Origin of the sequence: Mesorhizobium temperatum, assembly GCF_002284575.1 — a bacterium.
GTDB classification, from domain to species: Bacteria; Pseudomonadota; Alphaproteobacteria; order Rhizobiales; family Rhizobiaceae; genus Mesorhizobium; species Mesorhizobium temperatum.
Genome location: NZ_NPKJ01000076.1, coordinates 110,449 through 166,601 on the forward strand (window position 1 = coordinate 110,449; position 56,153 = coordinate 166,601).

General features: G+C 62.6%; 57 protein-coding genes and 1 tRNA gene (2 of these 58 only partly in view). 24 read left to right on the plus strand and 34 right to left on the minus strand.

Annotated elements, in window-relative coordinates; genetic code table 11:
• Positions 1–697, plus strand: partial view of a transporter gene (locus tag CIT26_RS34110; RefSeq protein ID WP_095496659.1) — the 3' portion only. 305 nt of this gene lie to the left of the window's left edge; 697 of the gene's 1,002 nt are visible here — the last part of the coding sequence; the start codon falls outside the window, past its left edge; the stop codon is at positions 695–697.
• A 9-nt stretch (positions 698–706) separates the two neighbouring features.
• On the opposite strand, the gene CIT26_RS34115 is transcribed toward CIT26_RS34110, so the two are convergent.
• From CIT26_RS34115 to cysS, 9 genes are all read right to left on the minus strand, one after another.
• Positions 707–1,393 (minus strand): glutathione S-transferase family protein, encoded by a 687-nt coding sequence (locus CIT26_RS34115; RefSeq protein WP_095496660.1) that lies wholly within the window; start codon positions 1,391–1,393, stop codon positions 707–709.
• Between the two features lie 16 nt (positions 1,394–1,409).
• The gene (rarD, locus tag CIT26_RS34120; RefSeq protein WP_095496661.1) at positions 1,410–2,339 is read right to left on the minus strand and encodes an EamA family transporter RarD; all 930 of its coding nucleotides are present in this window, start codon (positions 2,337–2,339) and stop codon (positions 1,410–1,412) included.
• A 138-nt stretch (positions 2,340–2,477) separates the two neighbouring features.
• Positions 2,478–3,014 (minus strand): hypothetical protein, encoded by a 537-nt coding sequence (locus tag CIT26_RS34125; RefSeq protein ID WP_095496662.1) that lies wholly within the window; start codon positions 3,012–3,014, stop codon positions 2,478–2,480.
• A gap of 4 nt (positions 3,015–3,018) precedes the next feature.
• Positions 3,019–4,635 (minus strand): citramalate synthase, encoded by a 1,617-nt coding sequence (gene cimA / locus CIT26_RS34130; RefSeq protein ID WP_095496663.1) that lies wholly within the window; start codon positions 4,633–4,635, stop codon positions 3,019–3,021.
• Positions 4,636–4,637: 2 nt separating this feature from the next.
• Positions 4,638–5,594, minus strand: coding sequence for a prolyl aminopeptidase (gene pip / locus CIT26_RS34135; protein WP_095496664.1), 957 nt, complete (start codon positions 5,592–5,594; stop codon positions 4,638–4,640).
• Complete coding sequence (locus CIT26_RS34140) at positions 5,591–6,067, minus strand: GFA family protein (RefSeq protein ID WP_095496665.1); 477 nt, start codon at positions 6,065–6,067, stop codon at positions 5,591–5,593. Before CIT26_RS34140 ends, pip begins: the two co-directional genes overlap by 4 nt.
• Positions 6,064–6,555, minus strand: coding sequence for a GFA family protein (locus CIT26_RS34145; protein WP_095496666.1), 492 nt, complete (start codon positions 6,553–6,555; stop codon positions 6,064–6,066). The genes CIT26_RS34140 and CIT26_RS34145 overlap by 4 nt, the downstream gene beginning before the upstream one ends.
• Positions 6,556–6,559: 4 nt before the next feature.
• Positions 6,560–6,946, minus strand: a complete 387-nt coding sequence (locus CIT26_RS34150; protein WP_095496667.1) for a VOC family protein — start codon at positions 6,944–6,946, stop codon at positions 6,560–6,562.
• Positions 6,943–8,412 carry a cysteine--tRNA ligase gene (cysS, locus tag CIT26_RS34155; RefSeq protein WP_095496668.1) on the minus strand — a complete coding sequence of 490 codons (1,470 nt, stop codon included), beginning with the start codon at positions 8,410–8,412 and terminating at the stop codon, positions 6,943–6,945. The genes CIT26_RS34150 and cysS overlap by 4 nt, the downstream gene beginning before the upstream one ends.
• Positions 8,413–8,801: 389 nt before the next feature.
• Between cysS and CIT26_RS34160 the strand changes: the two genes are divergently transcribed.
• Positions 8,802–8,957 (plus strand): hypothetical protein, encoded by a 156-nt coding sequence (locus CIT26_RS34160; protein ID WP_095496669.1) that lies wholly within the window; start codon positions 8,802–8,804, stop codon positions 8,955–8,957.
• 83 nt (positions 8,958–9,040) lie between these two features.
• Here the strand turns inward: CIT26_RS34160 and CIT26_RS34165 are convergent, their stop codons facing one another.
• Complete coding sequence (locus CIT26_RS34165; protein ID WP_095496670.1) at positions 9,041–9,802, minus strand: SOS response-associated peptidase; 762 nt, start codon at positions 9,800–9,802, stop codon at positions 9,041–9,043.
• 124 nt (positions 9,803–9,926) lie between these two features.
• On the opposite strand from CIT26_RS34165, the gene CIT26_RS34170 reads away from it, so the two are divergent.
• The 4 genes from CIT26_RS34170 (at position 9,927) to CIT26_RS34185 (ending at position 12,279) form a co-directional block, all read left to right on the plus strand.
• Positions 9,927–10,346, plus strand: a complete 420-nt coding sequence (locus CIT26_RS34170; RefSeq protein WP_095496671.1) for an NUDIX hydrolase — start codon at positions 9,927–9,929, stop codon at positions 10,344–10,346.
• Positions 10,347–10,394: 48 nt separating this feature from the next.
• On the plus strand, positions 10,395–10,772 hold the full coding sequence (locus CIT26_RS34175) for a TIGR02301 family protein (protein ID WP_095496672.1): 378 nt from the start codon (positions 10,395–10,397) through the stop codon (positions 10,770–10,772).
• 313 nt (positions 10,773–11,085) lie between these two features.
• Positions 11,086–11,343 (plus strand): hypothetical protein, encoded by a 258-nt coding sequence (locus CIT26_RS34180; protein WP_095496673.1) that lies wholly within the window; start codon positions 11,086–11,088, stop codon positions 11,341–11,343.
• Positions 11,344–11,475: 132 nt separating this feature from the next.
• Positions 11,476–12,279: a hypothetical protein gene (locus CIT26_RS34185; RefSeq protein WP_167391641.1), complete on the plus strand. Its 804-nt coding sequence runs from the start codon at positions 11,476–11,478 to the stop codon at positions 12,277–12,279.
• A gap of 119 nt (positions 12,280–12,398) precedes the next feature.
• Here CIT26_RS34185 and CIT26_RS34190 read toward each other — a convergent pair whose 3' ends face one another.
• Positions 12,399–13,730: a dihydroorotase gene (locus tag CIT26_RS34190; RefSeq protein ID WP_095496675.1), complete on the minus strand. Its 1,332-nt coding sequence runs from the start codon at positions 13,728–13,730 to the stop codon at positions 12,399–12,401.
• An 83-nt stretch (positions 13,731–13,813) separates the two neighbouring features.
• On the opposite strand from CIT26_RS34190, the gene ygfZ reads away from it, so the two are divergent.
• The 3 genes from ygfZ (at position 13,814) to CIT26_RS34205 (ending at position 17,540) form a co-directional block, all read left to right on the plus strand.
• Positions 13,814–14,692, plus strand: a complete 879-nt coding sequence (gene ygfZ, locus CIT26_RS34195) for a CAF17-like 4Fe-4S cluster assembly/insertion protein YgfZ (protein WP_095496676.1) — start codon at positions 13,814–13,816, stop codon at positions 14,690–14,692.
• The gene (locus CIT26_RS34200; protein ID WP_095496677.1) at positions 14,692–15,324 is read left to right on the plus strand and encodes an HD domain-containing protein; all 633 of its coding nucleotides are present in this window, start codon (positions 14,692–14,694) and stop codon (positions 15,322–15,324) included. The genes ygfZ and CIT26_RS34200 overlap by 1 nt, the downstream gene beginning before the upstream one ends.
• A 65-nt stretch (positions 15,325–15,389) precedes the next feature.
• Positions 15,390–17,540 (plus strand): putative bifunctional diguanylate cyclase/phosphodiesterase, encoded by a 2,151-nt coding sequence (locus CIT26_RS34205; protein ID WP_095496798.1) that lies wholly within the window; start codon positions 15,390–15,392, stop codon positions 17,538–17,540.
• Between the two features lie 335 nt (positions 17,541–17,875).
• Here the strand turns inward: CIT26_RS34205 and CIT26_RS34210 are convergent, their stop codons facing one another.
• The 16 genes from CIT26_RS34210 to rpoZ all read right to left on the minus strand — a co-directional run bounded on the left by CIT26_RS34210 (position 17,876) and on the right by rpoZ (position 34,378).
• Positions 17,876–19,339, minus strand: coding sequence for a RimK family protein (locus CIT26_RS34210; protein WP_095496678.1), 1,464 nt, complete (start codon positions 19,337–19,339; stop codon positions 17,876–17,878).
• Positions 19,336–20,442, minus strand: a complete 1,107-nt coding sequence (locus CIT26_RS34215; RefSeq protein WP_095496679.1) for a peptidase C39 family protein — start codon at positions 20,440–20,442, stop codon at positions 19,336–19,338. Before CIT26_RS34215 ends, CIT26_RS34210 begins: the two co-directional genes overlap by 4 nt.
• Before the next feature lie 263 nt (positions 20,443–20,705).
• Complete coding sequence (locus tag CIT26_RS34220; RefSeq protein WP_095496680.1) at positions 20,706–21,497, minus strand: anti-sigma factor family protein; 792 nt, start codon at positions 21,495–21,497, stop codon at positions 20,706–20,708.
• Positions 21,494–22,012, minus strand: a complete 519-nt coding sequence (locus tag CIT26_RS34225) for an RNA polymerase sigma factor (protein WP_095496681.1) — start codon at positions 22,010–22,012, stop codon at positions 21,494–21,496. The genes CIT26_RS34220 and CIT26_RS34225 overlap by 4 nt, the downstream gene beginning before the upstream one ends.
• Positions 22,013–22,168: 156 nt before the next feature.
• On the minus strand, positions 22,169–24,922 hold the full coding sequence (locus CIT26_RS34230; protein WP_095496682.1) for a DUF2339 domain-containing protein: 2,754 nt from the start codon (positions 24,920–24,922) through the stop codon (positions 22,169–22,171).
• A gap of 63 nt (positions 24,923–24,985) precedes the next feature.
• Complete coding sequence (locus CIT26_RS34235; protein ID WP_095496683.1) at positions 24,986–25,504, minus strand: PaaI family thioesterase; 519 nt, start codon at positions 25,502–25,504, stop codon at positions 24,986–24,988.
• A complete protein-coding gene (recO, locus tag CIT26_RS34240) occupies positions 25,501–26,277 on the minus strand; it encodes a DNA repair protein RecO (protein ID WP_095496684.1) in 777 nt (258 codons plus the stop codon). Before recO ends, CIT26_RS34235 begins: the two co-directional genes overlap by 4 nt.
• Before the next feature lie 32 nt (positions 26,278–26,309).
• On the minus strand, positions 26,310–27,248 hold the full coding sequence (locus CIT26_RS34245) for an aminoglycoside phosphotransferase family protein (protein WP_095496685.1): 939 nt from the start codon (positions 27,246–27,248) through the stop codon (positions 26,310–26,312).
• Between the two features lie 41 nt (positions 27,249–27,289).
• Entirely contained in the window at positions 27,290–28,222 is a 933-nt protein-coding gene (gene era, locus CIT26_RS34250) for a GTPase Era (protein WP_095496686.1), read from the minus strand.
• The gene (rnc, locus tag CIT26_RS34255) at positions 28,219–28,944 is read right to left on the minus strand and encodes a ribonuclease III (protein WP_095496687.1); all 726 of its coding nucleotides are present in this window, start codon (positions 28,942–28,944) and stop codon (positions 28,219–28,221) included. Before rnc ends, era begins: the two co-directional genes overlap by 4 nt.
• A gap of 4 nt (positions 28,945–28,948) precedes the next feature.
• Positions 28,949–29,698 carry a signal peptidase I gene (gene lepB, locus CIT26_RS34260; protein ID WP_095496799.1) on the minus strand — a complete coding sequence of 250 codons (750 nt, stop codon included), beginning with the start codon at positions 29,696–29,698 and terminating at the stop codon, positions 28,949–28,951.
• Between the two features lie 77 nt (positions 29,699–29,775).
• Positions 29,776–30,189, minus strand: a complete 414-nt coding sequence (gene acpS / locus CIT26_RS34265; RefSeq protein ID WP_095496688.1) for a holo-ACP synthase — start codon at positions 30,187–30,189, stop codon at positions 29,776–29,778.
• A gap of 382 nt (positions 30,190–30,571) precedes the next feature.
• A complete protein-coding gene (locus tag CIT26_RS34270) occupies positions 30,572–30,952 on the minus strand; it encodes a VOC family protein (RefSeq protein ID WP_095496689.1) in 381 nt (126 codons plus the stop codon).
• Positions 30,953–31,026: 74 nt separating this feature from the next.
• Positions 31,027–31,605 (minus strand): orotate phosphoribosyltransferase, encoded by a 579-nt coding sequence (gene pyrE, locus CIT26_RS34275; RefSeq protein ID WP_095496690.1) that lies wholly within the window; start codon positions 31,603–31,605, stop codon positions 31,027–31,029.
• A 31-nt stretch (positions 31,606–31,636) separates the two neighbouring features.
• Complete coding sequence (locus CIT26_RS34280; protein ID WP_095496691.1) at positions 31,637–33,865, minus strand: RelA/SpoT family protein; 2,229 nt, start codon at positions 33,863–33,865, stop codon at positions 31,637–31,639.
• A gap of 111 nt (positions 33,866–33,976) precedes the next feature.
• A complete protein-coding gene (gene rpoZ / locus CIT26_RS34285) occupies positions 33,977–34,378 on the minus strand; it encodes a DNA-directed RNA polymerase subunit omega (RefSeq protein WP_029354482.1) in 402 nt (133 codons plus the stop codon).
• Positions 34,379–34,688: 310 nt separating this feature from the next.
• Here rpoZ and CIT26_RS34290 point away from each other — a divergent pair, with 310 nt between their 5' ends.
• Entirely contained in the window at positions 34,689–35,270 is a 582-nt protein-coding gene (locus CIT26_RS34290) for a LabA-like NYN domain-containing protein (protein WP_095496692.1), read from the plus strand.
• Positions 35,267–35,944: a uracil-DNA glycosylase gene (locus tag CIT26_RS34295; protein ID WP_425350393.1), complete on the plus strand. Its 678-nt coding sequence runs from the start codon at positions 35,267–35,269 to the stop codon at positions 35,942–35,944. Before CIT26_RS34290 ends, CIT26_RS34295 begins: the two co-directional genes overlap by 4 nt.
• Positions 35,945–35,969: 25 nt before the next feature.
• Here the strand turns inward: CIT26_RS34295 and CIT26_RS34300 are convergent, their stop codons facing one another.
• On the minus strand, positions 35,970–36,983 hold the full coding sequence (locus CIT26_RS34300; RefSeq protein WP_095496693.1) for a zinc-binding alcohol dehydrogenase family protein: 1,014 nt from the start codon (positions 36,981–36,983) through the stop codon (positions 35,970–35,972).
• Positions 36,984–37,086: 103 nt separating this feature from the next.
• On the opposite strand from CIT26_RS34300, the gene CIT26_RS34305 reads away from it, so the two are divergent.
• Complete coding sequence (locus tag CIT26_RS34305; RefSeq protein WP_167391642.1) at positions 37,087–37,449, plus strand: winged helix-turn-helix transcriptional regulator; 363 nt, start codon at positions 37,087–37,089, stop codon at positions 37,447–37,449.
• A gap of 46 nt (positions 37,450–37,495) precedes the next feature.
• Here the strand turns inward: CIT26_RS34305 and CIT26_RS34310 are convergent, their stop codons facing one another.
• The 3 genes from CIT26_RS34310 to dapA are packed head-to-tail and all read right to left on the minus strand — an operon-like array spanning position 37,496 to position 39,642.
• Complete coding sequence (locus tag CIT26_RS34310) at positions 37,496–38,239, minus strand: glycoside hydrolase family 25 protein (RefSeq protein ID WP_095496695.1); 744 nt, start codon at positions 38,237–38,239, stop codon at positions 37,496–37,498.
• A gap of 16 nt (positions 38,240–38,255) precedes the next feature.
• The gene (gene smpB / locus CIT26_RS34315) at positions 38,256–38,735 is read right to left on the minus strand and encodes an SsrA-binding protein SmpB (protein ID WP_023768487.1); all 480 of its coding nucleotides are present in this window, start codon (positions 38,733–38,735) and stop codon (positions 38,256–38,258) included.
• Between the two features lie 25 nt (positions 38,736–38,760).
• The gene (gene dapA / locus CIT26_RS34320; RefSeq protein ID WP_095496801.1) at positions 38,761–39,642 is read right to left on the minus strand and encodes a 4-hydroxy-tetrahydrodipicolinate synthase; all 882 of its coding nucleotides are present in this window, start codon (positions 39,640–39,642) and stop codon (positions 38,761–38,763) included.
• A gap of 322 nt (positions 39,643–39,964) precedes the next feature.
• Between dapA and CIT26_RS34325 the strand changes: the two genes are divergently transcribed.
• On the plus strand, positions 39,965–41,989 hold the full coding sequence (locus CIT26_RS34325) for a lytic transglycosylase domain-containing protein (RefSeq protein WP_095496802.1): 2,025 nt from the start codon (positions 39,965–39,967) through the stop codon (positions 41,987–41,989).
• Between the two features lie 341 nt (positions 41,990–42,330).
• Positions 42,331–43,224: an alpha/beta fold hydrolase gene (locus CIT26_RS34335; protein WP_095496696.1), complete on the plus strand. Its 894-nt coding sequence runs from the start codon at positions 42,331–42,333 to the stop codon at positions 43,222–43,224.
• Between the two features lie 23 nt (positions 43,225–43,247).
• Here CIT26_RS34335 and CIT26_RS34340 read toward each other — a convergent pair whose 3' ends face one another.
• Together CIT26_RS34340 and CIT26_RS34345 are read right to left on the minus strand one after the other, a co-directional pair.
• The gene (locus CIT26_RS34340; RefSeq protein WP_095496697.1) at positions 43,248–43,490 is read right to left on the minus strand and encodes a GIY-YIG nuclease family protein; all 243 of its coding nucleotides are present in this window, start codon (positions 43,488–43,490) and stop codon (positions 43,248–43,250) included.
• Positions 43,491–43,690: 200 nt separating this feature from the next.
• Positions 43,691–43,781 (minus strand) — tRNA-Ser (locus CIT26_RS34345).
• A 466-nt stretch (positions 43,782–44,247) separates the two neighbouring features.
• Here CIT26_RS34345 and CIT26_RS34350 point away from each other — a divergent pair.
• Positions 44,248–45,447, plus strand: coding sequence for a porin (locus CIT26_RS34350; RefSeq protein WP_095496698.1), 1,200 nt, complete (start codon positions 44,248–44,250; stop codon positions 45,445–45,447).
• Between the two features lie 551 nt (positions 45,448–45,998).
• Here CIT26_RS34350 and CIT26_RS34355 read toward each other — a convergent pair.
• Entirely contained in the window at positions 45,999–47,675 is a 1,677-nt protein-coding gene (locus CIT26_RS34355) for a tetratricopeptide repeat-containing sulfotransferase family protein (RefSeq protein ID WP_095496699.1), read from the minus strand.
• A gap of 119 nt (positions 47,676–47,794) precedes the next feature.
• Between CIT26_RS34355 and CIT26_RS34360 the strand changes: the two genes are divergently transcribed.
• The 9 genes from CIT26_RS34360 to CIT26_RS34405 form a co-directional block, all read left to right on the plus strand.
• Positions 47,795–48,907 carry a pyridoxal phosphate-dependent aminotransferase gene (locus CIT26_RS34360; RefSeq protein ID WP_095496700.1) on the plus strand — a complete coding sequence of 371 codons (1,113 nt, stop codon included), beginning with the start codon at positions 47,795–47,797 and terminating at the stop codon, positions 48,905–48,907.
• A 264-nt stretch (positions 48,908–49,171) separates the two neighbouring features.
• Entirely contained in the window at positions 49,172–49,822 is a 651-nt protein-coding gene (locus CIT26_RS34370) for a TetR/AcrR family transcriptional regulator (protein WP_095496702.1), read from the plus strand.
• Between the two features lie 63 nt (positions 49,823–49,885).
• Entirely contained in the window at positions 49,886–51,049 is a 1,164-nt protein-coding gene (locus CIT26_RS34375; RefSeq protein WP_095496703.1) for an isovaleryl-CoA dehydrogenase, read from the plus strand.
• An 87-nt stretch (positions 51,050–51,136) separates the two neighbouring features.
• Positions 51,137–51,529, plus strand: coding sequence for an AbrB/MazE/SpoVT family DNA-binding domain-containing protein (locus CIT26_RS34380; protein WP_095496704.1), 393 nt, complete (start codon positions 51,137–51,139; stop codon positions 51,527–51,529).
• Complete coding sequence (locus CIT26_RS34385) at positions 51,526–51,909, plus strand: type II toxin-antitoxin system VapC family toxin (protein WP_095496705.1); 384 nt, start codon at positions 51,526–51,528, stop codon at positions 51,907–51,909. The genes CIT26_RS34380 and CIT26_RS34385 overlap by 4 nt, the downstream gene beginning before the upstream one ends.
• A gap of 4 nt (positions 51,910–51,913) precedes the next feature.
• Positions 51,914–53,521 carry a carboxyl transferase domain-containing protein gene (locus CIT26_RS34390; RefSeq protein ID WP_095496706.1) on the plus strand — a complete coding sequence of 536 codons (1,608 nt, stop codon included), beginning with the start codon at positions 51,914–51,916 and terminating at the stop codon, positions 53,519–53,521.
• A 1-nt stretch (position 53,522) separates the two neighbouring features.
• The gene (locus CIT26_RS34395; protein WP_095496707.1) at positions 53,523–54,053 is read left to right on the plus strand and encodes an O-acetyl-ADP-ribose deacetylase; all 531 of its coding nucleotides are present in this window, start codon (positions 53,523–53,525) and stop codon (positions 54,051–54,053) included.
• A gap of 118 nt (positions 54,054–54,171) precedes the next feature.
• A complete protein-coding gene (locus CIT26_RS34400; RefSeq protein WP_095496803.1) occupies positions 54,172–54,549 on the plus strand; it encodes a hypothetical protein in 378 nt (125 codons plus the stop codon).
• 49 nt (positions 54,550–54,598) lie between these two features.
• Positions 54,599–56,153 carry the 5' portion of an acetyl/propionyl/methylcrotonyl-CoA carboxylase subunit alpha gene (locus CIT26_RS34405; protein ID WP_095496708.1) on the plus strand. 413 nt of this gene lie beyond the right edge of the window, so only the first 1,555 of its 1,968 coding nucleotides appear in the window; its start codon is at positions 54,599–54,601; its stop codon lies off the right edge, out of view.

A 56,153-nucleotide genomic window follows, 5' to 3' on the forward strand; every position in this document is an offset into this window, starting at 1 on the left:
GGAGGCGCGCGGGCTCGGCCATTTCTGCTTCGCTTTCAACGACACGACGCTGATCGGCGGCCGCAAGCAGCCGCTACGGTCGGTCGACAATGTCCGCAAGGCGATTGACAACGGGTCGCGCAAATTCCGCTCTCCCGCCGAACTGATCGAGGCTGTCATGGGCCAGTCGCTCGACGGCATGGCGACGGAACTCGGTAGCCTTGGCGACGCACTCGACGGCATTGAGGACCGCATCGTCTGCGATGCATGGCACAGTGAGCGGCAGGCGCTGGTCGATGCACGCCGGCAACTGGTGGTGATCCACCGGCAGATGGCGACGTTAACCACTTTGTTCCGCCATCTCGACCATTCGCATCGCAACGATTTGCCTGATCCAATCAACGACATGGCGGCGCGGCTTTCGCACCGCGCCCATACATTGCATCACGACGGCGAGCAGTTGCAGGCGCGCGCCCGGCTCTTGCAGGACGAGTTGATGGCCAAGCTGACGACGCAATCGAACCAGTTGCTCTACATGCTGTCGGTGATGACCGCGGTGCTGTTGCCGATGACGATCATCTCGAGCCTGTTCGGCATGAATGTCGGCGGCCTGCCGCTGGTCGACACGCCGGCGGGCTTCTGGGTGGCGTCGGCGATATCGCTGGCAGTCGCCGCGGTCGTCTACCTGTTCGTCAGGCGGCTCGGTCGAGGGATATAGCGGCAACCGTTACAAGGTTGCGCGAAAGTCCTCGATGACAGTGCCGGCGGCGCGCACCTCCGCTTCGTGGTCCGGCTCGCGCCACGTCTCGGCAATGGCTGCCACGTACCATTCGCGCATCGCTGGCAGAGCCAGTAATCGCGCCGGATAGGCGGCAGCTGCGCCCTCGAAAGACAGTCCGTAGGACTGAACCCTAAACGCCACCGGGGCAAAGAAGGCGTCAATGGCGGTGAAGTGATCGCCGGCCAGGAATGGCCCACCGAAGCTGGCAAGGCCGTCGTTCCAGAGGTCACCGAGGCGGAAGAGGTCGTGCTTCAGCGCATCGGACATTGGAAATGGCTCGATGCGCACACCGCAACTCATAGGGCACGAGCCGCGCAAGCCGGTGAAGCTCGAATGCATTTCGGCGGCAGCCGAGCGCGCCCAGGCGCGTGCTTTGGCTTCGGCAGGCCAGACGCCGTGATGGCGCTCAGCCAGATATTCGGCGATGGCCAGTGAATCCCACACCGCCCAGCCATCGTCGATCAGGCATGGTACCCGACCGCTGGGCGAGAACGGCCGGTAGAGGCTCCAACTCGATCCGGTCGGGAACGGAGTCAGCCGCTCCTCGAATGGAATGCCCAGCTCTCGCATCAGCACCCATGGCCGCAGCGACCATGAGGAATAGTTCTTGTTGGCGATATGCAGGACATACATCGGAAACCCCTTGCCTTTACCGCGCTGCCGTTGCGGCAGGCCGGATCTCGCGGCCACGGAACATCGACCACGAATACATCGCCAGCGCAGTCCAGATCAGGCCGAAGGCGATGGCCTGGATGCTGCCGAAGGGTTCGCCGAAAATCAGCACGGCGATCAGGAACACAATGGTCGGCGCGATATACTGCATGATGCCGATGGTGGAGAGACGCAACAGCTTGGCCCCGAAGGCAAACAGCAGCAGCGGTATGGCGGTGATCGGGCCGCAGCCGATCAGCAGTGCGGTATCGTTCAGCGAACTGGAGACGAAATGGTCCTGCCCGGTGACGATGAGGAAGATGATGTAGCCGAGCGCCGGCACCGACAGCAACAGCACTTCGAGCAGAAAGCCCTGGCTCGGACCGATCGGCAGCGTCTTGCGGAAGAAGGCATAGGCGGCAAAGGAAAACGCCAGCACCAGCGACACCCAGGGCAGCTTGCCGGCGTCGATCGTCAGCACCGCGACCGCGATGGCCGCCAGCACCACCGCCGCGACCTGCAGCCGGTCGAGCCGTTCGCCGAGCAGCAGCGCGCCGACAACGACGCTGACAAGCGGGTTGATGTAGTAGCCAAGCGCGGTCTCGATGGTACGGTCGACCGCGATCGCCCAGACATAGATGCCCCAGTTGACGGAAATCAGTGCCGCCGTCAGCGCCGCCATCGAAATGATGCGCGGCGAACGCAACGCCGCTTTGAAATCCGCCGTTCGGCCGGCCCAGACCAGAACGGCGGCCGCGATCGGCACCGACCAGACGATGCGATGCGCGATAACTTCGGCCAGCGGCAGATGGGCGACCGCCTTCATGTAGAAGGGCAGCAACCCCCACAGGAGATAGGCGCCCAGTGCCAGCAGAAAGCCACGCCGGGCCTTTGAGTCTGCTTCGAGCTGAATTGCTTGCGTGGTCATGGCCCAACGCTATGCGCCAGCCGCCGTGCCAAGACCATCGCAAAGTTCTGATGGATCAATGGACTTTCGCTGATGGTTCAAGTGGCTGGCCCAGCGTTTCCACCAATATTCATTTGAAAACGCGAAGCTCGCGCGTCACTAGGCTTCGTCGGGTGCTGGCACCAGCTCCATGAATTCCGCTTCAGTGGAGTCGTGACGAAAGCCTGTCACGCACTCTGCCACCTGGAGCGGAATGTCTGCGATAAAGTCTATCTCGGCAGCACCTGCGTCCTCACGATCTTGGTCGGCGAAACGCGCGAGTCGGATCTCGTCGAAACAGGACGGAAGGTTTCCCGTCACTTCAAGATTGCGGGCGCCATCCGCGCTGGTGTGTCGTATACTCCAGACTTCGTGCCCATCACGCCACTGCTCGGCCCATTGCAGCATGACCGTATCGATATTGTGAACGACGACCACATCCCTGCCGGTCGATAGGCTGGCCATAGGCTTCCCGTCCTCCAGATCCATGTTCACATCGTCAAAAATGATGACTGACCAATTTTTGCCGACCACGGCGCCACTATAGGGAAAATCAAAAACCCCGTCCGTCTCTCCGGTCTGGGCCAGACCAAAAACCAATGCCGCCTTTGCAAGCGGGAGATCGTGAAATGCAACCCAACTTATTGAAAAGCCCATCTCTTCACTCCGCCGCAACCAGCCCGGCCATCTCTCGGTTCTTCATCAGCTTGTAGACGATCGAATCCATCAGCGCCTGGAACGAGGCGTCGATGATGTTTTCTGAGACGCCGACCGTCCACCAGCGGGCGCCGGTGCCGTCATGCGATTCGATCAGCACGCGAGTGATCGCCTCCGTGCCGCCATTGAGAATACGCACCTTGAAGTCGGCAAGCTCGAGGTCGGCGATCTCGTTCTGGAACTTTCCGAGATCCTTGCGCAGCGCGATGTCGAGCGCGTTGACCGGACCGTGCCCCTCCGCCACCGACATCTTCTCCTCGCCGTCGACCAGCACTTTGACGATCGCCTCGGAGACCGTTTTCAGCTGGCCGTTGGCGTCGAAGCGGCGCTCGACCATGCAGCGGAACGAGGTGACGCTGAAGAATTCCGGCAGGCCGTGCAGCATCTTGCGCGCCAGCAGCTCGAAGCTGGCGTCGGCGCCTTCATAGGCATAGCCCTCGGCCTCGCGCTCCTTGACCACTGATATCAGCGCATCGAGCCGGTGGGCGTCCTTCGGCATGTCGATGCCGCGCCGTTTCAACTCGGCGAGGAAATTGGCCTTGCCGCCCTGGTCCGAGACCATGACGCGGCGGCGGTTGCCGACCGCTTCCGGCGGCACATGCTCGTAGGTGGCCGGCTCCTTGGCCAGCGCCGAGGCATGGATGCCGGCCTTGGTGGCGAAGGCGGAAGCGCCGACATAGGGCGCCTGCGCTTCCGGCGCGCGGTTCAGCAATTCGTCAAAGGCGCGGGAAAGGCGTGATATGCCGGCCAATGCTTCGGCCGAGATGCCTGTCTCGAAGCGGTTGGAAAAGGCCGGCTTCAGCGCCAGCGTCGGCACGATCGTGATAAGATTGGCGTTGCCGCAGCGCTCGCCGATGCCGTTCAGCGTGCCCTGGATCTGGCGCACGCCGGCCTCGACGGCGGCCAGCGAATTTGCCACGGCCTGGCCGGTGTCGTCATGGGCATGGATGCCGAGATGGTCTCCGGGAATGCCGGAGGCGATGACCTTCTCGACGATGGCACGCACTTCCGACGGCTGCGTGCCGCCATTGGTGTCGCACAGCACCACCCAGCGCGCGCCGGCGTCGTAGGCGGTCCTGGCGCACGCCAGCGCATAATCGGGATTGGCCTTGAAGCCGTCGAAGAAATGCTCGCAGTCGACCAGTGCTTCCTTCCCGGCAACAACCGCCGCCTCGACCGAGGCCTTGATCGCCTCGAGGTTTTCTTCGTTGGTGCAGCCCAGCGCGACGCGGACATGGTAGTCCCAGCTCTTGGCGACAAAGCAGATGGCGTCCGACTTCGACTGGACCAGTGCGGCAAGGCCTGGATCGTTCGAGGTCGACACCCCTGCCCGCTTGGTCATGCCGAAGGCGACGAATTTGGCACTGGCCGTGCGGTGCTCAGCGAAGAAAGCGGTGTCGGTCGGATTGGCGCCGGGATAGCCGCCCTCGACATAGTCGACGCCGAACCCGTCGAGCAGCCCGGCGATGGCAATCTTGTCCTCGACCGAAAAGTCGATGCCCGGCGTCTGCTGGCCATCACGCAGTGTCGTGTCGAAGAGATAGAGGCGCTCGCGGCCCATGCTCATTTCCCCGCAAACCGATCTGTCGCCCGGATCAGCCGGTCGAGGATGCCCGGCTCCGAATAGGCATGGCCGGCGCCCTCGATCAGGTGGAAATCCGCCTTCGGCCACGCCTTGTGCAGCGCCCAGGCATAGCGCGCCGGGCACGGCATGTCGTAGCGGCCGTGAACGATGGTGCCGGGGATGTCCTTCAACTTGAAGGCATCACGCAGCAATTGCCCTTCCTCCAGCCAGCCGGCATGGACGAAATAATGGTTCTCGATGCGGGCGAAGGCGACGGCGTAGTCGTCTTCGCCAAACCGGCTGCTGGTTTCCGGATCGGGCAACAGCGTGATCGTCTCGCCCTCCCACAAGCTCCAGGCGCGGGCGGCCTCGACCTGCGCCTTGTGGTCGCTGCCGACCAGCCGCTTGCGATAGGCGGCCATCATGTCGCCGCGCTCGGCCTCGGGGATCGGCGCCAGGAAGCGCTCCCATCTGTCGGGGAACATTTCCGAGACGCCGAACTGGTAATACCATTCGAGCTCCGCGCGCGTCAGCGTGTAGATGCCGCGCACGACCAGGTCGCTTACCCGCTCGGGGTGCGTCTCGGCATAGGCCAGCGCCAGTGTCGAGCCCCACGAGCCGCCGAACACCAGCCATTTGTCGAAGCCGCACATGTCGCGCAGGCGCTCGATATCGGCGACCAGATGCCAGGTGGTGTTGGCCTCGAGCGAGGCGTTGGGCGTCGACTTCCCGCAGCCGCGCTGGTCGAACAGGATGACATCGTAAAGCTTCGGATCGAACAGCCGCCGGTGCTTCGGGGAAATCGTGCCGCCCGGTCCGCCATGCAGGAATACGGCCGGCTTGGCACCCCTGGTGCCGGAACGCTCCCAGTAGACCAGATGGCCGTCGCCGACATCCAGCATACCGGACTCGTAGGCCTCTATCTCCGGATAGAGGGTGCGCAGTTCACTGCTCATAATTTCAGGCCCTGCTCCGGCCAGTTGGCCGTCTCGTGATCCGGATGCTGGAAGGAGATGATCGATTCCTGCCGGGTGTAGTAGTCGGGATCGTCATGGACCGGCGCGTCGAAGATCTTCTCCACCCAGGGCAGCCGGGCGGCGTAGTTGATCTGGATCTGCGGTGCGAGGTCGGAGCGATCGTCAAAAGCGCCGATGGCGATCTCGAGCCCGCCGGGCTGTCTGTAGGTCAACGGCGTGCCGCAGCGGGCGCAGAAGCCGCGATCGATGTTGACCGACGACTGGAAATAGCTCGGCTCCTCGCGCACCCATTCGACGCCGTCCTTCGGCACCGTCACCAGCGCGCCGAAGAAGGAGCCGAACTGTTTCTGGCACATACGGCAATGGCAGATGGACGGGCGCCCAAGCGCCCCACGAATGCGGAAACGCACGGCGCCGCACTGGCAGCCGCCGGTTCGAATGGTTTCGGTCATGATCTTTCCTCCGGCGGCCATTGTTCGGTGTCGTGGTCGGGGTGCTGGTAAGAGACGAGATCGGCGAGATAGGAGGACGACGAAATATCGGCCATCGTGTCCTCGCCGGGCAATTCGTGGATATGATCGACATAGGGGAGTTTTGCTTCGATGCCCCACTGGATGGTCGGCGCGATCTCCTCCGGATCGTCGAAGGCGGCGATGGCGAGTGCGATGCCGTCGGGCGCCTCGAAGGTCAGCGGCGTGCCGCAATCGGCGCAAAAACCGCGCCATGCGGCATTGGAGGAGCGGAAGCGTTTGGGCTCGCCGCGTGTCCAGTCGAGTTTTGCGCCACGCACGGACACCAGCGGCAGGTAGAAATTGCCGCTGGCCTTCTGGCACATGCGGCAATGGCAGACGGAGGCGTCACCCAGCGCGCCTTCTATACGGAAGCGCACGGCGCCGCACTGGCAACCGCCTGTGTAGACCGGTCTGTTGTCTAGGCTCATTGCTTCACTCCGCGGCATGGCAGACGGCTTCGACATTGTTGCCGTCGGGATCGAAGACAAAGGCGCCATAGTAGTTCGCATGATAGTGCGGACGCAGGCCCGGCCCGCCGTTGTCCTTGCCGCCGGCCGCGATGGCGGCGGCGTGGAAGGCATCGACCTCGGCGCGGCTGCGTGCGGTGAAGGCGACGTGCTGGCGGTCCTTCGGCTTGTCCTTGCCTTGATGCAGCCAGAACACCGGCCGGTCGCGACCATAGCCGCCGACCTTCGCGCCGCCGGTATATTCCTGCGGCACCATGTAGAGCAGCGAGGCACCGAGCGGCGCCATCGCCTTGTCATAGAACGCCTTCGACGCGTCGAAATCGGAAACGGTGATGCCAAGATGATCGATCATCTTTTTACCTCCCAGGTGGTGATGCGGGCGCTGGTGACGGGGTCCTTGCCGTCCTTCAACTGGATACCTTGCGCCAGCAATTCGGCACGGATGCGGTCGGCCTCGGCCCAATTTCCAGCAGCGATCAGTTCCAGGCGTTTGGCGATCGCCCTGGCGATGGCGTCTTCATCGACCTTGGCCGGCGTAACGTCGAAGCCAAGGAGCAGCAACGCCGCCTTCAGCGAAGCGGCAGCATCGTTGCCCGCGGCGGCAGCGTTACCGCCACCGGCAGCATTGAAATCCACAGCCTCGCCGGCCAGCTGCGTCAGTACCTGGAACGCAGAATAGGTTGCGAGATCGTCCGACAGGGCTTCCACCACTTCTACCGGCAATTGCTTTGCCGCTGGCGCAAGGTCCGCCGCCCGCTTCCATTTGCGCAGCGTATTTTCCGCCTCTTCCAGCTTGCGCACGGAAAAGTCGATCGGCTCGCGATAATGCGTCATCAGCATCGCCAGCCGCAGCACCTCGCCCGGCCATTTGCGGCCACCAAAGGTCTCGGTCTCCAGCAACTCGTTGATCGAGTAGAAGTTGCCCAGGCTCTTGGACATCTTCTGCCCCTCGACCTGCAGGAAGCCGTTGTGCATCCACACTTTTGCCATCACATCGGTGCCGTGGGCGCAGCGCGACTGGGCGATCTCGTTCTCGTGGTGCGGGAAGATCAGGTCGAGCCCGCCGCCATGGATGTCGAAGACCTCGCCGAGATAGGCGGCCGACATCGCCGAGCACTCGATGTGCCAGCCCGGCCGGCCCCTGCCCCACGGGCTGTCCCAGCCCGGCTCTTCCGGCGAGGACAGCTTCCACAGCACGAAATCGCCAGGGTTCTTCTTATGTGGATCGACGGCGACGCGAGCGCCGGCCTGCTGTTCGTCGAGATTGCGCTTCGACAATTGGCCGTAGTCCGGCATCGAGCCCGTGTCGAACAGAACTTCGCCTGCCGCAACATAGGCATGGCCGCGTTCGATCAACCGTTGGATCAAGGAGATCATGTCGACTTTGCCATCGGCGCGCGGCTCGACGAATTCGGTGGCGCGCGGCTCGACCGTCGGTTCCAGGCAGCCGAGCGTCGCCACATCCTTGTGGAACTGGTCGGCGGTTTTTTCGGTGACCCGCCGGATCGCCTCATTCAGCGACAGCTTTCCCGAGGCAATCTCGCCGCCGAAATCGCGCAGTGCGCGGTCATTGATCTTGTCGTCGACATCCGTGATGTTGCGTACATAGGTGACGTGCGCTTGCCCGTAGAGATGGCGCAGCAGACGGAACAGCACGTCGAAGACGATCACCGGCCGCGCGTTGCCGATATGGGCAAAGTCGTAGACCGTCGGGCCGCAGACATACATGCGCACATTGCGCGGATCGATGGGGAAGAAATCCTCCTTGGTCCGCGTCAGCGTGTTGTAGAGGCGCAGGCCCTTCGATGCGTCAGACATTCGTGCCTTCCCGGTGCGTTACTTTTTGGCTGGGCCCACTTGCGCCGAGACGCAAATCAGGCACCAGCCTGCTGGCCGGGGCGTTTGTCCACTCTAGAAGGAAGATAGGCGAAAACGTCCGGACCAGCGCGAAGCTAGCCAATAATGCAAATGCCACAAATGGCGAAAGACGTTCTCATGAGCGGCTTTATCGCCTCACCCAGTGTTGCCGTCAAGTCGCAACTTTCGGCAAAAGAGTCGCTGGATCACAGGTAATGACGCCGTGAAACATTTTATTAAACATCTCGGCACAGTCATGAAACATTCGCCGGCTAGATCACCACATGTCACGAATTGGTCGGATTCGACCAGCAAACGCGGACACGAAGACGTTACCAGGGAAGAGAAAAATGCCCCGAACCAAGCAGGACTCCAGCAGCGCCAAGCAACCGGCGCTCGCCAGCCAATACCGGGCGATCGGCCCGGCCGCGATCGTCGCCGCCCTTCTTCACACAGCGAAGAAGAAGAAGCCGGTGCAGAAGATCATATCGCCGCGCGCTGCCTGATGCGACGTGCGGCCGGCCGGTCGCCAGTAAATGGGGCGCCGGCAATGAAGGCGCTGAAGCGCCCCAGGAAATAGCAGCTGCTGCTAAAACAAGGTCATCTGACTGTCGTCCGCGCCGGGCTTCTGGCGCCTGGCCTTCCCGGGCTCCGGCCCCACGACGCCCCTTTCCTGAATCTCCGGCCCGGTGTTGGCGACCTCGTTGACGAGGTCGGAAACCGGAACAGCCTCGAAGAAATCGAGCCGTGCCGGTCTGAGCAGGTCGGCCACGTCGCGCGGCTCCAGCGTGCGGCAATCCAGCCAGCGGGCGAAATCCTGCGGATCCATCACCACCGGCATCCGGTCATGGATATGGGCGATGTCGGCATTGGCGTTAACGGTCAGGATGGCGCCGGTGTCCATCTCCGAACCGCCCGGCTCGGCATAGGTCTCGATCAGCCCGGCGAAGGCGACAAGCCCGCCATGCTTCGGCCCCACCCAATAGGGCTGCCCCCTCTTGCCGCCTGATCGACGCCATTCGTAGAAGCCGGAAGCCGGGACCAAAGCGCGGCGATGGCGCATGGCGGTGCGAAACGAGGCCTTTTCCGTTGCTCCCTCCGAGCGGGCGTTGAACAGCAGCGGAAACTCACGCGTGTCCTTCACCCAGGCCGGGATCAGTCCCCAACGCACCAGCATCGGCTGCCGGTCGGCCAGGTTCGAGCCTGGCGCCTGCGGCAAGCCTGCAATCGCCATCAGGACCGGCTGCGTCGGCGCGATGTTGTAGCGGGCCGGAAAATCCTCCAGCTCCGCCAGACCGAGAAAGGCGGCAGTCTGGTCCGGCGTGGCGGTCAAGGCGAAGCGTCCGCACATAAGCTAAAACTCGTTGAATTGGTCGGATGCGAAGGTGGCGATGGAACCGGCGTTGCGCAACCGCTAATGCTTCTTCACGCCGACCGGTCCACAACCGGCTGCAGCGAATGACGATCGGAGATCCATGGACGAGATGCGCAAGATACTCCCGGCTGTCTCGGTCGCCATTGTCCGCGGCGACACGGTGCTGCTGGTCAAGCGGGCGCGGCAGCCTTCGCAAGGATTTTACGCGTTTCCAGGCGGCAAGGTCGAGGCCGGCGAAACGCTGCAACAAGCCGCGCAGCGCGAATTGCTGGAGGAAACCGGGTTGCTGGCGCACAACTACCGTCCCCTTCGGGAGATCCACATCGACGGCGGCAGCGACGGGCACCCGGTCGACTATCTGCTGACGGTGTTCGGCGCCACTTATGCCGGCGGAGAGCCCGTGGCCAGCGACGACGCCGAGACCGCCGCCTTCTATACGCTCAGCGAAATGACGACGCTGCCGCTTGCCGCTTCGGTGTTTGCCGTTGCCGACGAATTGCTCAGGAATGCAGGGGCATAACGTCCAAAATCGCCTTGCAGCCGACAAATTGTTTGGCCACATAGACTTATGATCCGCGCATCGCTTTTCCTTGCAGCTTGCCTCGCCGCCAGTACGGCAATCGGGTCGCGACCGGCACTGGCCGCCGAGTCGCCGTTCGAGCCCGGGCTGATGCGGCTGGCGGAGGTGCTTGGATCGCTGCATTTCCTGCGTAATCTGTGCGGCGAGAAGGGCGACCGGTGGCGGGTCGAGATGGAGAAGCTGATTGCTTCGGAAAATCCGGACCCGGAGCGGCGCGCCCGTTTCATCGCCAGCTTCAACCGCGGCTACCGCTCCTTCGGCGGCACCTACACGCAGTGTACCGCCTCGGCGACCGAAGCCATCAGCCGCTACATGAAGGAAGGCGAGACGCTGTCGCGCGACATCGCCTCGCGCTACGGCAACTGACCTTGGCACCCCCTGCTTGTGTCTGGTGGCGTCTTAGTGCAATCCTTGTGTTGCACTTCTGCAACGGCATTAACGAAACGTTACCGCGCGGATGTGGAATTAACTCAAACTGAAGGTTTTCATCCCGCTCGCCGACCTAATCGGCTAAGTTTGAATCGGATCGAACGCAGGTTTGCAAAACGTGACGAGCCCTTGTCGAAACGACCCTAGAAATGTCGTATTTACAAGTACTTACTTAACCTGCGTGTAAAAGGGACAGCCCAAGCCTGATCCGCGTCTGCCGGATCGCCGCTTGAAAAGGGTGGACATCGCAATGGAACATGGCGTCAACGACATCGACGCGCTGGTCAGGGAAGAAAAGCGCCTGACTGCCGTGGAAAGCCACAGCGAGGCCTGGGCGGAAGGGCTTTCGGCGGGAATCGAGCCGGAAATCATCGCCGAGGCGGCCCTTGAAACCGCGTTCGGCGAAATGCTGCGCGCCAATGGCGAAACCTTGGCCCTTGCCCTGCTCGACCGCATGCGTGAAAAGGTGATAGCCGGGGCCTTCGAACCAGGACGGCTGCGGCACTGAACCGGCATCAGGCTCTTTGACCACGGCGTGCCGCTTGGGCGGTTATGCCCCGGGCACCTGGGCGGGCCTGGGCACCTGTAAGGGCACCTGTAAGGGCCTGGGCATCTGGACGGAATCATGGAGAGGCAGGCGGTGAATTTTTCGACGTCAGGCCAGCCGCGTGGCTTGGCCCTCAGCATCCGGCTCGTCGCTTTTTGCGCCGCGGTCCCTCTAGCTCTTTGCCTCGCAAGCAGCCCCGGATATGCGCTGAGTGAAATCAAGCGCGAGGACCTTCCTTCGCCAGTCACGCCGCCCGCCGACGACGACATGTCGCCGCCCGGAACTGCGGTGCCGATGCCCGACCCACTCGGCACGACACCGCCCCCGGCCAGCCAGCCGACGCCGCCCGACGAGCGGGAACAGGTCGAACCGGACGGGCCAACAGACGATGGCGGCATAGCCAATCCGCGAGTCGATCCGGATGAACCCTTGCCCGAGGTCGTCTACGATCTCAGCAAGCTGCCGGAGCCGGTCAGGCGCATGCATGATCTCATTATCGGGGCCTGCAAGAGCGGCGACATCGAAAAGCTCCGGCCGCTGATCGGCCAGGGCGATACGATGACCCAATTGTCGCTGAGCGAGATCGAAGGCGACCCGATCACCTTCCTGAAAGGTCTTTCGGGCGATACGGAAGGCCAGGAAATCCTCGCCATCCTGGAAGAGGTGCTCAGTGCCGGCTATGTCCATATCGATGTCGGCACGCCGCAGGAGCTCTACGTCTGGCCATATTTCTTCGCGCTGCCGCTGGACAAGCTCGATGCCAGGCAGCGGGTCGAGCTGTTCAAGATCGTCACCGCCGGCGACTATGACAGCATGAAGCAGTTCGGCGCCTACATCTTCTACCGCGTTGGCATCACGCCGGACGGACAGTGGACGTTCTTCGTCGCCGGGGATTGAGCGGCATTGCCCTCTCCTACCCTCAAGCCCGCCTAGAGCATCAGAGTGGGTACCGGTTTGGGAAAATCCGATGCTCAGAAGATAAGCGGCGGTACGATTCGATTTGAAAGTCCGCCTATCTAGACCGCCAGCGCCTCGGAAAACTCCACCGCCCGGCCCTGCCCTGGCGTGACGATCTCGCCTTCCCACATCACGCGGCGGCCGCGCACGACTGTTCCGACCGGCCACCCGGTCACTTCTCTGCCGTCATAGGGCGTCCAGCCGGCCTTCGAGCCTGCCTGCGCATTGGTGATGGTCTCGCGACGCTTCAAATCGACAATCGTGAAATCCGCGTCGTAGCCGGCGGCGATGCGGCCTTTCCTGGCCATGCCGAAGATACGCTGCGGGCCGTGGCTGGACAGGTCGACGAAACGTTGCAACGTCAGCCGGCCGGCATTGACGTGGTCGAGCATGATCGACACCAGCGTCTGCACGCCGGTCATGCCCGACGGCGAGGCCGGATAGGGCCTTGCCTTTTCGGCCAGCGTGTGCGGGGCGTGGTCGGAACCCAGCACATCGACGATGCCTTGCGCAATGCCGTGCCAGATGCCGTCGCGGTGGCGTGCTGCACGCACAGGCGGGTTCATCTGGATCAGCGTGCCGAGGCGTGCATAGTCGTCAGCGCTCAGCGTCAGATGATGCGGTGTCGCCTCGCAGGTCGCGACATCCTTGTGCCGTTCGAGGAAGGCGATCTCCTCGGCGGTCGAGACGTGCAGCACATGGATACGCGCGCGGGCTTTCCGAGCAATGCGCACAAGGCGCTCGGTGCAGCGCAAGGCGGCGATCTCGTCGCGCCAAACCGGATGCGAGGCCGGGTCGCCCTCGATGCGTTCGCCGAGCCGCTCGCGCAGCCGGAATTCGTCCTCGGAATGGAAGGCCGCACGGCGGCGGGTATTCCTCAGGATCGAGGCGACGCCCTCATCATCCTCGACCAAAAGGTCACCGGTGGACGAGCCCATGAATACCTTTATGCCGGCAGCACCGGGTAGCCGCTCCAGTTCGCCGGCATCCCCGGCATTGTCGCGGGTGCCGCCGACCCAGAAGGCAAAGTCGCAATGCATGCGGCCGGTGGCGCGCCGCACCTTGTCGGCAAGGGCTGCCTCGCCGGTGGTCAGCGGGTTGGTGTTGGGCATCTCGAAGACGGCGGTGACACCGCCCAGCACCGCTGCCCGCGAGCCGGTCTCCAAATCCTCCTTGTGCTCCAGCCCCGGCTCGCGGAAATGCACCTGGCTGTCGACGACGCCGGGCAGGATGTGCAGGCCGCGACAGTCGACCGTCTCGCCGGCTGAAGCCTGGCCGAGATCGCCGATGGCGGCGATGCGCCCGCCGTTGATGCCGATGTCGCGCCGGCCCTCGCCATCGTGGTTGACCATCGTGCCGCCTGTCAGGATGAGGTCGTAGGTCGTGGCCATGCTGATCCGGTCTCTTGCGGGGGGAGTGTCAGCGGCTTACGTAATGGCCGACTGTTTTGCAAGATCAGGTTCTTTTTCCGCCCATGCCCTTTGCCCTACTGAAAGATCGCGCACTCGTTTCCGTGTCAGGCCCGGATGCCGAGAACTTTTTGCAGAACATTCTGACCACCGACCTCGAAGCACTGGCTGCCGGCGAAGCAAAGCCTGGCGCCTTGCTGACGCCGCAAGGCAAGATCCTGTTCGACTTCCTGATCTCCCGCGCTGGCGAGAATTCCTTCCGCCTCGAATGCCGAGCCGATGTATCAGATGATTTCATCCGGCGGCTGATGCTCTATAAATTGCGCGCCAAGGTCGAGATCGCCAAGGCAGAACAGGGACTTGTCGCTGTTGCGTGGGGGGATCATTCCACCGCTTCACAGTTTGATTCAACGCCGGTTGCAGATGCACGATTCCGCGACGTGTCCGTAACGCGCTTTTATGGCGGCACGGCCGCCGGCGGCGATCCGGCCGCATGGCAAGCTCTGCGCATCGCCCATGGGATTGCCGAAAGCGGCAGCGACTATCAGCTCGGCGACGCCTTCCCGCATGATGTGCTGCTCGACGAGACCGGCGGCGTCGGCTTCAGGAAGGGCTGCTATGTCGGCCAGGAGGTGGTCTCGCGCATGCAGCATCGCGGCACCGCCAGACGGCGGGTGCTGATCGTTTCGGCCGAACGGCCCCTGCCCGCTCCTGGCGCCGAACTGACAGTTTCCGGGCGACCGGTCGGCACGCTTGGCACCACCGCCGGCACAGCAGGCCTCGCCATAGCCCGTATCGACCGCGTCAAGGCAGCGCTCGACGCCGGCCAGCCAATCATGGCGGATGACGTCACTGTGTCGCTCACCATTCCGGCCTGGGCGAAGTTCACTTTTCCGCTGGAAACCGTTGGCCCGCAGGAATCCGTCGGCGCGGAGGAGGCCTAATGGCGGCCGACCGTGCCGGGGCGCCGCCGCGCGCCTGGCAGCGCATGCTGTCGGGCCGGAGGCTGGATCTGCTTGACCCTTCACCGCTTGATATCGAGATTTCGGACATCGCCCACGGGCTTGCCCGCGTCGCCCGCTGGAACGGCCAGACCAGCGGCGATCACGCCTTTTCCGTCGCCCAGCATTCGCTGCTGGTCGAGGCGCTTTTCGGCGAGCTGGCGCCGGACGCCCCGGCCGACGCGCGGCTGGCGGCTTTGCTGCACGACGCGCCGGAATATGTCATCGGTGACATGATCTCACCGTTCAAATCGGTGATGGGCGGCAGCTACAAGGAGTGCGAGCTGAGGCTGCAGCGCGCCATCCATCTGCGCTTTTCGCTGCCGGTCGAACCTAGTGCAGGCCTGCGCAAGGAAATCAAGCGCGCCGACCAGATCGCCGCCTATTTCGAGGCGACGCTGCTTGCCGGCTTTTCGACCGCCGAGGCGACCGAATTCTTCGGCCGGCCGCGCGGCTTCAATGCCGAACGCTTCGATTTCACCCCGCGTTCGGTGACTTGGGCGCAAAACGCGTTCCTCAAACGGTATGCGGCAATCGAGAAATCGCGGCGCCAAACGCTGCAGCCGGCCGACTGAAAAACGGTAAATTAACCGAAAAGGACAACAGTGCCGTGTTCGATCACGGTCTGCAGGCACGCCTCATGTCCGTCACTCATGCCAAGGCTGGTTCGCCCGTCCGCGGACGGAGGGCCGAAGGCATAGGCCCGCCGCGACGGATAGAAGACGAACTGCGCAAACAGAATGATCGTTTTTCGGCGGCCGTCGAGAACATGTCGCATGGTTTGGGCATGTTCGATGCCGACGAGCGTATGATTATCTGCAACGGCAACTATATCAGCATCTTCTGCCTCGACGCCGAGATCGTGCAGCCCGGCATCCGGTTTTTCGACATCCTCCAGCACAGCGTCGACATCGGCGTCGCCTCGCACAGCGCCGAAGAACTCTATGCGATCCGCAAGCCCTATATCGACCAAGCGAAACCTTCGACCTACGAGGAAACGCTGTCGGATGGCCGCATCATCCATATCTCGCACCGGCCGCTGGCTTCGGGTGGCTGGGTGTCAATCTATGAGGACATCACCGAGCAACGGCGTGCCGAACAGGAGCTGAAGGAGCAGCACCGCCGTTTCGACGCAGCACTCGCCAACATGTCGCAAGGCCTTATGATGTATGACGCAGACAGCAGGCTGATCGTGCGCAACGAACGTTTCCTGGAACTCTACCACGTGACGCCGGCCGATTTTCCGCTTGGCATGAGTCACGGCGACGCGCTCGAGCAGCTCGCCCGCCTGGGTATCTATGCAGAGATCGACATCGACAGTGAAATCTCGAAAACCGCGGCCTGCCTTCAAGCCGGGGAAATGCGGTCAACCTACCGCCATCTTGCCGATGGCAGAACGCTTTTGGTCGTGCGGCGGCCGATGAGTGGCGGTGGCTGGGTCGCAACCTTCGACGACGTCACCGAGCGCAGGCGCGTCGAAGAGCGCATGACCCATCTTGCGCATCACGACACGCTGACCAACCTGCCCAATCGCTCGATGTTCCGCGAACGGCTCGACCGGGCCTTGGGCGAGGCCACGGACCTGGCGATATTCTCGCTCGACCTCGACCGCTTCAAGGCCGTCAACGACACCTGGGGGCACCCGGCCGGCGACTGGCTGCTGAAATGCGTGGCCGAGCGGCTGCAAAATTGCCTACGCAACGAAACGGACGTGGTCGCTCGTTTCGGCGGCGATGAGTTCGTCATCATCCAGTTCAATCCAAAAGGTGCCGGCCCAAAAGGTGCCGGCGATGCGGAAAAACTGGCAAAACGCATTGTCGACATCATCGGAAAGCCGTTTCGCGACAAAAGCCGCGACATGCATGTCGGCATCAGCCTTGGCATCGCCCTTTTCCCCAATGACGGCAGGGATGCCGACACGCTGCTAAAAAACGCCGACATGGCCCTTTACAGGGCGAAAAGCGAAGGACGCAACGCCTATCGCTTCTTCGAGCCAGGCATGGATGCGATGGTGCGGGCACGACTCGCACTCGAAACCGACCTGCAGGCAGCGCTGCGGCGTCGGGAATTCGAGCTCGATTTCCAACCCATCATGAACATCGCCTCCAGCGAAATCGTCGGCGCCGAAGCGCTGATGCGGTGGCACTCGCCGGCACGCGGCTTGGTGCCGCCAGACGACTTCATCCCGGTCGCCGAAGAAACCGGACTAATCGTGCCGCTGGGGGAATGGGCGCTGAGGAAAGCCTGCACGGTTGCGGCGGGCTGGCCGCATGGGTTGCGTATCGCGGTCAATGTCTCGGCTGTGCAGATCAAAAGTGGCACCTTTGCCCGCAGCGTGATCTCCGCGCTGGCATTTTCCGGCGTGCCGGCCGATCGGCTTGAGCTGGAAATCACCGAAACAGTGCTGATGGATGAGAGCGATACCGTGCTCAAGACGCTCAGGCAGTTGCGCGACCTCGGCATCCGTATCGCGCTGGACGATTTCGGCATCGGTTATTCGTCGCTCGGCTATCTCCGCCGCTTCCCTGTCGACAAGATCAAGATCGACCGCTCCTTCATCCGCGATATCGACAACCGCGACACGGCCGCGATCGTTCACACGGTCATCGGGCTCGGTGCGCAGCTTGGAACGACCGTCACCGCCGAAGGCGTCGAAACCGAAGCGCAACTTGAGTTCCTGAGAAGGGAAGGCTGTGTCGAGGCCCAGGGATATTTGATCGGCGTACCGTCGAAGGCGACGGATATTGCTCGCTTGCTGGAGTCGCGCGCGGCGATCAGGCAATCAGGCTGACTGCGACAGGCCGGACATAAATCGTAATCTAAAATAGAAAAATTAGAGCGTAGAGCAAAGTCGAAAGGAACGCAATTATTAACGGGTGAAATACCAAAACCCTGGTTTTATTTCCAATTCTGTGAAGGGGATCTTTTCCTTCTCCCCAATAAAATTCGTTACTTTTCTTAAGCGGATTATCCCGGGCGAAATCCCAACCTGTGCGCGAATAAAAAATGACATCTGAAATCACTACCCTAATATATAGCAACAGGACAGTCGACTAAACTATTAGGTAAATATATCTGAACAAACCGTCCCCTCATTTGCTCCCGTGGACGGTGCGAGCGGTAAGTCTACCGACCCTGTCGGTCGAGCCGCTCCAGGAACCACTGCGTCAGCCGCACCCAGACCTCGTCTTTTTCGCCAGAGTCCTCCCAACCATGGTCGAGATTGGGATTGTCGTTGACCTCGATGACGAAGACACCGTCCCTGGTCTCCTTGAGGTCGACGCCGTAGAGGCCGTCGCCGATGCAGCGCGCTGCCTTGACCGCGGTGTCGACGACATGGGTCGGCGCTTCCTTCAGAGTGAAGGTCTTGATGCCGCCCTGGTCGGGCTTGCCGTTGGCCTTGTGGTTGACGATCTGCCAGTGCTTCTTGGCCATCAGATAGTGCACGGCAAACAGAGGCTGACCGCCGAGCACGCCGACGCGCCAGTCATATTCGGTCGGAATGAATTTCTGCGCGATCAAGAGATCGGAATCCTCCAGCCATTCGGTGGCAAGCGTCTTCAGCTCCTCGAACGTGGCGCATTTCTTGACGCCGCGCGAAAACGACGAGTCCGGGATCTTCAGCACCAGCGGAAAGCCCAGCGCCTGCGCCGCAACTTCGAGATCCGAGGTGCCGGCGATCATCACCGTCGGCGGCACCGGCACCTTGTTGTAGGTCATCAGCTCGTTGAGATAGACCTTGTTGGTGCAGCGGATCATCGACAGCGGATCATCGATGACAGGCATGCCTTCCTGCTGGGCGCGGCGCGCGAAGCGGTAAGTGTGGTTGGAGATCGAAGTGGTCTCGCGGATGAACAGCGCGTCGTAATTGGCGAGCTTGGCCAGATCCTTCTTGGTGATCGGCTCGATTTCGACGCCCATCTTTTCGGCGATCTTGGCCCAGTAGCGCAGCGACGAAATCTCCGACGGCGGCAACTCCTCATGCGGATCGACCAATGTGGCGAAGGTGTAGCGCGCCGGCGTGCGGCCCTTGGTGTCGCGCCACTCGCGGTTGGTGTAGGTCTCGAGGCACTGAAGGAAGCGCTTTTCTTCCTCCTCGGTCATCCTGGCCAGCGGATGGAAGCCGATCTTGCGGATTGACGCCCATTCGGCGCCGTCCGTGATGCGGACTTCCAGCGCCGGCGCTCGAAACCAGTCGAACAAAAGCTTGGCGAAGCGATCCCATATCCTCGACGGGCCGATGCCGAAGAAGATGCAGACTTTTTGCGGAAAGGCGCCGCCCAGATCCTTGCGGCATTTGTTGAGCGCGAGTTCCAGCTCCGGCAGCGCATGATCGTAGAGCTTGCGCTCGGACAGGTCGATCATCGTCTCGACCGTCGGGATGACCTTGTGGCCGCGCGAACCGGCGAGCAGCGAGGCATAGTAGCCGCGGCTTTGGTAGCCGTAATTGTTGGACAGGTTGATGACCTTCGGCCGCTGGCCGCGAAACAGCGCCGGATGGGCAAGGTAATCGCGATTAGTGATGATCTTGTGCGGTGTCGCCACCTGATCGAGATCGTTCTGCCGGCCGGTAAGGATGACCCAGGTCATTGTCTGTCGCGCTTTCCGAGGGTGATGGCGGCACGCAATCCGTCGCGGCCGAACTGCGCCATGTTCATGAAGATGCCGTAAGGCACCGGAATGTTGGCGGCATCAAGAATGGTCTCCTGTCTCTCGTCCTCGACCCAGGGATCGTGGATCAGGATATGGTCGCCGTCGTCGCCGATGGCGAGCACCCAGTGCGGAACCTTCTTGCCGAACATCAGGAAGCCGCTGATCAGGACCAACACCAGTTTTCCCTCGGCGATCGCGGTGCGGATGTCGTCGATGGCGAATGGACGGTAATTCACCGGGATGCCGTAAAGTTCCGCGCGCCGGCGAAAGTCGACCTGTGCCAGTTCCATCACCCGGCGCTTCTCTTGGCTGCGCACCGACTGCAGGAACAACGCGCCATGGAAGGAGACATATATCTCGGCAGAGAGTCCGCTTTCGTGGCCGGCAACGGCGAGGCCGAACGGCTCGCAGCCGCCAGGCCCCGACATCATGAAGACGGTGGTCGCCTCGCGCCACAAACGGATTTCCATGACCGGGTCGGGCATGAAGCCGGGATCGAAATTGGCCATTGCCATCATCAGGCAGCACGGGCCGCAGGTGAATTCGCAGGTCTGCTGGTAGAACGGCACCCTGGTGGCGACCGGAATGTCGCCGCGCAAGGTCTTTTCGTAGCGCAGCGCCGTGGCGCCGTCCTCGTAATAGCCCGGTTCGCGGCCGATCTTGCGGTAGCCGCTCTGCTCGTAGATGCGAATGGCTCGGCTGTTGTCCTCGCGCACCTCGAGGCGCAGCATCATGCGGTTGTGTTCGAAGGCGGTCTCCTCCGCCGATGCCAGCAGCATGCGGCCAATGCCGAGCCCGCCAAAAAAGGGACCGATGGCGATGGAATAGAGCCGCGCGACGCCGCTGCCTTTGCGAAACAGCACGACCGCATAGCCGGCGACGCGGCCGTCGCTTTCGGCAACCAGCAGCTCGGCACTTTCGCGTTCGATCAACTGGCGAAAGGAGCGGCGGGAAATGCGATCGCTCGAGAAAACAGCCTTCTCGATGACGGCGAGGTCATCGACGTCGGACGCGCGGGCCGTGCGAATCTCGGCAGGCATGCGGGCTCAGAAAACCTCGATTGCGTTGTGGAAAAGGCCCTGGTCAGAGGTGTCGACAACACAGCCGAAGCGCCAGCATCCGTCAAGCGCTATCGCACCTTGATTCGGGCTCAATTGTGACAGTTTCGCCGGGTGCATGGCCCCGAAAATCGAAATCGATTTTCGGAAAGGATCATGCGCAAAAATTAAAGTGCTACAGCGTCCTTTGCGCATCCAAAGGACGCGCGGCGCTGTAGACGCAACCTTTGAAAAACAGGCGCAGCTCAGCTGGCCAGCCCGGCAAGAAGCTGGCTGTAGGCGCTCTTCGCCACCGCAGTCAGCTGCGCGCGCGGCAGCGATCCGACGACGGCGCAGCTATAGCCCTTATCCAGCCAGTAGACGGCCTCGGGGCCGTTCTCTTCCGACCCATAGGTGCCCTTGGCCTTCTCGGCCGATTCGGCAGTGACGAACAGCGAGATGCGCTCGCCTTTGTCGTCCTCATAAAGCAGCATCGCGGCCTTGCTCTCGCCAGCGGGCAGCAGCCGGCCGCCGACGAGCTGGAATCCTTGCGCCGCCAGATCCGGTGCGACCAGCTTCAGGCCGACCCGATTGGACAGCCAGGTCTGCAGATGATCCTTGTCGCTGGCGGGCACTTCCACCGCATGTCGCTGCTCGGCGGCATAGATGACATGGGCTGCGATCGCCTGCTCGACGAGTTGGTCCTCGGCGGGGTCTTCCAGACCGAGATGGTCGATGCCGGCGAAATAACCGCCAACACCGCCAATGGCCAGCATCGCCGCTGCGGCAGCCGGGAGCCACCAGCGCGAGCCCAATGGCACCGTCTTGACCGGCGCCTCGCCGAACACGATCTTTTGCAGCCGCGCCGGCACCGGCTCGTCGAGCACGCCGGCGAAGGCGGCACGCAGCGCTGCGCGGTCGGCGACATAGCGGGCGCTCCTCGCCTTCATTTCAGGATTGGCGTCGAGCCAGGCGTCGTAAGCCACGCGCTCGTCAACCGGCAACTCGCCGTCGAGGGCCATATGGATGTCGCGTTCTGAAAAATCGCGCCGGGTCATTTCTCGACGATCCTTATCGCCCGGCGACGCGCGGCGTCATCCAGCAGCCCGCGCAACTCATCACGCCCTCGCGCGATGCGCGACATCAGCGTGCCGGCCGGCACGCCGAGGATGGTGGCGGCTTCGGCATAGGAAAAGCCTTCGATGGCGACCATGACCAATGCTGCGCGCCGATCGGGGCTCATCGCCTGCAACGCGTCGATAATTTCGCGCGAGGCGATGCTCTCCACCTGCTCGGCTGGTGCTGCCTGCGCCTCGCTCGCTTCCAGCGGCAGCATCGCGGCTTCGCCGCGCCGGTTCACCTTGCGCATCTGATCGATGAACAAATGATGCATGATCGTAAACAGCCACCTCCTGGGGCTTTCTCCAGTCTGCCAATTGTCGAGCCGCACAAGCGCCCGTTCGAGACAGTCCTGAACGAGATCGTCGGCGGAATCGCGGTCGCGCAGCAGCGAGCGCGCATAACGGCGCAGGCGTGGTATTTCGCCCAGGATTGCTGCCTTCTTTTCGTCCATGACCGCTGGTTCTGAGGTCGCCTCTGTTCATCCGATTGAACGCGCCTTCACGGCGCGGCGCAAGCGGCCAACGCGAAGCGGTCCGCCGCCCCGGCCACCCAAGCAACAGAATAACGCTGCCGGCGGGCGATTTATTCCCGGTTAGATTGAAAACCGTTAGCTATTGCTCGTCCGAAGCTTTTCCCTCGCTGCTCTTGTCAGCAGCCGCTGATAAAACAGGCCGATGCCGATCAGCACCGCGCCGAGGCCGATGAAGGACAGCGCCCTCAGCACGCCTTCCAGTTCCGACATGTCGAAGAGAAAGACCTTCAACACGGCGACCGAGATCAGCGCGGCCGACGCGATGCGCAGCACCTGCGACTTCAGCCAGACGCCGGCGGTGAGCAGCGCCACACCGATGATCAGCCACAGCGCGGAATAGGTATAGGTCTCGAGCTGGCCGAGGCCGCTCCACAGGCCGATGAACTCGCCCTTGAACAGCCGCCGGACCGACAGCGTCGCGTAAGCGAAGGCGAGCAGCGCCGCCACCAGCGCCAGCATCGCGGCGTACCATTTCGGCCTGACGTCACGTGTATAGAGCCCGAGCCCGCCGGCAGCGGCGGCCGGCAAGAGATAGGCGAGGAACAGCAGGTTGAACACCAGGATTCGCCCGGTCGATTCGTCAGTAAACAGCGGGTTCAGCGCCACAAAATGCTGGATGACGATGAAGGCGACCGAGACAACGCCCGCAGCAAGCGAACCATAGCGCAGCACCGAGCTTGGCGAGCGCATGTCGATGGCGACCAGGATGGCGCCGGCGCCGATGGCGATCAGCGTATAGATCGCCTGCTCGGCGAGCGTGATAGCACCCGTGTCGATGACGCCGCCATGCATGGCGTGGCGCACCAATATGGCAACCGTGAGCAGCGCAAACAGTGCTGCGCCCGCTTCCATGGCTAGGCGTGGCCGGCCATTTGTGGTGCGGGCAAGCTGCCAGGCGGCAAAGCCGAAGGCAAGCGCCGGCACGCCGTAGCCCGGCAGCAGCCAGTTGAATACCGGCGTCGTCGACAGGAATTCGGCGCCGACGATTGTCGGATCGAAGGCGACGCGGCCGAGTACGGCGATGACCGCGCCGACCGAAATCCAGCCGAGCATCGGATAGGCGCGCCAGCGGGTGGCCAGCGCCGGCACGATGGCCGCGGCACCCAGGAGGATGGTGGTCCAGCCGGACCCGAAGGCCATGTAGATCATCAGCAAGGCGGCGACTGCTGCCCCACCAAACGCGAAGGAGACGGCAGCACCGCCCTGTAGCGGCGGCTCTTCACCGCGCGCGATCCACTCGCCGCCGGCGGCGAAGACCACGACCAGAAGGGCTGCAACCGCCGCGTAGACAAGATCGCGGTCGAGATTGCCGAAGGTGAACCAGAGCGCCAACAGAATGACCAGCGGCGCGACAGCGCCCCATGCCGCCCATGAGGCGGCGCGGATTTGTGCCGACGCGGCAAATTTGCGCGCAGCCCAGAATCCGGCGCCGATGAACATAAGTCCAAGAAAGATACCGATCCTGAGCATCAGCGTATCGGCAACTGCCGCGGGCAGACCTTCGACGTCGAGAACGCCACCTGAAAAATCTGAAGCGACGGAGGTTGGCGGAATGATGCCGAGATAGACCAACACAGTGGCCAGCCCTGCGGCGTGCAGAAGCGCCAGCGCCAGCGGCCGGTAGAACGCTACCGCGACCAGGGCTGCGATAAGGGCTGCTCCCGGCAGAGCATCGCCAGCAGCGTATGCCGGGTCGACGGACAGCGCCATCGCCGAAAGGCCGACGAAGAAGCCAGGTGCGATCGAGGGCCAGTCGAAGCCCCTGGCGGGCTCTGCTTCGCCACCGCGACGGCCGAGCCAGACGAAGGCAAGCACGGCCAGGGTCACCGCATTGATGAAGAGGATGACAGGCAGGTTCGTGCCCGGCGCATCAGTCATGTAAAGAATGGTCCAGAGGCCGGTGCCGACGAACGCTGCCGCCATCAGCAATTTCCAGTCGCGCAGCCGGGCGATGACGCCGGTGGCGGCGAGCACAATCGCCAAATAGCCGAACAGCGCCCAAGGATTCGGCGCCTGCGAGGCGACCAGCATCGGCGTCACCACCGCGCCGAGCAGGCCGATGCCGGCCAGCGCCTGGCCGTGGACGAGGGCGGCCGCGATGGTCGCCACACCGATGGCGCCGAGCAGCGTGAAGGCGAGCGCCGGCCCGATGAAGCCGTAAACGCCATGCGCGGCATAAACCGTGCCGAACAGGATGAAAGCACCGGCCGCCGTCAGGATCGCCGGAATATAGGCGCCGGCGACGCCCTGCACCGGCACCCTGAAGCCGGTGCGGCGGATGAACTCGCCAACGGCGACCAGCACCAGCCCGAGCATTGCTGCCATGCTCAGCCGCACGCCGGGACCGAAAATGCCGGCCTCGATGGTGTAGCGGATCAGGAACAGGCCGCCCAGCGCCAGCGCGATGCCGCCGACCCAGACCGCCCATCGGGTGCCGAGCGCCGTTTCAATGTCAGGCTTTTGCGTCGCTTTCGCCGTCGCGGCGGCCGGTTGCGAAGGTGCAGATCCAGCCGGCGCCGCTTCACCCGCAGCCCACGGTCCGGATGCAACCTCTGCGGCTTCAGCCTCTGTGGACGGCTTTTCCTCAGCCTCGCCCGCCGATGGCGGGGCAATGTCGGTCACGGCCGCAACTGCCGCGTCTGCTGGCATGCTGTCGTTTGCGGCCGGTTCTACCGGCTTGGCCTGCGGCGGGCCGACATGGACGCCCGAAAGCACGAGGCTGCGCAGCGCACCAAGTTCGCGCTCGATCAGGCCGATGCGGCTCTGCTGGCGCGAGATAATGACGAACAGCACGATGATCGCGACGAGGCCGATCAGGCTTTCGAACATGGCGGTTCCCCCAAACCAAGCCAGTAGTTACTGACAAATAGGGCGGCCAGACGGCCAGCCGAGTCAGCGCGCCGCCAGATTGGCGGCCGCAAAGATCGAGCACGTTTCGGTGCCGAAAGCCAGAAGCTTGCCGTTGGCATCCTTCAGCGTCGCTTCCGAAACCGCCAATGTGCGGCCCTTGTGCACCACCCTGCCCTCGCACACCACCTCGCCGGTCTTCGGCGTGATCGGCCGTGTCAGGTTCACCTTGAACTCCGCCGTCGTATAGGCCTCGCCCTTGTCGAGCAGCGTTTGCACCGCGCAGGCAAGAGCCGAATCCAGCAGCGTCGCGGCCCAGCCGCCATGCACCCCACCCAGCGGATTGAGATAGCGCTCGTTCGGCAGGCCGCGGAACACCGCGCGTCCTTCCGACACTTCGGTCAGGTCGAAACTGAGCTGGAACGAAATCGGCGGCGCCGGGTATTTGTTGTCGATGATGCGCTGGAGCAATTCCAGGCCGGTGTATTCGAGGATGTCGCCGTGCGGAATGGTGCCGAGGCCGAGCGGCGAGACCCGGCCGGGATAGAGCTCCACTTCGCTCATCTGGTGATTTCTCCGGCTGCGGGTTCTTCGATCAGGGTCTTGCCGGGCGCATGGTGCTTGCGCAAGGCGGCGAGGAAGCCGGCGCGGGCGCCGGGCGCCTCAATGCCGCGCGGCTCGTAGACGTGGCGGGAAAAAAAGAAGCCGGTCAGCCGGAAGGCGTCCTCGATCGCCGCCGGATCGGCGCGCAGGCTGGAGCCGCGCTGCAGGAAAGCGGGGAGCACCAGCATCTTGTCGCGCCATGGCGCGCCGGCCTGGCGCGACACGGCGCGCCCGGACTTCGGCGAGACATAGGCAAGGTCTTGCCTGGCGCCGGTCGCGGCACACTGGCTGAGATCGAGGCCGAAGCCGAGTTCGTCGAGAATCAGCAATTCGAAGCGCGCTACCAGCTCGCCGGCGGCGTCCGCATCGTCGAGATGGGCGATCATCACGGCCAGCGTCTCGTAGAGGCCGTCATGGGCGTCGCGCTCGGGCAGCAGGCGCAGATGCGCGGCCATGGTCTGCAGCCCATAGATGGCGACGGCGCTGTCCATGAGCCGGGCGGCGTTCATCTCGATCGCCTCGGCCTGGAAGGTGCCAAGGTGTTCGTCGAGCCGCGCCCGCCACAACAGGTCGACGCGATTGCCGGGCTGCAGAACCGGCTGCTGCTTGCGCGAGCGGCCGCCGCGCACAAGGCCGAGGTGACGGCCATGTGCACGCGTCATGACCTCAAGAATGGCGCTGGTTTCGCCATGCTTGCGGGTGCCGAGAATGATTCCCTCATCGCGCCATTCCATGAACGGAGCTTGTCACCGCTTCGGTGGCGAAATCAAGATTGGGTTTTTCGGGCCCTGTGTGGGGTCCCTCCGCAGCGGTCCGCGCGCTGGTGGTCGGCAATCACTTCATCGATCACGCGTCGCGACTTTTCAACTTCGACTGGATTGATGTCTATATGGCCGGCGACCGTGATCAGCGCTTTCCATAGCGTCCAGCCACGGCCCCGTGCCCAGGTTGCCTCATCGGCCTGAAGACCCGCGCGAAACACCTCTCGGCTTTTTCCTTCGAAGAGCGTCCACGCGATCGCCAAATCGCACGAGGGATCGCCCACGCCCGAAGTCCCGAAGTCGATCACGGCGCTCAAAGCGCCTTGCCTGACCAACAGGTTTCCCCAACTGACGTCACCGTGGAACCAGACTGGCGCGCCATGAAATGTCGCGGCAAGCGCTGCTTCCCACACAGCGCTCGCGGCGCCTGTGTCGATCTTGCCGTCGAGGGCCGCAATTGCCTGCCGGGTCTCGCCGTCATAGACGCTCAGTGGTCCGCCGCGAAAAAAATTTTGCTGCCCTGGCGCCGGTCCACCGGCGGGATCGATCTGTTGCAGGGCGACCAGGAATTGGGCCAGGCCGGCCGCGAATTGCGGCAGGCTGGCAATACGCTCCAGCGTCGCCGTCTCGCCTTCGATCCAGCGGTAGACGGACCAATGCCAGGGATAGTCGTTGGCCGGGGCTCCCATCGCCAGCGGGACCGGGACAGGCAGCGGCAGCAGAGGCGCAAGCCTTGGCAGCCAGCGATGTTCCTTTTCCACTTGCAAGGCATAGGCCGCCGCACTCGGCAGCCTCACCAGCATATGGTCTCCGAGATGAAAGGTCCTGTTGTCCCATCCGCCTGATGCAACCGGCCGGACAGCAAGATCCTTCCATCGGGGAAATTGCGTGGCGACCAACCGGCTCACGAGGGCTGTGTCGATAGTAACTTCGTGTTTGAGCATGATCTTTTCCGAAACCGGCTCCCACTTTTCGGAAACATGCTCTAATGCGGAAACTCCAGCCCCATCTCGCGATAGCGCTCGGGGTCGTCGCCCCAGTTCTCGCGCACCTTGACGAACAGGAAAAGATGCACCTTCTGTTCGAGGATACCTGATATCTCCATGCGTGCCGCCTGGCCGATGGCACGGATCGTCTCGCCCTTGTGGCCGAGCACGATCTTCTTCTGGCTGTCGCGCTGGACATAGATGGTCTGGTCGATGCGCACCGAGCCGTCCTTCTTCTCTTCCCATTTCTCGGTCTCGATATGGGAGGAGTAAGGCAGTTCCTGATGCAGCCTGAGATAGAGCTTTTCGCGAGTGATCTCGGCCGCCAGCTGACGCATCGGCAGGTCGGAGATCTGGTCCTCCGGGTAATACCAGGGGCCGGCAGGCAGGGTTTCGGCCAGATAGTCGAGCAGGTCCTTGCAACCCGACCCGGTTAGCGCCGAGACCATGAAGGTGCGCTTGAAGGGCACCCTTTCATTCGCTGCCGCGGACAGGGCCAGCAGCGCCTCGGGCCTGACCCGGTCGACCTTGTTGAGGATCAGCACCATCGGCTGGCGGACATCCTTCAGCCGTTCGAGGATCGCGTCAGCGTCGCCCCTGATGCCGCGCTCGGCGTCGATCAGCAGCAGCACGATGTCGGCGTCCTTGGCGCCGCCCCAGGCGGTCGTCACCATCGCCGTGTCCAACCGCCGCTTCGGCTTGAAGATGCCCGGCGTGTCGACGAAGACGATCTGTGCGTTATTGTGGATGGCGATGCCGCGCACGATGGCGCGCGTCGTCTGCACCTTGTGGGTGACGATCGACACCTTGGCGCCGACCAGTTGGTTTACCAGCGTCGATTTCCCCGCATTGGGCGCGCCGATCAGCGCAACGAAGCCAGAATGCGTGGTGGCGGCTTCTGTTGCCGGCGGGACGTCTTCGGTGGCGGTCATGCCGCGCTCCCCTTATTTAGCCAGACGCCTTCGCGCAACAGCAGTGCAGTAGCGGCGGCTTGCTCGGCCTCGCGCTTGGAGCGCCCGCTGCCGGTCGCCGGCGGATAGGCGCCGACCTTGACGCTGACGGTGAATAGCGGATCGTGGTCCGGTCCCTCGCGGCTGTCAATTATGTAGACCGGCACGGCGCCTGCCGCCTGATGCGCCCATTCCTGCAGTTCGGTCTTGGCATCGCGGCGGGCGGCACCGATGGCCTGCGAGCGCGGCCGCCAGTATTTGTGGATGAAGGCGCGGGCCGCCTCCAGCCCGCCGTCGAGATAGAGCACGGCGATCAGCGATTCCAGCGCATCAGCCCGCAGATTGACGCGTTTGCGCCCGTCCAGGCCGCGTACGTCCGAGCCGGCACGGATCAACTCCGGCAGGCCGATCTCCTCGGCGATGTCCGCCAGCACCTCGGCATTGACCAGCGCGTTGAGCCGGAGCGACAGCTCACCTTCGGCAGCGTCCGGATACGCCGCCAGCAGCATGTCGGCGACGACCAGGCCGAGGACGCGGTCGCCCAGGAATTCGAAACGCTCATAGTCGATGCCGGCATGGCTGCTGCGGGCGCTGGCATGGGTCAGCGCGCGCTGCAAGCGCTGGCGGTCGGCAAAGGCGTGGCCGGTGCGCTCCATGAGCGCTTCGGCGAGCGCGTCGACGGTCAGCCGTTTTGTCGCCGCCATGATCCTAATTGACGAAATGGAGCAGGCGCGACGCGCGCATCAGCGACGGCCATTTCCAGATTTCGAGCGGGCTGGCGCTGCCACCGATCGAGAAGAAGATGAGATTGGCGCGGCCAACCAGGTTGTCGTCGGGCACGAAACCGACGGTGAAGCGGCTGTCCGAGGAATTGTCTCTGTTATCGCCCATCATGAAATAGTGCCCGGGCGGCACGTCGAATTCCTGGGTGTTGTCGCCGATCGAGTTGGGTATCAGGTCGAGCGTGTCATAGCTGACGCCATTCGGCAATGTCTCGCGATAGACGTCAACCGGCCCGCTCTCCTCGGTGATGTCGCGATTGTCGATCTGCCCGACCTTCTGGCGTGGCACGCCGACCCCGTTGATGAAGAGCTGACCGTCCTTGACCTGGATCTTGTCGCCCGGCAGGCCGACGACGCGCTTGATGTAGTCGACGGAGGGGTCCGGCGGGAACTTGAACACCGCCACGTCGCCGCGCTTCGGCTCGGCGCCCCAGATGCGGCCCGAAAAGAGGTCCGGCCCGAACGGCAGGGAATAGCGGGAGAAGCCATAGGACCATTTGGTGACGAAGAGATAGTCGCCTTCGAGCAATGTCGGCCGCATCGACCCCGACGGGATAGAGAATGGCTGGAAAAGAAGCGTGCGGATGACCAGAGCGAGCAACAGCGCCTGGACGATGACGCTGACGGTTTCGCCAAGCCCGCCGGATTTCTTCTGGGATTTTTCAGCCACGCTCATGTCGTCCTCGATTATGCGTTGGTTGGTATAGAGTCTCGGCGCGCGCTGGGCAACGTCATGCCGGTGGTCAGATGCAATCAATACGGCGCTTCTTCGACGGGCAACGCCTCGATGATCACAAAGGCTTGAGCAAGCGGAAAGTCGTCGGTGATGGTGAGGTGGATCGCCGCCCTGTGCCCGTCAGGCAGGATTTTGTCCAGCTGCGCCGCCGCCCCGCCGGTCAACGCCATGGTCGGCTGGCCGCTGGCCAGGTTGACGACGCCCATGTCGCGCCAGAACACCCCTTGCGCCATACCTGTGCCCAGCGCCTTGGCGCAGGCCTCCTTGGCAGCGAAGCGCTTCGCATAGGAAGCGACGCGGGCGCCGCGGTTTTCGGAGCGGGCCTGTTCGACCTCGGTATAGATGCGCTGGATGAAGCGCTGGCCATGGCGCTCCAGCGATTTTTCGATGCGTCTGATATCGATCAGGTCGCTGCCGATACCAATGATCATTCGGCGGGAACTTCCCGTCCGGCGATTCCAGCTCTGTCCGCCAGGCGCAGCGAGCGCGAGAACGAGCGGCATCGCCACAGATAGGTACGCACCCGCTCGAGAAAACCATCAGGCTTGCGGCGTCGAAAAAGCACTCTGTTCCTGTCCTGATATCCAAAGCTGCCGCCCCGACCACCCCGGGCCGGGCGCGACAGCTTTGCGGCCGTCGAAAGGCAACAACGACCTTGATATAGCGATACGCCGGCCGCAGAACAACCGTAGCTGCATGCCGTCCGCTTGCAGTCGCCTGCGGGACCGGCGTTTCGCCACTCCGGACACAGTATAATCGCGGCGGATTTGAGGAGGCGAGTTCGCCGCAGAAATCGACAGCAACTCCAGCTATCTACGGCCCATACTCGCTGACCTCGACGAGATTGCCGTCCGGATCGCGGAAATAGACCGACATCATCGGGCCACGGGCGCCGATCCGCTCGACCGGCCCGACTTCGACGGCAACGCCGTTGGCCGCTAGGCTGGCGCATATCTCGGAGAGCGGGCGGCCGGCGACCAGGCAGAAATCCGCGGAGCCCGGAGTCGGCGCCTTGGCCTTGGGCTCGAAGGTGTGGCCTGCCTCATGCACATTGACCTTTTGCGTTCCAAACAGCAGCGCCGTCGGCCGGTTCGGCTCGTCGAGGCGCCTGAAGCCGAGCACGCGCTGATAGAAGGAGCAGGTGTCTTCGACGGAATGAACCGTCAGTACGAAATGATCGATGCCTGCAATCACGGCAGCGCCTCAGTTAACGTTGTTTTATGCATGTCGTTGTCCCAAAATCGCTGCGCAGTTTTGGGCGACATGCATCAGATATTGCGGCTGCCCGGCTTGATGGCCGGTATGGCGGCGAGCTCGGGCGGCAGCCTGTCGACCGGGTAGGCCGGAACCTCATATTCGGCGAGCGCGATCAGCGGCACACCGACATCCGTCTTGCCGGCCGAGCGGTCGATGATGCAGGCAGCTGCAACGACCTCGGCGCCAAGCGCGCGCAGGCAGTCGATGGTCTCGCGGATCGACAGGCCGGTGGTGACGATGTCCTCGACGATGACGACGCGCGAACCCTTGGCGATCTCGAAGCGGCGGAGCCTGAACTCGCCCCCTTCCCGCTCGACCCAGATCGCCGGTGCGCCAAGATGGCGCGAGGTCTCGTAGGCCGGGATCAGCCCGCCGATCGCCGGGCCGACGACGTAATCGATCCTGCCGGACACAGCAGCGCGGATCTTTTCGGCCAGCGCCTTGCACAGGCGCTCGGTCTTGTCGGCATGCATGAAGACCCGCGCCTTCTGCAGGAAGACCGGACTTCGCAAGCCCGATGTCAGGATGAAATGCCCTTCGAGAACGGCACCGGCTTCACGAAAAATGCCCAGCACTTCGTCGGTGTTCATCTTTGCCTCGTCTCCAGCGCGCTGGTGATTTCTAGCCGTTCACGCGCCGCGCATCGCTGACGCTCGAATTGTCCTTGAGCTGCGACAGCAGCCGGTTCAGGTGCTTCAGGTCCCAGACTTCGAGATCGATCAGCATTTCGGTGAAATCGGGCGCGGTGCGCACCATCGACAATGTATGGATGTTGGCGTCGTTGGATGCAACGACCTGCGCGATGTCGGCCAGCGAGCCCGGCGCGTTGATGGCGGTGACCGAGACTCGCGCCGGAAACCGCTCCTTGGTGCGCTCGTCTATGTCCCAGCGCACGTCGATCCAGCGTTCGGGCTGGTCGTCGAAGGCCTGCAACGCCGGTGACTGGATCGGATAGATGGTGATGCCGGTTCCCGGCTGCACGATGCCGACGATGCGGTCGCCGGGCACGGCACCTTCCGGCGCGAAGCGCACCGGCAGGTCGCCGCGGACGCCGCGGATCGGCACGGCGCCGTCCTTTGGCTGGTCCTTGTCCTTGCGCGCCGCCCGGCCCGGAATCTGGAACAGCATGCCGGCGGCGTTGCGGATCTTCGACCAGCCCTCTTCGCGCTGCTTGGGCGCAACCAGCGTGACGCGTTCATCCTTGTAGTCGGGAAACACCGCCTTCATCACGTCGGTGGAGGCAAGTTCGCCGCGTCCGACCGAAGCCAGCACATCCTCGATATCCTTGCGCGCCAGCCGGTGCAGTACCGACTTCAGGCTTTCCTTGGTGAAGGTCTTGCCGGACCGCTCGAACGCACGCTCCAGAATACGAACGCCGAGACCTGAATACTGCTTGCGGATGGCGGCCTTGGTGGCGCGACGGATTGCCGAACGCGCCTTGCCGGTGACGACGACCGATTCCCACGCCGCCGGCGGCACCTGCGCCTTGGAGCGGATGATCTCGACCTCGTCGCCATTCTTCAGCTCGGTCATCAGCGGCATGATGCGACCGTTGACTTTGGCGCCGACGCAGGTGTCGCCGACATCGGTGTGCACGGCATAGGCGAAGTCGATCGGCGTGGCGCCGCGCGGCAGCGCGATCAGCATGCCCTTGGGCGTGAAGCAGAATACCTGATCCTGGAACAGTTCCAGCTTGGTGTTTTCGAGGAAGTCCTCGGGATTGTCGCCTTCGGCAAGCTGCTCGATGGTGCGCCGCAGCCAGGCATAGGCGTTGGTCTCCTTCGAGATCGCGTGGGCAGTGCCGTTCACTTTGCCGCCGCTGTCCTTGTAGATCGAATGCGCGGCAACGCCATATTCGGCGATCTTGTTCATCTGATAGGTGCGGATTTGCAGCTCGACGCGCTGGCGCGACGGTCCGACGATGGTGGTGTGGATCGAACGGTAGTCGTTCTGCTTCGGCGTCGAGATGTAGTCCTTGAAGCGGCCGGGCACCATCGACCATGTCGTATGGATGGCGCCGAGCGCCCGGTAGCAGTCCTCGACGGTATCGACCACGACGCGGAAGCCGAAAATGTCGGACAGCTGCTCGAAGGACAGTGCCTTGGCCTCCATCTTGCGGAACACCGACCATGGCTTCTTCTGGCGGCTCTTCACCTCGGCCTTGATCGCATATTTGTCGAACAGCGTGGACAGCGCCGTCTCGATCTCGGACAGCACGCCCTTGTTGCGCTCGAAGATTTCGGCGAGCCGCGCGGTGACGGCGCGGTAGGCTTCCGGATTGATGAAGCGGAAGGCGATCTCCTCAAGCTCCTCGCGCATCCCTTGCATGCCCATGCGCCCGGCCAGCGGTGCATAGATATCCATCGTTTCCTCGGCGATGCGCAGACGTTTGGCCTCGGGCACATGGTCGAGCGTACGCATGTTGTGCAAGCGGTCGGCGAGCTTGACCAGCAGCACGCGAACGTCTTCCGAGATCGCCAGCAAGAGCTTGCGCAGGTTTTCAGCCTGCTCGGCCTTTTTGGAGACGAGGTCGAGTTTCTTCAGCTTGGTCAGGCCTTCGACCAGCTTGCCCATTTCCGGACCGAACAGCTCGTCGATCTCGGCCCTGGTCGCCGTGGTGTCCTCGATCGTGTCGTGCAGCAGGGCAACCGCGATGGTCGCCTCGTCCATGTGCATTTCGGTGAGGATGGCGGCGACTTCGAGCGGATGCGAGAAATAGGGATCACCGGAGGCGCGCTTCTGGTGACCATGCTTCTGCATGGCGTAGACATAGGCCTTGTTGAGCAGCGCCTCGTTGACGTCAGGCTTGTAGCGCTGGACGCGCTCGACAAGCTCATACTGACGCATCATGGGCGGGATCTCGCAAGGCTGAAATGAATCATGCGCCGCACTGGCGTACGGCGCATGTCATAGATAACCACGAAACCGCCGACGCGAAAGTGTCGGCAGCCGCGGCGAAGATCAATAATCGTCGCTTTTTTCCGGCGGCACCAGACCTTCGATGCCGGCCAGGAGATCTTCCTCGGTCATGCGGTCGAAGGTGATGTTGTCCTCGGTGTCGTCGGCATCGGTTGCCGCAGCGGCGGTACCGGTCTGGTCGGCGATCGCCTCGCCATCGGCTTCCGGCTCGTCGACCTCGACATGCTTCTGCAGCGAGTGGATCAGGTCTTCCTTGAGGTCGTCGGGCGACAATGTCTCCTCGGCGATCTCGCGCAGCGCGATGACCGGATTCTTGTCGTTGTCACGAGGAACGGTGATCTGCGCGCCTTGGCTGATCTGACGGGCGCGGTGGCCGGCCAGAAGCACGAGCTCGAAGCGGTTGTCGACCTTGTCGATGCAATCTTCAACGGTTACGCGGGCCATGAGCTGCCCCTTTCATGCCTGGATTTGATGGAAAACAGGCGCGGTCCATAACCCGAACGCCGCCAAAATACAAGCTTTTTGGCAATGCCAGCTCCGGGGCCAGGTCCGCGGTAGGGCCAAGGCAAGGCTGGGCGCGCGCCGCCTGCGACGAAACGGCACCGATCACAATTGCTTGCTATGCAGCACCATACCCTTGGATTACCGTAAAACCGGCGTTATCTCGAATGACGAAGGTCAGCCGGTTATTTTCAAGCCGACCGATAGTCACGCTCATTTAGACGACCGTTATTTTCGAAAAGGAATATTTTCCATGTTCGACCCTCGGGAAAAAATCGCTCTTTTCATCGACGGTGCCAATCTTTACGCCACGTCGCGCGCGCTCGGCTTCGATATCGACTACCGCAGGCTTTTGTCGAGCTTCCAGAAGCGCGGCTACCTGCTGCGTGCATACTACTACACCGCGCTGGTCGAGGATCAGGAATACTCCTCGATCCGGCCGCTGATCGACTGGCTCGACTATAACGGCTTCAAGGTGGTGACAAAGCCGGCCAAGGAATTCACCGACTCGACCGGCCGCCGCAAGATCAAGGGCAATATGGACATCGAGCTGACGGTCGATGCGCTGGAACTCGCCGATGTCGTCGACCATTATGTAATCTTTTCCGGCGATGGCGATTTCCGCACGCTGGTCGAGGCGCTGCAGCGGCGCGGGCGCAAGGTCTCGATCGTCTCCACCATGGCATCGCAGCCGCCGATGATTTCCGACGATCTGCGCCGCCAGGCGGACCATTTCATCGACCTGATGACGCTGAAGAGCGAGGTCGGCCGCGATCCATCCGAGCGGCCGGTGCGCCGGCCCGAGCCGGCCGAAGTCGACGAGGACGATTTTTGACGGCGGCGGTCTTGACCGCTCCCCTGGTCGCATCCCCCGAGCCGGATCGCGACTGCCCGCTCTGCCCGCGGCTGCATGATTTTAGAGCGCAATGGCGGCAGCGCGAGCCGTCCTGGTTCAATGCGCCGGTGCCGACCTTCCTGCCGCCGGAGGGCGAGGATGCAGTGCGGCTGCTGATCGTCGGGCTGGCGCCGGGCCTGCGCGGTGCAAACCGCACCGGACGTCCCTTCACCGGCGACTTTGCCGGCGACCTGCTCTACAACACGCTGATCGCGCACGGCTTTGCGCGCGGCCAATTCAAGGCGCGGCCCGATGACGGGCTCGAGCTTGTCGGCACGGCGATCACCAATGCGGTGCGCTGCGCGCCACCGGACAACAAGCCGGTCGGCGCCGAGATTGCCACCTGCCGGAGGTTCCTGGTGCCGACAATCGCGCGGTTTAAAAACCTGCGCGCCGTGCTGGCGCTTGGCTCGATCGCGCACCAGTCGACGGTGCGGGCGCTCGGCCAGCGTGTTGCGGCTTATCCCTTCCGCCACGGCGGACAGCAGCAACCCAATGGCGTGACGCTGTTTTCGAGCTATCACTGCTCGCGCTACAACACCAACACCGGCGTGCTGACGGAAGCGATGTTCGTCAACGTGTTCAGCCAGATAGAAGAGTTTTTGCAGAAATAGAATCGGGCGCGCCGCCGTCAGTTGGCTAAAAGCCCTCCAGGACGATCTTGCCCTTGGCCTTGCCGCTCTCGATCAATGCATGGGCGCGCTTCAAATTGGCGGCATTGATGAGGCCGCCTGTCTCGCCGAGCGTCGTGCGGATCGCACCAGTGTCGACGAGCCTAGCCAATTCGTTCAGATGTTCGCCCTGCGCCGCCATGTCCGCCGTCTCGAACATCGAGCGGGTGAACATGAATTCCCAATGCACCGAGACGCTCTTGCGCTTGAACGGATTGATGTCGAGCGATTTCGGATCGTCGATAACCGCGAAACGTCCTTGCGGCGCGATCGACTCGGCGATCTCGGCCAGATGCTGGTCAGTGTTCGTCGTCGAAAACACGAAGCTAGGGGCACCGATACCCAGTGCTGCGACTTCGGCTGCCAGCGGCCTGGAATGATCGACGACATAATGGGCGCCGAGCCCGAGCGCCCAGTCCCGTGTTTCAGGCCTCGACGCGGTGGCAATCACCGTCAGGCCGGTCAACTGCCTCGCAAGCTGCACTGCGATTGATCCGACGCCGCCGGCGCCGCCGATGATCAGGATGGCGGGTGCCGCACCCGCCACGGACTTCCTGACATCGAGACGATCAAACAGGGTCTCCCAGGCGGTGACCGCCGTCAGCGGAAGCGCTGCTGCTTCCGCATAGCCGAGTGAGGTCGGCTTGCGGCCGACGAGCCGCTCGTCGACAAGATGGAACTCGGCATTGGTGCCTTGCGGCGCCAAGGCGCCGGAATAGAAGACATCGTCGCCGGGCCTGAAGAGACTCGCATTCGCGCCGGTCGCGACAACCCGGCCAGCAGCATCCCAACCGAGTACCCGCCATTGACCGGCTTCGGGAGCAACGCTGCGCCGCACCTTGGTGTCGACCGGATTGACCGAGATCGCCTTCACCTCGACCAGCAGGTCGCGTCCCTTGGGCTCGGGCTTCGGCAGTTCGATATCGACGAGAGAGGCCTCGTCGGTGATGGGAGCTGGGATTTGATAACCGACGGCGCGCATCTTCATCTCCATGATCGCTGTAGTAAGCGATAGACATGCTGTCTACGATCACCGTGCGCAACAATGCACATATAAAGCACATAGTGTCGAAAAGGATACCGTCATGCCACGTATTCGCGACGACCGATTTGATTGCAGCCCCGGCTGCACCGTGGAGGGAACGCTCCGCTACATCGACGGAAAATGGAAAGGTGTCGTGCTCTACCATCTGTTCGAGGGCACATTGCGCTTCAACGAGATTCGCCGGCGGTTACCGAACTGCACGCAGCGCATGTTGACCAACCAGCTTCGCGAGTTGGAGGCGGATGGGCTGATTGCGCGCAAGATCTATCCGCAGGTGCCGCCGAAAGTGGAATACAGCCTGACGCCGCGTGGCAGGAGCCTAGAGCCGGTGATCACCGCCCTGAAGACCTGGGGCGATGCAAATGTGGCCCTTGGCCCTCAGACGTCGCAAGCCGCGGCGTAAGGGCGGCCGAGAAGCGCCTCACCCGAGGCGTTATCCCTGAATCCGTTCAGGGTGTTCGCGGGGCTTCTGAAGGCATGGATCCAGGTGGCGCCGCGAACAGTGTCGTCAGCGTTTCCTGCCTGCCCTGAAGGACATTCAGATCGACATCGCCGCTGATGCCGTCGACGCGACCCTTGTCGTGGTACTGCCAATAGATCCACTCGTCATGACCTGGCTGCAGCGCCAGCGAACGAACCCAATGCGGGCGGCCGACGATCAGGGCGGCATAGACCCGTGCCGCCTCGTCGGTCACATAAAGGATCGCCGTTTTGCCGAAGGCTGCCTCGACAGGGCCAAGGAAAGCCGAGAGTTCGACATTCAATTCTTCGGGCGACGGCCGCCGCGGACAATTGCCGACGAATTCGATATCCACCACCGGCGGCAGCAGCGGTTGATTGCGCGGCACGACGGAGATGAAATTCTTCGCCTGATCGGCGCCAGGCCTGCAGAAGGTGAAGAAATGATAGGCACCGACCGCCAGACCGGCTGCGCGCGCCTCGCGCAGATTGGCGTCGAACGCGTCATCGACATGATCGCCGCCTTCGGTTGCCTTGATGACGGCGAAGGCGACATCGTCGGCGGCAACACGCCGCCAGTCGATCTGCCGCTGATGATGGGAAACGTCGATGCCCCTGACTGGATATTTGCCGCGGTCCGGAGAAAACGGATGGAAATAGAAATAGCCGCCGACCGCGACGAGGCACGCCAGGATCAGGCTAGCCGCACCCCAAAAGACGATCCGGTTCTTCAAAAGAGCGGCTCCCAGCCTACCCACGCTCCTTCAGCAGCCGGCCCTTCTCGCGCGACCAGTCGCGCTGCTTTTCGGTTTCGCGCTTGTCGTGCAATTTCTTGCCTCGGCCGACGGCGAGTAAAAGCTTCGCCCGGCCCTGGTCGTTGAAATAGATCTTTAGCGGCACCAGCGTCATGCCTTCGCGATCGACGCTCTGCGCCAGCTTGGCCATCTCGCGCTTGTTGAGCAGGAGTTTGCGGCGCCGGCGCGGTTCATGGTTGAAGCGATTGGCTTGCAGATATTCCGGCAGATAGGAGTTGATCAGCCAGATTTCGCCGCCCTCGACCGAGGCGTAACTGTCCTGGATGTTGGCCTGGCCCTGGCGCAGCGACTTCACCTCGGTGCCGGTCAGCACCAGGCCGGCCTCGATCGTGTCGAGCACCTCATAGGAAAACCGCGCCTTGCGGTTTTCCGCAACGGTCTTGTTGTTGGGATCGGCTTTTCTGACTTGATTCATGATGCGGAGAGGTGGCGCCTCATCTCTAATTAATCAAGCCGGCGTGCTTCATCGCTGCATCGATCTTCTCGGCGGTCGACTGCTCGACGGTGACCAGCGGCGAACGCAGCACGTTCTCGACCTTGCCCAGCTTCGACAGCGCATATTTCGCGCCGGACACGCCGGGTTCCAGGAAAATCGCCTTGTGCAGCGGCAGCAGGCGGTCCTGCAAGTCCAGCGCCTTGGCGTTCTCGCCGGAAAGCGTCGCCTCCTGGAATTCGGCGCACAGCCGTGGCGCGACATTCGCCGTCACCGAGATGCAGCCGACGCCGCCATGGGCGTTGAAGCCGAGCGCCGACGCGTCCTCGCCGGAAAGCTGGATGAAATCCTTGCCGCAGGTGGCGCGCTGCTCGGAAACCCGCTCGACCTTGCCGGTGGCGTCCTTGACGCCGACGATGTTCTTGAAGTCGTGCACCAGCTGGCCCATCGTCTCGGGCATCATGTCGATCACCGAGCGCGGCGGAATATTGTAGATTATGATCGGTAGGCTGGTCGCCTTGGCGACCGCGGCGAAATGCGCATAGAGGCCGCGCTGCGTCGGCTTGTTGTAGTAAGGCGTGACGACGAGCGCCGCGTCGGCGCCTGCCTTCTCGGCATATTGCACTAGGCCGACCGCCTCTTCGGTGTTGTTGGAGCCGGCGCCGGCGACGACCGGAACCCGGCCCTTGGCTACCTCGATACAGACCTTGACGACTTGGCGGTGCTCGTCATGCGACAGCGTCGGCGACTCGCCGGTGGTGCCGACCGGAACCACGCCCGTCGTGCCTTCAGCGATCTGCCAGGCGATGAAGGCGCGAAACGCTTTCTCGTCGAAACGGCCGCTCTTTTCGAACGGTGTCACGAGCGCGGTAAGCGAGCCTCTCAGCATGTCGTCCAACTCCTGGGGACTAGCGCATGACCCCGATTTTCGCTGGGGATCATGCGCCAAATTAAAAGTGCTACAGCGTCGTTTGCGCGTCCGAGAAGACGCGCGGCGCCGTAGGTGTTTTGTCGTGCGCGCCTTCTAGCCGAAAGCGAAGCGGCGCACCATAGTCTCGACACCGTTGCCCGGCAAGCATGGCAGTAGTGCCAGCAAGCGCAATTTGAAAGACCTTGATAGTCCTTTGTTTACGGGCTCTTCATAGCAGCCAACTAGGATTCAGTCGCTCTGTGCCTGTTGGGAATGTGCAAGACAGGATATGATGAAGACCATGCCGGCGAGGCAGCCTCATTTTTTTGCGCTGCTTGGCGCAATCCTCCTGCTGACGCCGAGCATTCCGGCCGCAGGCAAAATCGATGTGCAGGTCACTTCGGCCATTCCGATGCCAAATCTGCAGGATACGAGCTCTCCATCCGCCAGCGTCGCCAGGCTGAAGAGTGGCCTCGATGCGCTGGCGGCAAACGACATTGCCGGCGCGCGTCGAGTGCGCGATGCCCTGCCGGTCAACTCGCTCGACCAGCATATCCTTGCCTGGTCGATCGCGCTCCATGGCGGCGACAAGGTGCCAAGCGGCGAGATCGCCGATGCTGCGAAAATGCTGCCGAACTGGCCGGGCATGATCGCCTTGCGCAAGAACAGCGAGCGCGCGCTGTACCGCGAAAACCCCGCGCCAGAGATCGTGGTGCAGGCATTCGGCGGCAGCCAGCCACAAACAGTCGAGGGCGTGGTCATCCTCGCCCGCTCCTATGTGTCGCAGGGCAACGTCGAGGCGGCGCGCTCGGTGCTGTCGCCTTTCTGGCGCACCGAGAAACTGGAAGCCAGGGACGAAGCGGCGATCATCCAGGAATTCGGCAAGCTCATCGCCGCCGCCGACCACCGCTTTCGGATGGAGCGCATGTTCTATGCCGACCGGGTCAATTCCGCGCTGCGCATCGCCGGTCTTGCCGGCGCCCAGCAGCTGGCCGACGCCTGGGCGGCGGCGGACAGGGGCGACAAGAATGCGGCCAAACTGCTGAAGGCGGTGCCAGCCGCGCAGCGTTCGACCGGCTATCTCTTCGCGCAAGCCCAATATCTGCGCAAGCAGCAGAAGTTTTCCGACGCCGCCGCTATGGTGATGAAGGCGCCGAGCGATCGCACCGCGCTTGTCGACCCGGATGCCTGGTGGGCCGAGCGCCGGGTGCTGTCGCGCGAACTGGTCGATCAGGGCGATATGAAGACCGCCTACAGAATAGTCGCAGCACACGCCGCCGAAACTGCTGCCAATGCGGCCGATGCCGAGTTTCATGCCGGCTGGTACGCGCTGCGCGGCCTCAACGATCCCACCACCGCTGCCAGGCATTTTAAGCGGATCGCCGATCTCGCTCAGGGGCCGATATCGCTGTCGCGCGCCTACTATTGGCTCGGCCGTGCAGCCGAAGCCGGCGGCCCCGGCAGCGCCAAGGATTATTTTAGCCGTGCCGCCGGTTACGGCACGACGTTCTACGGCCAGCTCGCCGGCGAGCGCGTCGGCCGGCAGGTCCTCAACATCGCCCATCCGCAGCCGAGCGCCTCCGATCACCGGAATTTCGCCAACCGCGAGGCGGTCAGCGCCATCAGGCGGCTGCAGGAGGCGGGCTATGAGCGCTACGCCGACACGCTTTACCGCGACCTCGCTGGACAGTTGACCAGTCCCGGAGAGCTGGCGCTGCTGGCCGCGATGGCGGAAAAGCAGGGCAATCACTTCCTGGCGCTGAAAGTCGGCAAGATCGCCGGCGCGCGCGGCGTCGATGTCGGGGCGCTGTCGCATCCGCTGGGCGTCATTCCCGAAACCGCCAACATTTCCGGCTCGGGAAAGGCGCTGGCTTATGCGATCGCCCGTCAGGAAAGCGAGTTCAACATCGGCGCCGTCTCCAGCGCCGGCGCGCGCGGGCTGCTGCAGTTGATGCCGGAGACCGCCAGGCAATTGGCGAAGAAGGCCGGAATGACCTTCTCGCAGGTGCGGCTGACCACCGACGCCGGCTACAATGCGACGCTCGGCGCCGCCTTCCTCGGCGAGCAGCTCGGCCGCTTCGACGGCTCCTATGTGCTGACCTTCGCCGGCTACAATGCCGGCCCCAGCCGCGCCGCCCAGTGGGTGGCTAGATATGGCGACCCGCGCGGCAAGGACATCGACTCCGTCGTCGACTGGATCGAGCGGATTCCCTACACGGAAACAAGAAGTTACGTCCAGCGCGTGATGGAGAATTACGAAGTCTACAAGATGCGTATTTCCGGTAAGTACGACATAGTGGGGGATTTGGTGAACGGGCGGAGTTGATCCGTCCAGCGTTCGGCGAAGCACCCCCCTCTGCCCTGCCGGGCATCTCCCCCTCAAGGGGGGAGATTAGCAGTTTCGTCGACGGCGCCTTTTCTTCAGCGTTGGAGATTGGCGAAAACCGAAGTGACATCCAATCTCCCCCCCTAGAGGGGGAGATGTCCGGCAGGACAGAGGGGGGCGCTGTCCCGCCGACGTCTCGAAAAATTCTCAGTACCGCAGCGCTTGGACCCAGTAATGCCCTTGCCCATTCCGTTGGACCGCTCTGCCTTCCGATTTGACCACCCCCGCCCTCGCCTGTAGCAGTCGGGACGATCCGGCAACGGCGAGGAATCGAGCCCGAAATGTCGAGCGGTTTTTCCGATTTTTTCTACGCCTCGCAGGACGGGCTGCAACTTCACGCCCGCATCTACGGCGAAGCGAACTCCGGCCACTGGCCGGTCGTCTGCCTGCCCGGCCTGACCCGCAATTGCCGCGATTTTCATGAGCTGGCGCTGCACTTGTCGCGACTGGCAAAAACCCCGCGAAAAATCGTCGCCTTCGACTATCGCGGGCGCGGGCAATCCGCCTACGATCCCGATGTCGGCCACTACAATGTCGGCGTCGAAGCCGGTGATATCCTCGCCGGACTGGCGGGGCTTGATATCGAGGAGGCAGGTTTCATCGGCACGTCACGCGGCGGGCTGGTCATTCATGTGCTCGGCGCGATGCGCCCGGCCGTCCTGAGGGCTGTCGTGCTCAACGACATCGGCCCGGTGGTCGAGGCCGGCGGTCTTGCCCATATCCGCTCCTATCTCGAGCGCACGCCGAAGCCGAAAACCCATGCCGAGGCGGTCGGCGCCCAGCGCGGCGCGCATGGCAGCGACTTCCCTGCTCTGACCGAGGCGGATTGGGAGCGGATGGTATCGGCCCTCTACCGAGAGACGGATGAAGGATTATTGCCGGATTTCGACCCGAGGCTGGTCGAGACGCTGGCGGGTCTCGATCCGACCCGGCCAGTTCCAGACATGTGGCCGCAGTTCGAGGCACTGGCGGCAATACCCTTGCTCGCCATCCGCGGCGCCAATTCGAAGCTGCTGTCCGCCGAGACCTTCGAACAGATGCGAAACCGTCATCCCTGTGTCGAGACGATCACGGTCGAAGGCCAGGGCCATGCGCCTTTCCTCGAGACCGGCAGCCTGCCCGGCGCCATCGCCGCTTTTCTGGACAGGGCCGAGCAACGCTTCGGCTCAAAGTGAATTTTTGCGAGGGATGCGGACATTCACCACAGACGTTTGTTGGCGAAAGCGTGCCCGGAACCGGATTTAAGATAACGCTCGAATGAAGTCGCGTTAGCCAGGTTCGAGAAGGCGACATAGGTCACGATCCGCCATGGCATGAATTTGGAAGTATGGCTGGATTTTCCGGCGTTGTGCTCGACAATCCGTCGTTTCAGGTCGGAAGTTACGCCGATATAGCGCTCACCTTCGGCAGCCTTGCTTTCTAGCAGATACACATACCACACGAATCGCCCCTCCTTCACTACTTCGCGCCTAGCAGGACGCGGAGGTATCCTGCTTCGCGAGAGGAAGACTGCCAACCCTGTTTTGCAGAGTTTCAAAGTACTTTGCAGCCCTCCTTCGCCAAGGCTTCGGAGGGCATCCTGCTTCGCGCAGAAAGGGATTTGCTGGACTTGTCCTGCGAAGCGCGCAGCGCGAAGCAGGATGGCGGAGAGGATGGGATTCGAACCCACGAGAAGCTTTTGACCTCTACTCCCTTAGCAGGGGAGCGCCTTCGACCACTCGGCCACCTCTCCGTTGCGCCGGTGGATAAAGAAAAGCGCCGGCACAATCAACAAGCCTGATCCATTATCGTTGAAAAAACCGGCTTCCGCCGAAACCGCGCTTTTGCCATGCGGCGATTCTGCGGCAATCCCTTGGCTGACGACTCACGACATCGTCGCAATTCCGGGAGGGGGCAATTGCCGGAATCGGCCGGATTGCAAGGGCTCGCCCAAGGGTTTCCGACAGCTCAATGGTTAACGGGAGCTTTCCGAGTGAGGCCAAATCGTGTCATTTGTGCAACAACGCAGGGGGATAGCACCCGCACAGACCTTTCGCCGATGCGATGGTGGTTGAACGCCGCCGCCTCATGGGTAATGTCGAATTTGAAGGAGCGGCGCGGTGCGCATCTTTTTCGGTAGTGGGGATGGGGCAGGGAACGCTGTCCTTCAGCAAAGAATACCCAGACCCGTTTTTTAACTTTTGACTGGAGGTCAGAAAATGAACATCAAGAGCCTTCTTCTTGGCTCCGCTGCGGCACTGGTCGCAGTTTCCGGTGCGCGCGCCGCCGACGCCGTCGTCGTCGCCGAGCCGGAACCCGCTGAATACGTCCGCATCTGCGACGTCTACGGCGCTGGCTACTTCTACATCCCCGGCACCGAGACCTGCCTGCGCATCGGCGGCTATGTCCGCTACGACATCGGCGTCGGCGACGTCGGCTCGTTCGATGGTGCTGAGAACTTCGACGCCGAAGACGGCGACATTCAGGACACGTACTACAAGCAGGCCCGCTTTAACCTGAAGACCTGGACCGGCCAGGAAACCGAGCTCGGCACCTTGAAGACCTACACCGAGACCCGCTTCAACTTCGGCAACCGGAACCGACACGTCAGCAGAACAGTCATTCCCGATCCGGACGGCGAGGGTCCGCTGGAAGAGACCATAGAATATGTCTTTAACCCTGCCGAAAACAAAGGCATTTCGCTGAACTTCGCCTGGATCCAGCTCGGTGGTCTGCGCGTCGGTAAAGACGAATCGGCCTTCGATACGTTCATCGGTTATGCCGGCAACGTCATCCAGGATACGCTGGTTCCCTACGGTGGTTTCGACACCAACGTCGTCCAGTACTATTTCGACGCCGGCAACGGCTTCTCGGCAGTGGTCTCGCTCGAACAAGGTTATGGCGACTTCACGATCGACAGCTATGTTCCGCATGTCGTCGGCGGCCTGAAGTGGACGCAGGGCTGGGGCGCCATCACCGGCGTCATTGCTTACGACGCCAACTACGAAGAAGTGGCCGGCAAGGTTCGCCTAGACGTCACCCCGATGGAGAACCTGTCACTGTTCATCATGGCCGGCTACGGCACCGACGATAACTACACGGACGACGGCTTTGCATTCCCCGCCGCCGGCGGTCGCGGCTTCTACAAGCTGTGGGCCGGCAACTGGGCGGTCTGGGGCGGTGGCACCTACACCATCAACGAGAAGACCTCGTTCAACACCCAGATCTCGTATGACGAAGGTGAAAACCTCGGCATCGCCGCCAACATTGCCTATGACATCGTTCCCGGCCTGACGATCACGGCCGAAGTCGACTACCTGCACGCCGGCGAGTTCGGCGAGGACGACTTCTCCAACTGGACCAATGCGGACGACGAAGACAGCCTCGGCGGCATGCTCCGCTTCCAGCGCTCGTTCTAACAGACTTTGTCTGACTGAACTCCAACCCGGCGGGCAACCGCCGGGTTTTTTCGTATCGGCGTGGCTGTCGCGTTGCGTGATGCATGACGCCGCCAATGCCGGCCATGGTCGTTCTGTGCTGGATCTCGGTCTGTGATTTCTGACAGGTTGGAAGCCGATCGGCTGCGCAGAATGAAAGCAGCAGCGATCCTTCGCGCCCCCCTCTGTCCTGCCCCTCTTTGCCAAAATGGTGGCATCTCCCCCACAAGGAGGGAGATCGGCAGCTTCGCTGACAGCGCCTGTTCATCAACGTTGGAGATTAGCGAAAGCCGCAATCTCCCCCCTCGTGGGGGAGATGCCAAGTTTTGGCAAAGAGGGCAGGACAGAGGGGGGCGCTGTCCCTCCAGCGTCTTGAAAGATTCTGCACCGCAGCAGCGCCTGGAAGGAACAGGATAGGGCGTTCGCTCCCGCCCTGCGAAGGCATGGTGGCCTGCGGCCAATCGCAGAAGATCAGCTAAGCCTATGCGTTTGAGACCCTCGAGGTCCGCGCAATGCGGACCGCCGACCTCAAGTCAAATCTCTGCAAGATCGCCCAGCGACTGTATAAGCGGCTGAATTTCGTTTTCATAATTCTTCCAGCGCTTGACCGACGATTTATAAATCGGTTGACGAACCTGCCAGCGACTGGGCGTGTTGACCGAACCATCCCTGTCAAAAAAGCGCAGGCAGGCGTCGTCCCAAGGCAGCCCGAGATAATCTATCAGGCGGCGTGACTGCGCTTCCTGGTCCTCGACCAGCGTTTCGTAGCGATTTTCGAAGATAAGGCCCGGAAAAACCTCGTTCCAATGCTGCATCAGGCGGTCATACTCGCGATAGTACAGGCCTAGTGTCCGCAGATCGGTATTATAGCTGTGTGCCTCGCTGAAGTTGAGAACGAAGCAAGAGACGCAATTGTCGATGGCGTCACGACGGCAATGAATGATGCGTGCGTTGGGGAAGAGAAGCCCGATAAGGCCGATCAGTTCGAAATTGTGCGGCGTCTTGTCGACGACGCGAAGTGCGGCAGGCGCCCGCTCCCGCAAGTAGGACAGATGCTCTTCGGCCAAGGTTCTGGACAGGTCTTCCGTGATCGACGTGATTGGCTGGTGCAAATCTCCAGCCGATGATGTCTTGAGACCGATCGCATTCGCGACCCGCCTTAGTTTGCTAAGCTCCCCTGCACCATGAACATCGGGATGGCTGGCGCAGATCTGCTCCGTGAGCGTCGTTCCCGAGCGGGGCATGCCAACCACGAACACAGGCATTTCGGAAGGATTTCCATAGCCGGCCCGGGCAGCCAAAAAGTCCGGCGTGAAGGTTTCAATCATCGAATCGATCCACCGACGATACAAGTCGATGTCGAACTTGTAGCCGGAGGCCTGTTTCGCCCTGTTGAAATGGTCGAATGCCTCATCGTAGCGCTTGAGGTCGTTCAGCACCTTGCCGGCGGCGTGATGGAGTTGCTGCGCGGCTTCCGAACCAAGTTTCGGATTGCCAAGTTCACCAAGGATGGATTGGAGCTCCTCGGGCTCCTCGGTGAACTTTCGCGTCTGTACAAGGTCGCTGTAGGCAGCCGGCACCCCAATACGGCGATCGATCGCTTCTTTCAGATAGACGGCGGCTTCATCCATACGCCCCAGGCCGCTGAGCGCGCCGGCCAGCCCGGCTCGCACCTTGGGATGATCGCGGTTGATTTTCAGCGCCTTCTCGTAAAGCGGTAGAGCCATGTCGGGCTTGTCAAACGCCGTGTAAGTGCGCCCCAATGCACAAAGTGCTTCGATAAGGCCGGGCTGCAGTTTCAGGGCATACTGCATATGCCTGATTGCTGGCGAATACTCGCTGACCTTCACATAGGCTTCGCCCAGGCTAAGGTGGTAATAGGGGTTTTTAGGTTCCTCGCCGACCGCCCGTGCGAAACATCGCAACGCCCTCTCATCATCGTAACCCAGGTATACGGTCCCCAGGATGTACAAGGCGAGCGGATGATTTGGCGTGCGCTCCAGAACCCGAAGGCATAGGTCCTGAGCCTCGTCGAGCCGCTTGGCCTGCTGAAAGGCATATGCCTGTTTCAGCAGTGCGTCGTCGGCCTGCGCACGCGAGGGCGAATTCGGCAGCCTCGCTTGCGGCACATTCGGTTGCGGCGATTTGGGTTTCGGCGCGGGGCCGGGCTTCAGGTGCTTGGACCAGGCAGGTGGGAGTCGATTGTTCATGATATCTCGCTAGCAAAAAGAGGCGAAGGAATCCAGCACGCTGGTTGCGGTCAAAGCGGGAGCTTGCGCGGCCAACTATGCCGCGCTAGCAAGAAGGCCCTTTTCGACGAGCCTTTGCCATGCGCCAGCGCCCTCCCCTCACGCCAATCATCAGCGCGCTCCCCTCGACGGTGCCGTTTGTCGGCCCGGAGGCGCAGGAACGTGACCGCGGTCGCGCGTTTCGCGCCCGCATCGGCGCCAATGAGAGCAGCTTCGGGCCCTCGCCGCGTGTCGTCGCCCGCATGGCCGGCATCACCGGCGACATGTGGATGTATTGCGACCCCGACAATCACGATTTGAAGCTGGCTGTCGCTGCGCATCTTGGCGTTGGTGCCGAAAACGTGGTGATCGGCGAAGGCATAGACGGGTTGCTCAGCCTGGTGGCGCGCATGTATGTGGCGCCGGGCGACGCGGTGGTCACCTCGCTCGGCGCCTATCCGACCTTCAATTTCCATATTGCCGGCGTCGGCGGCCGGCTGGTCGCGGTTCCCTACGAGAACGACCGGGAAAGCCTGGACGGCCTGTTGGCCGCGGTCGCCAGGGAGACGGCGCCGCTGGTCTATCTGTCCAATCCGGACAATCCGATGGGCAGCTGGTGGGAGGCGGCCGAACTCATCCGCTTCATCGAAGCCCTGCCGGAGACCACCATGCTGGTGCTCGACGAGGCCTATGGCGAATTGGGCCCCGCGTCGGCGCTGCCGCCGATCGACGTGTCACGGCCGAACGTCATCCGCATGCGCACCTTCTCAAAAGCCTACGGGCTGGCCGGCATCCGCTGCGGCTATGCGGTGGCCGACGCCCAGGTGATCCGCGATTTCGAGAAGATCCGCAACCATTACGGCGTCAGCCGCATGGCGCAGATCGCCGGCGTCGAGGCGCTGGCCGATCAGGACTATCTCAAAAGCGTGGTGGCGCGGGTCGCTTCCGGCCGCCGGCGCATCGCTGAAATAGCCGAGGCGAATGGGCTGAAGCCGCTGCCCTCGGCGACCAATTTCGTCACCCTGGACTGCGGCGGCGACGGCGTCTTCGCGCTGAAGGTGCTGCAGGCGCTTTTGTCGCGCGATGTGTTCATCCGCAAGCCGATGGTGCCGGTGCTCGACCGTTGCATCAGGGTCAGCGTCGGCCTCGACCACGAGCTCGACATTTTTGCCGAGGAATTGCCGGGCGCGCTGGCGGCGGCACGGGGGAGCTGAATAGCGCTCTTCCTTCTCCCCTTGTGGGAGAAGGTGGATCGGCGCGTAGCGCCGAGACGGTTGAGGGGTGTTGGACGGAGTGCCGGCGGTGCCAAGCTGGAACACCCCTCATCCGACCTCGCTTCGCGAAGCCACCTTCTCCCACAAGGGGAGAAGGAAGAGCCGCGCGCTTGCGCCGTCTCGCCTGCCGGAACGTTCGATCCACATCCCTTGAATTAATTGAACGTTCGTTTTATTATTGCGCCTCTCTCGAAGAGGTAAACAATGGCGCGCACGACCGGTTCCGACGGGGAAAAGACCGAAGCTGCGGTCCGCGAGGCGGCGGTCAGCCTGATCGCGCGTCTTGGCTACGAGGCAATGTCGATGCGCCAACTGGCCGCCGAGGTCGGCGTGCAGGCCGCGGCGCTCTATCGCTATTTTCCAACCAAAGAAGACCTCTTGTTCACGCTGATGCGCGAGCACATGGAAGGGCTGATTGAGGCATGGAATGCGGCGCGCCCCGTCGTGGCCGATCCGGCGACGCGGCTCGCCGCCTATGTCGAAAACCACATCGCCTTCCACATCGAACGCCGCCACTCCACTCATGTCTCGAACATGGAATTGCGCAGCCTGTCGCATGATCGCCTGACGCAGATCCTCAAGCTGCGCACGACCTATGAAAAGGAGCTGCGCGCCATTCTGCGCGATGGCGCAGAAGCCGGCGTCTTCGACGTCGAAGACACGGGGCTGACTGCCATGGCGCTGATCCAGATGATGACCGGCGTCATCGTCTGGTTCCGGCCGGGCGAGCGGCTATCGATCTCGGAGGTAACCGCCACATATCTTTCAATGACGATGCGCCTGGTTGGAGCAAAGGCCCATGGCGCGACAACGTCCTACAGCGCCGGGCGAGCAAACGACGCTGTAGCACTTTGAATTTGCGCATGATCCTTCGCGAAAATCGAATTCGATTTCGGGGCATGCGGCGGGAGGAACGGCATGTACACGCACACACTTAGCTTCGGGCTTGACGAAGACATCGAGGCGCTGCGCGACCTGGTGCGGCGCTTCGCCCAGGAAAAGATCGCGCCGATCGCCGCCGAGATCGACCGCTCAAATGAATTCCCGGCGCATCTGTGGGCCGAGCTCGGTGGGCTCGGCCTGCTCGGCATCACCGCCGATCCGGATTTCGGCGGCACCGGCATGGGCTATCTCGCGCATGTCGTCGCGATGGAAGAAATTTCCCGCGCCTCGGCATCGGTCGGCCTCTCCTACGGCGCTCATTCCAACCTCTGTGTCAACCAGATCAATCGCTGGGCAACCCCGGCGCAGAAGGAGAAATATCTGCCTGCGCTGTGTGCCGGCGAAAAGGTCGGCGCGCTGGCAATGTCGGAATCCGGCGCCGGCTCCGACGTCGTGTCGTTGAAGCTGCGTGCCGAAAAGCGCAACGACCACTACGTGCTCAACGGCACCAAGATGTGGATCACCAACGGCCCGGACGCCGCGACGCTGGTCGTCTATGCCAAGACCGATCCGGCGTTCCATTCGCGCGGCATCACCGCCTTCATCGTCGAAAGGGATTTTGCCGGGTTTTCCGTCGAGCAAAAGCTCGACAAGCTCGGGATGCGCGGCTCCAACACCGGCGAACTTGTGTTCGAGAACGTCGAGGTGCCGTTCGACAATGTGCTGCATGAGGAAGGGCGCGGTGTCGAAGTGCTGATGTCGGGCCTCGACTACGAGCGCACCGTGCTCGCCGGCGGCCCGATCGGGCTGATGGCGGCGTGCCTCGATGTGGCGGTCCCCTATGTGCACGAACGCAAGCAGTTCGGCCAGCCGATCGGCGAGTTCCAGCTGGTGCAAGGCAAACTCGCCGACATGTATACGACGATGAATGCCGCGCGCGCCTACATCTATGCCGTAGCCGCCGCTTGCGACCGCGGCCAGACGAGCCGCAAGGACGCCGCCGCTTGCGTGCTGTTCGCTGCCGAGAAGGCGACGCAGATGGCGCTCGACGCCATCCAACTGCTGGGCGGCAATGGCTACATCAACGACTATCCGACCGGCCGGCTTCTGCGCGACGCCAAGCTCTATGAGATCGGCGCCGGCACCAGCGAAATCCGCCGCTGGCTGATTGGGCGGGAAATCATGGCGGAGGCGATATAGTGGCCCCCTTTTTTTGAATCTTTGCCATGAATAGCCGATTGTGCCATATTAACCAACATGTGCCACATTTCGGGAACGAGGCAGACTATGGCGAACGGAACCGAAAAGGCTGGGTTTGACGAGAATTCGCAGGCGCAATTCGATGCCAGCGCTCGGAAAACACAGCTCCGGGCTCCAGCGAAACGCGAGCGCGTCCGACTTGGCGAGGGCGGGCGCTTCGTTATCCCGGCTGCGATGCGCGAGGAGATGGGCGTGAAGCCTGGTGAAGACTTGATCCTTCATGTCGAAAACGGCGAGTTGCGGGTAAGGTCGTGGCTTCGGAATCTCAGGCGCGTCCAGGCCGAATTGTCAGCGTTGAAAAAGCCTGAGGAAAGTGTCGTCGACGAATTTCTGAAGGAGCGGCGGGAAGAACAGCGCCGAAGCGACAAGCGTTTCGACCGGCTGCATGCCGAAGGAACGGCGAGAAAGGGAGCGAAGTGAAACCCTACGTCATGGACAGCTCGGCGGCGCTTGCGATCCTGCTCAACGAGAAAGGCACCGACATTGCCTTGGGTTTCGCGCCGGACGCGCAATGCAGCTCCGTCAATGCGGCTGAAGTCATCGCTAAGCTGATCGACAGGGGACGCAGCATGGAGGAGGCCGCTGATGACCTCGCCAGCCTGGGCATGCCGGTCGCTGTTTTCGACGAAATGATGGGCATCGTCGCCGGTCAGATTCGCGAGCTGACGCGGCATCGCGGCTTGTCGCTGGGCGTTCGCGCCTGCCTGGCGCTGGCAATTCGCGAGAACGCCATTGCCGTTACCGCCGACCGTGACTGGGGCGACCTGGATATCGGCTGCAAGATCGAACTGATCCGGTAGCGCCATGCCCACCCTCACCTCGCAGATCTCGCCCGCCTCCGACACCTTCCGCGCCAATGCCGCGCGCATGCGGGCGCTGGTCGCCGACATTGCGGAAAAGGCGGCAACCGTCGAGCGCGGCGGCTCGGAGGAAGCGCGTGAACGGCACCAGAGCCGCGGCAAGCTCTTGCCGCGCGAGCGCCTCGCCCAGTTGCTCGACACCGGTTCGCCATTCCTCGAGATCGGCCAGTTCGCGGCGTGGTCAATGTATGGCGAAGACATCTCGTCGGCCGGCATCATCGCCGGTATCGGCCGTGTCGAAGGCACCGAAGTCATGGTCGTCGTCAACGACGCCACGGTGAAGGGCGGCACCTATTATCCGCTGACAGTGAAGAAGCATCTGCGCGCCCAGGAAATCGCGCTGCAGAACAAACTGCCTTGCATCTATCTGGTCGACAGCGGCGGCGCCAATCTGCCCAACCAGGACGAGGTGTTTCCTGACCGCGACCATTTCGGCCGCATCTTCTACAACCAGGCCAACATGTCGGCCGCAGGCATACCGCAGGTCGCCTGCGTCATGGGCTCATGCACGGCAGGCGGCGCCTATGTGCCGGCGATGTCGGACGAGACGATCATGGTGCGCAACCAGGCGACCATCTTCCTTGGCGGCCCGCCGCTGGTGAAGGCCGCCACCGGCGAGGATGTCAGCGCGGAGGAACTGGGCGGCGCCGACGTCCACACGCGGCTTTCCGGGGTTGCCGACCATTTTGCGCTGGACGACGAGCATGCGCTGGCGATCGCCCGCCGCATCGTCAAGAACCTGAATCGAAAGAAGCAGATCGGGCTGGCACTTCAAGATCCGATTGCGCCGCTTCATGCAGCCGATGAGCTCTACGGAATCGTGCCGACCGATCTGCGCCAGCCCTATGACGTCCGTGAAGTGATCGCCCGCATCGTCGACGGCTCCGACTTCGACGAGTTCAAGCAGAATTACGGCACCACGCTGGTCACCGGCTTTGCCCATCTCAACGGCATGCCGGTCGGCATCATCGCCAACAACGGCGTGCTGTTCTCCGAAAGCGCGCTCAAGGGCGCGCATTTCATCGAACTGTGCTGCCAGCGCAAGATCCCGCTGATCTTCCTGCAAAACATCACCGGCTTCATGGTGGGGCGAAAATACGAGGCCGGCGGCATCGCCAAGGATGGCGCCAAGCTGGTGATGGCCGTCGCCACGGCCCGGGTGCCAAAGGTAACCGTGATCATCGGCGGCTCGTTCGGCGCCGGCAATTACGGCATGTGCGGACGCGCCTATTCGCCACGCTTCCTGTGGATGTGGCCGAATGCCCGCATTTCGGTGATGGGTGGCGAGCAGGCGGCCACCGTGCTGGCCGTCGTCAAGCGCGAGGGGATCGAGCGCAAGGGCGGGGAATGGAGCGCCGAGGAGGAGGCAAAATTCAAGAAGCCGATCCTGATGAAATACGAGCATGAAGGCCACCCGCTCTATTCCTCCGCCCGGCTATGGGATGACGGCATCATTGACCCGGCCAAGACGCGCGAGGTGCTGGCGCTCAGCCTTTCAGCCGCGTTGAACGCCGAGATCGAGGAAACAAGGTTCGGCGTGTTCAGGATGTGAGATGGGCGAAATCAATCAGAGGATTCGCGTTCATATCGGCGACATTACCAAGCTGGCGGTCGATGCCATCGTCAACGCCGCCAACACGTCACTTCTGGGTGGCGGAGGCGTCGACGGCGCCATCCATCGTGCAGCCGGTCCCGAGCTTCTGGCCGAATGCCGAACACTCAATGGCTGCAAGGTCGGCGACGCAAAACTCACCAAAGGCTACAGGCTGCCGGCACGCTACGTCATCCACACGGTTGGTCCGGTCTGGCAGGGCGGCGGCAAGGGCGAAGCCGAGTTGTTGGGCTCCTGCTATCGCCGGTCGCTCGAACTCGCCGCCGCCAAGGATTGCCGGACCGTGGCATTCCCGGCGATCTCGACCGGTGTATACCGGTATCCAAAAGACCAGGCGACCCAGATCGCAGTTGGCACAGTGAGCGCCTTTATCAGCCACAACGCGGTTCCGGAAACCGTCATCTTCTGCTGCTTCGACCAACAGACGGCGGAACTATACCAGCAGGCGTTGCTGCGCCTGGCGGGAGCGTGACCTGTCCCGATGAGAAATCCCATCCACACCCTTCAGGCTCATTTTCAAACATCGAACTGGCCACACGGAAAAATTGCGGCTATTGCTGATTTGCAATTTCCATGGGGATGGGGCGAAGATGAGACTGCGACTTTCTCAGAAAACTACTGTATCGATACTTGCAGGGCTTCTTATATTAGCTGCTCCAGGCAGCAGCGCAGCGGAATCACTGGCGGGCAACAAAGGCGACATCCGTTTCTACCCGACTTTGGCTGGAAACCCGAAGGATCCGTGTACCAAGTCGTACAACGCCTATGTGGCGGCCAGCGGCCATTCAGCCTATGCAACGACCTTTTATTCGCGCGTCGTCGACATCTACATCATTTGCGGCGCGCGGCTGAACGCACCGTCGCAAAAGGCGGCGGAAGATTTGGCGCTGCGGAACTGTCAGTCAGGCTTGAAAAAGTGGAAAGTCAGGCTTGCGAGCGGCGGCTGTCAGATCGCGCTTTCCAAATAGTCAGTCGCCTGGCTGACTGGCACCGCCTGCGGAAAATCCGGGAGGTTCCATGTTCGCCAAAATCCTGATCGCCAACCGCGGCGAGATCGCTTGCCGGGTGATCCGCACGGCGCGCAAGCTGGGCGTACATAGCGTTGCCGTCTATTCCGACGCCGACGCCGGGGCCCTGCATGTCGAGATGACCGACGAGGCGGTGCATATCGGCGCCTCGCCTGTTGGCGATAGCTATCTGCGCGGCGACAAGATTGTCGCGGCGGCTTTGGCCACCGGTGCGGAAGCCATCCATCCGGGCTATGGTTTTCTGTCGGAAAACCCTGATTTCGTTGACCAGGTGACGGCGGCGGGGCTCGTCTTCATCGGCCCGTCGGCCGCCTCGATCCGCGCCATGGGGCTGAAGGACGCGGCCAAGCGGCTGATGGAGAAGGCCGGCGTGCCGGTTGTGCCGGGCTATCACGGCGAGGCGCAGGAGATCGTGCTGCTCGCCTCCAAGGCACGCGAGATCGGCTATCCCGTCCTGATCAAGGCGCGCGCCGGTGGGGGCGGCAAGGGCATGCGGCGCGTCGAACACCCCGACGACTTTTCCGAGGCGCTGTCGGGTGCGCGGCGCGAGGCCAAGGCCGCTTTCGGCGACGACCGCGTGCTGGTCGAGAAATATATCGATAAGCCGCGCCACATCGAGGTTCAGGTATTCGGAGATATCTTCGGCAATGTCGTGCATCTCTACGAGCGCGACTGCTCGGCACAGCGCCGCCATCAGAAGGTGATCGAGGAAGCCCCCGCCCCCGGCATGACGCCGGCATTTCGCAAGGCGATGACGGAGGCGGCGGTGAAGGCCGCCAAGGCGATCAACTATTCCGGCGCCGGCACGATCGAGTTCATCGTCGATGCCTCGCAAGGGCTGAAGGCCGACCGCTTCTGGTTCATGGAAATGAACACCCGCCTGCAGGTCGAGCACCCGGTCACCGAAATGGTTACCGGTACCGATCTGGTCGAGTGGCAGTTGCGGGTGGCGTCCGGCGAAAAACTGCCGAAGACGCAGAGCGAGATCACGCTTTCCGGCCATGCCTTCGAAGCGCGCATTTATGCCGAGGACGCGGCAAAGGGTTTTTTGCCGGCGACGGGCACGTTGCATCACCTGAAATTTCCGGATACCGCGCCCGAGGGCGCCAGTATGCGGATCGAGACCGGCGTGCGGGCCGGTGATGCCATCTCGCCCTTCTACGATCCAATGATCGCCAAGCTGATCGTGCACGGCAAGGGCAGGCAGGCGGCGGTCGAAGCACTGGGCATAGCCCTTTCGCAGACCGAGATCGCCGGCTCGACCGTCAACACCGCCTTTCTCGCTGCTCTTGCCGCTGACGCGGATTTTTCGGCAGGCGATGTCGATACCGGCCTGATCGGCAGGCATCAGCAAGCGCTGACCGCGGTGCCGCCGCCGAGCAATGAGATCGTCGCCGCAGCCGCGCTTGCGGCATCCGGCGCCGGGGCTCAGGCGCCGACAGACGACCCGTGGTCGTCGCTTGCCGGTTATGCGCATTTCCACACTGTTCCGCGGCGCACGCGACTGCGCTACGGCGAGGACGAGATCGTCGCGCTAGTGTCGG

Coding starts and splice junctions, on each gene's coding strand:
- CIT26_RS34350 (WP_095496698.1), top strand. CDS start 44,248: ATGAACATCAAGAGCCTTCTTCTTGGCTCCGCTGCGGCACTGGTCGCA.
- CIT26_RS34400 (WP_095496803.1), top strand. CDS start 54,172: ATGAGACTGCGACTTTCTCAGAAAACTACTGTATCGATACTTGCAGGG.
- CIT26_RS34360 (WP_095496700.1), top strand. CDS start 47,795: ATGCGCCAGCGCCCTCCCCTCACGCCAATCATCAGCGCGCTCCCCTCG.
- CIT26_RS34125 (WP_095496662.1), bottom strand. CDS start 3,014: ATGGGCTTTTCAATAAGTTGGGTTGCATTTCACGATCTCCCGCTTGCA.
- CIT26_RS34165 (WP_095496670.1), bottom strand. CDS start 9,802: ATGTGCGGACGCTTCGCCTTGACCGCCACGCCGGACCAGACTGCCGCC.
- pyrE (WP_095496690.1), bottom strand. CDS start 31,605: ATGAACACCGACGAAGTGCTGGGCATTTTTCGTGAAGCCGGTGCCGTT.
- CIT26_RS34245 (WP_095496685.1), bottom strand. CDS start 27,248: ATGCTCAAACACGAAGTTACTATCGACACAGCCCTCGTGAGCCGGTTG.
- pip (WP_095496664.1), bottom strand. CDS start 5,594: ATGAGCAGTGAACTGCGCACCCTCTATCCGGAGATAGAGGCCTACGAG.
- CIT26_RS34225 (WP_095496681.1), bottom strand. CDS start 22,012: ATGGACGAAAAGAAGGCAGCAATCCTGGGCGAAATACCACGCCTGCGC.
- rarD (WP_095496661.1), bottom strand. CDS start 2,339: ATGACCACGCAAGCAATTCAGCTCGAAGCAGACTCAAAGGCCCGGCGT.
- CIT26_RS34280 (WP_095496691.1), bottom strand. CDS start 33,865: ATGATGCGTCAGTATGAGCTTGTCGAGCGCGTCCAGCGCTACAAGCCT.
- CIT26_RS34220 (WP_095496680.1), bottom strand. CDS start 21,497: ATGACCCGGCGCGATTTTTCAGAACGCGACATCCATATGGCCCTCGAC.
- CIT26_RS34335 (WP_095496696.1), top strand. CDS start 42,331: ATGTCGAGCGGTTTTTCCGATTTTTTCTACGCCTCGCAGGACGGGCTG.
- lepB (WP_095496799.1), bottom strand. CDS start 29,698: ATGAGCGTGGCTGAAAAATCCCAGAAGAAATCCGGCGGGCTTGGCGAA.
- rpoZ (WP_029354482.1), bottom strand. CDS start 34,378: ATGGCCCGCGTAACCGTTGAAGATTGCATCGACAAGGTCGACAACCGC.
- cimA (WP_095496663.1), bottom strand. CDS start 4,635: ATGGGCCGCGAGCGCCTCTATCTCTTCGACACGACACTGCGTGATGGC.
- CIT26_RS34305 (WP_167391642.1), top strand. CDS start 37,087: ATGCCACGTATTCGCGACGACCGATTTGATTGCAGCCCCGGCTGCACC.
- CIT26_RS34150 (WP_095496667.1), bottom strand. CDS start 6,946: ATGATCGATCATCTTGGCATCACCGTTTCCGATTTCGACGCGTCGAAG.
- rnc (WP_095496687.1), bottom strand. CDS start 28,944: ATGGCGGCGACAAAACGGCTGACCGTCGACGCGCTCGCCGAAGCGCTC.
- CIT26_RS34210 (WP_095496678.1), bottom strand. CDS start 19,339: ATGACCTGGGTCATCCTTACCGGCCGGCAGAACGATCTCGATCAGGTG.
- CIT26_RS34375 (WP_095496703.1), top strand. CDS start 49,886: ATGTACACGCACACACTTAGCTTCGGGCTTGACGAAGACATCGAGGCG.
- CIT26_RS34170 (WP_095496671.1), top strand. CDS start 9,927: ATGGACGAGATGCGCAAGATACTCCCGGCTGTCTCGGTCGCCATTGTC.
- CIT26_RS34290 (WP_095496692.1), top strand. CDS start 34,689: ATGTTCGACCCTCGGGAAAAAATCGCTCTTTTCATCGACGGTGCCAAT.
- CIT26_RS34175 (WP_095496672.1), top strand. CDS start 10,395: ATGATCCGCGCATCGCTTTTCCTTGCAGCTTGCCTCGCCGCCAGTACG.
- CIT26_RS34190 (WP_095496675.1), bottom strand. CDS start 13,730: ATGGCCACGACCTACGACCTCATCCTGACAGGCGGCACGATGGTCAAC.
- CIT26_RS34390 (WP_095496706.1), top strand. CDS start 51,914: ATGCCCACCCTCACCTCGCAGATCTCGCCCGCCTCCGACACCTTCCGC.
- CIT26_RS34300 (WP_095496693.1), bottom strand. CDS start 36,983: ATGCGCGCCGTCGGTTATCAAATCCCAGCTCCCATCACCGACGAGGCC.
- CIT26_RS34355 (WP_095496699.1), bottom strand. CDS start 47,675: ATGAACAATCGACTCCCACCTGCCTGGTCCAAGCACCTGAAGCCCGGC.
- CIT26_RS34325 (WP_095496802.1), top strand. CDS start 39,965: ATGCCGGCGAGGCAGCCTCATTTTTTTGCGCTGCTTGGCGCAATCCTC.
- era (WP_095496686.1), bottom strand. CDS start 28,222: ATGACCGCCACCGAAGACGTCCCGCCGGCAACAGAAGCCGCCACCACG.
- CIT26_RS34215 (WP_095496679.1), bottom strand. CDS start 20,442: ATGCCTGCCGAGATTCGCACGGCCCGCGCGTCCGACGTCGATGACCTC.
- CIT26_RS34160 (WP_095496669.1), top strand. CDS start 8,802: ATGCCCCGAACCAAGCAGGACTCCAGCAGCGCCAAGCAACCGGCGCTC.
- CIT26_RS34230 (WP_095496682.1), bottom strand. CDS start 24,922: ATGTTCGAAAGCCTGATCGGCCTCGTCGCGATCATCGTGCTGTTCGTC.
- CIT26_RS34180 (WP_095496673.1), top strand. CDS start 11,086: ATGGAACATGGCGTCAACGACATCGACGCGCTGGTCAGGGAAGAAAAG.
- CIT26_RS34370 (WP_095496702.1), top strand. CDS start 49,172: ATGGCGCGCACGACCGGTTCCGACGGGGAAAAGACCGAAGCTGCGGTC.
- CIT26_RS34380 (WP_095496704.1), top strand. CDS start 51,137: ATGGCGAACGGAACCGAAAAGGCTGGGTTTGACGAGAATTCGCAGGCG.
- acpS (WP_095496688.1), bottom strand. CDS start 30,189: ATGATCATTGGTATCGGCAGCGACCTGATCGATATCAGACGCATCGAA.
- CIT26_RS34145 (WP_095496666.1), bottom strand. CDS start 6,555: ATGAGCCTAGACAACAGACCGGTCTACACAGGCGGTTGCCAGTGCGGC.
- CIT26_RS34395 (WP_095496707.1), top strand. CDS start 53,523: ATGGGCGAAATCAATCAGAGGATTCGCGTTCATATCGGCGACATTACC.
- CIT26_RS34140 (WP_095496665.1), bottom strand. CDS start 6,067: ATGACCGAAACCATTCGAACCGGCGGCTGCCAGTGCGGCGCCGTGCGT.
- dapA (WP_095496801.1), bottom strand. CDS start 39,642: ATGCTGAGAGGCTCGCTTACCGCGCTCGTGACACCGTTCGAAAAGAGC.
- recO (WP_095496684.1), bottom strand. CDS start 26,277: ATGGAATGGCGCGATGAGGGAATCATTCTCGGCACCCGCAAGCATGGC.
- ygfZ (WP_095496676.1), top strand. CDS start 13,814: ATGCCCTTTGCCCTACTGAAAGATCGCGCACTCGTTTCCGTGTCAGGC.
- smpB (WP_023768487.1), bottom strand. CDS start 38,735: ATGAATCAAGTCAGAAAAGCCGATCCCAACAACAAGACCGTTGCGGAA.
- cysS (WP_095496668.1), bottom strand. CDS start 8,412: ATGTCTGACGCATCGAAGGGCCTGCGCCTCTACAACACGCTGACGCGG.
- CIT26_RS34200 (WP_095496677.1), top strand. CDS start 14,692: ATGGCGGCCGACCGTGCCGGGGCGCCGCCGCGCGCCTGGCAGCGCATG.
- CIT26_RS34205 (WP_095496798.1), top strand. CDS start 15,390: ATGTCCGTCACTCATGCCAAGGCTGGTTCGCCCGTCCGCGGACGGAGG.
- CIT26_RS34115 (WP_095496660.1), bottom strand. CDS start 1,393: ATGTATGTCCTGCATATCGCCAACAAGAACTATTCCTCATGGTCGCTG.
- CIT26_RS34235 (WP_095496683.1), bottom strand. CDS start 25,504: ATGAGCGAAGTGGAGCTCTATCCCGGCCGGGTCTCGCCGCTCGGCCTC.